We start from the raw sequence: 53,389 nt of genomic DNA on the forward strand, positions 1-53,389 counted from the left end.
TCATTCGCTTCAGTAGGTCTATAGCGTGCAACGGTTCCAAGATAAAACATGCATAATAATGTATATGATAAATGTGGAAGTTTTGGAGAAGTAAGATCAACGTAATAACGATATCCCATACTCGTTAAAATTGGCTCTATATCAAAATCACAATATTCTTTTAATATGTTTTGATAAATTGTATTAATATTCTGTTGGTTAAAGGGTTTTTTCTTTATGGATCGAAATACTATTTTACCATCGCGTGGGTAACCATCTCTAAAATATGAGCGTCTATTACTTTTCAAAAATTTATTAGTATCGACTTTTGTTTTTTGTTCATTATCAATTATGACTTCTGTAAATAATTTATTACGATCAGAATTCGTTAAAATTTCTATGTGAACAGGAAGTAATTTTCGTTTAGATACAAGACCTAATCCATGACACAAGCTATGAATCTCGGGAATATTTTGAACAGCATCTTCGAATTTTATATTATCAATTTGAGAGATTTTTTTTTCCTAGTAATTCTGAAAATCTTGAAAAAATATTAATGGCATTTTGAATGTTTGGTTTAACTTGAATTTCACCTTTAGTTCCCAGGGGCAGATTTAAACCATGATGTTCATGTACTGTTTCTAGTTCAATTTTTTTGTAGGATAAAAAGCATTTAACTAAATTAAGCATCCCATAGTAAAGAAGAGTGGCTCTAGTCTGTAATAAAATACTATTTGCAGCTTTATAAAATGATTCAGCTAGCGAGGAGAAGTAAAGCGCTCTTTCTAAAAAGAGTTTATTTTCTCCACGACTGTTCTTAATTTTTTGTTGAATATGAGAGTTGATCAATGACCAAGGATCACTTGTTAATACTTGTTGATCACCTGCGTTGAGGTTGGCAAAAGAAAAACGTAATTTATTATATTTAAATAAAGCTATTTCGCCTTTTTCTAATTGTTTACTCATTTTCAACTCAATAAAAAACCCGCTATCAAGATAGCGAGTTTTTTGAGCAATTACAATCTGTAACGATTAGTGCTGTAACACTGAAATATCAGCAACTTTCGTAAACAAGTCACGAAGTTGAGCAAGCATGCGTAAACGGTTCGCTTTTAATTCAGCATCATCTGCCATGACCATCACACCATCAAAGAATGCGTCAACTGGCGCACGAAGTGCAGCAAGTGCAGACAACGCAGCAGTGTAGTCTTTGGCAGCAAATAATGGCTCAACCACAGGCGTGATTTTCGCAAGTTCAGCGAACAATGCTTTCTCAGCATCTTCAACCAAGTTTGCTTCAACCACAGCGCCTTCAGGTGCAGCTTCTTTCGCAAGAATGTTTGCAACACGCTTATTCGCAGCAGCAAGCGCAGCCGCTTCAGGTAATGCACGGAAATGATTTACCGCATTTACACGCTTATCAAAATCAAGTGGTGATTTTGGTGACAACGCTTGAACCGCTTGAATCACATCTACAGCTACGCCTTGGTCTTCGTATTTCGCACGGTAACGACCTTCAAGGAATGCAACAGCATCATTTAGTGTCTTATCATGATCTTTCAATACATCGCCATAAGCAGCAAGTGCAAGTTTGATCAAATCTTCAATCGATACATCAAGCTCGTTTTCAGTCACTAGACGTAAAATACCAATCGCAGAACGACGCAGTGCAAACGGGTCTTTAGAACCTGTAGGTGCTTGACCAATACCAAAAATACCTGTGAGCGTATCTAAACGGTCAGCAAGGGCAATCGTTGTACCTGTCTTCGTTTTAGGTAAAACGTCACCTGCAAATTTAGGTAAATACTGCTCACCTAAAGACTCAGCAACTTCATCATTTTCGCCTTCAAGACGTGCGTAGTAAGTGCCTGCAATCCCTTGAAGTTCAGGGAATTCACCCACGAGTTCAGACGTTAAGTCACATTTTGCAAGAAGCGCAGCTTTTTCAGCGTCTTCCGCTTTTGCACCAGTGATAGGCGCGAGTGCTACAGCGAGTTTTGCAATACGTTCAGACTTGTTCCAAAGCGTACCCAATTCTGCTTGGAAGACCATGTTCGCCAATTTCTCTTTACGAGAAGCAAGCGGTTGTTTTTGGTCTTGTAAGAAGAAAAATTCAGCATCAGACAAACGTGGACGAACCACTTTCTCGTTACCTTCAATAATTTGTGTCGGGTCTTTCGACTCAATGTTTGACACAGTAATGAAGTATGGTTGAAGTTTATTGTCGCTGTTTACTAAGCAGAAGTACTTTTGGTTGTCCTGCATTGTTGTGATGAGTGCTTCTTGAGGAACAGCAAGGAAACGTTCTTCAAAGCTAGCACGAAGCGCAACTGGCCATTCAACCAATGCAGTCACTTCGTCACGAAGGTCACTTGGCACAATCGCAATTGCATTCACTTCATCAGCCAAGGCTTTGACTTGACCGTCAATGATTGCTTGACGCTCTTCAAAGTTTGCCACAACGTAAGCCGCTTTTAACTTCGCTAAGTATTCATCAGCGTGCGTTAAAGTAATTGCTTCAGGCGCATGGAAATGATGACCGAAAGTGACGTTACCTGCTTTGTGATCTTGAATTGTTGCATCAATCACGTCGTTGTCTTTTAACAACACAACCCATTTTACAGGACGTACAAATTCAGTACGGCTTGCAGCAGAACGCATACGTTTAGCGATTGGAAGGTTGTCTAAAGCTGCTTGTAAAATTTGCGGTAAAAGTACGTCTAGGCTTTGACCTTTCACATCTTTTAAGTAGCAAACTTTTTCAACTTTACCTGCTTGGAATGTCGATACTTGATCAACCGTGATGCCTTGACCACGCATAAAGCCTTCTAAAGCTTTCGTTGGGTTGCCTTCAGCATCAAACGCTGCTTGTTTCGCAGGGCCATCAAAACGTTTTTGCGTGTCAGCTTGCGCGCCATCAACGTTTACGATTTTAAGGGCAAGACGACGTGGTGCTGCATAGGCTTCGATCGAGTCGAATGCAAGACCTGCATCTTTTAAGCCTTTTACAGTTTCAGCTTGCAGTGCATCACGTAATTTTTTTAAGCTTTTTGGTGGAAGTTCTTCACAACCTAATTCGAACAAAACGGTATGTTTAGACATTATTTGCTCTCCTCAGATTTTGCTTCTGCTTCAACTTGTGCCTTTAACTGTGCCAATACTTCATCACGTAGTGCTGGTTCTGCCATTGGGAAACCAAGTTCCGCACGTGCAGCCACATAAGCATTTGCAATTGAACGCGCCAATGTACGTACACGTAAAATATAACGCTGACGTTCAGTCACAGAAATCGCACCACGTGCATCGAGTAAGTTAAAGCTATGCGACGCTTTAACCACTTGCTCATACGCAGGAAGTGGAAGTTTTGCTTCGATTAAACGTGTTGCTTCAGTTTCATAGAAATCGAAGAGTTCAAACAGTTTATCAACAGGTGCGTATTCAAAATTATAAGTGGATTGTTCAACTTCATTTTGATGGAATACATCGCCATAAGTGACTGTACCGAACTGACCTTTGGTCCAAACCAAATCATATACAGAATCAACACCTTGCAAGTACATTGCAAGACGCTCTAAACCGTAGGTGATTTCGCCAGTTACAGGGTAGCACTCAACACCACCAACTTGTTGGAAGTAAGTAAACTGCGTCACTTCCATACCGTTAAGCCATACTTCCCAACCTAAGCCCCACGCGCCAAGCGTTGGAGATTCCCAGTTGTCTTCTACAAAACGAATGTCGTGTACTAAGGGATCAATTCCGATCGCTTTAAGCGAGTCAAGATACAACTGTTGGATGTTGTCTGGGTTTGGCTTAAGTACCACTTGGAATTGGTAGTAATGTTGCAAACGGTTTGGGTTTTCACCATAACGACCGTCTTTCGGACGACGTGAAGGTTGAACGTATGCAGCGTTCCAAGTTTCAGGCCCTAATGCGCGTAGGAAAGTTGCAGTGTGGAATGTACCTGCACCCATTTCCATGTCGTAAGGCTGTAACACGACGCAGCCTTGCTCCGCCCAGTAGTTTTGTAAGGCAAGAATTAAGCCTTGGAAGGTATCAATATGCGATATGGCGCGACTCATGGTCATCCACTTAAAATTAGAGAAAAATTGTGCTTGATTATAAGGATTTTACAGGGGAGTGGCAAAGGGTTAATACGCTGAAAATATTTTGGAAAAAATTAAAATGGTCTTGATTCATGCCAGATTTTGCGCGGCTTTGCTGCAATTTTATGCTAGATCAGCAATGGGGTGAGATCTAAAAATCAGGAATAAATCAGATGTATAGCATCCTGTTCACTGAAGCGCGATAAAGTTAAACTGATCTCATACGATTGCGGTCTTAGAATTAGTTAAATCTTCACACAATATAATAATGCCTAATAATAAGGAACTTCATGACCACTTACCAAATTCAGTGTCATTTGAAATACAAGATTGTGCAACCTACCGAATTTATTTTTATGGTTCAGGTCGCCCATCATCCCGATCAGAATATTCTCGAAGAACAGCTCACCATGAATATGCCGGTCAAATGGCATGAATTTCGGGATGCTCAGCATCAAAACCGTCATATCCGGTTGCAACTCGAGCCTTGTGAGGCATTTGAACTGAATTATAGCGCGACAGTTACCCGTCAGCCGTGCATTCCTGTTGATCTGAGACAAAACCTGAATGAAGTCAAAATTCCAGACCTGCCAGATGAAGTACTACCTTATTTGCTGGCCAGCCGCTATTGCAATTCAGATTTATTACTAGAAATGGCGAAACGCTCATTTGGCTGGATGACACCCGGCTATACGCGTGTAAAAGCCATCGAACAGTGGATTTATAACAATATTTTTTATGTCTCTGGCTGCTCTGACCAGTTTACGACTGCGACGGATGTACTGATCCACCGGGCGGGGGTATGCCGTGACTTTGCCCATTTAGGCATTGCGCTGTGCCGTGCTTTAGGAATTCCGGCACGCATGGTAGTCGGTTATGTGGAAATTGAAAAGTTTTTACCTGATTTTCATGCCATTTTTGAAGCCTATCTGGAAGGAGGATGGGTGCAGTTTGATCCGACCCGTTTAGCTCCAGTCGACGAGCTGATTCGCATTGGCACCGGGGTAGATGCCGGAGATGTGGCATTCTCAACCTATTATGGTCAGGTCGAGCTGCTTAAAATCGAGCCTCTGATTAAACCTGAATGCGATAGCGGCGCTGAGGCTAAAATTACCTGACATGAATGATCTTATTGAAAATCCTATGAGGAGTTGAACCGTAAAAGAGAACTAGATGGATGACTGTTGCCTGGAGAGAGACTTGGCTTTTTAAACAGCATCCATTTAAGTGTAATTAAAAGATATAAAATGAATACATCTTTAAAGCGACTAGTTTTATAATGCGCAAAATCTGTAAACATTAAAATCAGGCGCGCCGTGTTCCATTCCAATCTTGACTGGCTCAATACCTTAAAACCGAATTTTAAAGTTCTTCCACTCAAAGACCGTTTACTCTGCGGTATTGGGGCACTACTGGGTCTCACGGTATCGTCATTACTGAGTTTATGGATTCTGGGTGATTTTGAAGCCTGGTATATTGCGCCGATGGGGGCCTCATCTGTGCTGCTGTTTGCAGTTCCGGCCAGTCCCTTGGCACAGCCCTGGAATATTCTGGTAGGTAATACTATTGCTGCGGTAGTGGGTGTGACCTGTGCCTTGTTTATTGCCAGTCCGACTGAAGCTTTTAGTCTGGCGGTGGCCTTGGCCATTATCCTGATGATGACCACAGATTCCCTACATCCACCCAGTGGTGCTGTCGCCATTACGGCGGTACTCGGCGGCAATGCGGTCCATGAACTCGGCTATGCTTTCGTTTTCTATCCGGTGCTGCTGAATTCGATCTTATTGATGGTAATTGCGATCGTCTTTAATCGAATGATTGGCAAGCGTTATCCGCAGCAGGCGCAATTGAATACCCGTTCCAAAGATCCGACCCCGACCCAGAAAGTCACTATTCAGCCGCAAGATATTCAGGAAGTACTAGATCAGCAAACCGAGCTGCTGGACATTAGTGAATATGACCTGCAAAAGATTATTCTGGAAGCGCAGGACCGAGCCAATGCCCGTGCGGTCAACCAGTTTACTTGTCAGGACATTATGACCAAAGACGTGGTGACCTTGCATGCCAATGATGATATTCAGCATGCACTGGACAAGTTTAAGCAGATGAACCTGATGAGCCTGCCGGTGGTTAATGCGGAAGGCAAGCTGGTGGGAACGCTGGCCATGTATCAGGTGGTAGAATGGTTTAAACGTGCTGCAGATGTGCGCAGCAGCTGGGAACATCAGGTCAAACATATTATGACCCGCAAGGTAGTCACAGTGCAGCCATTGCAGCCGATTCAGGATCTGGTGCCCTATTTTGTGGAACGTTCTTTTAACTATATCCCGGTAGTGAGCGAGCAGCGTCTGGTCGGAATTATTAGCCGTGCAGATATTATCGCTGCCCTGAATCAGGAACTAAACCATTTTAAAATGAGAGCTTAAAACTGTTTTAGATTGTCCTAAAAAGCACCCAAGGGTGCTTTTTATTTGGAATCTGGATTTATTTAAACTTAGATAAAGAACCAGTAAATAAACAGGGAAACCAAGAAAATACACATGATATTCAGGACGAACCCGACTTTCATCATTTCACTTTGTTGAATATGGCCAGTACCAAACACAATCGCATTCGGTGGTGTCGCAACAGGAAGCATAAATGCACAAGAAGCACCAATGCCGATCACAATAACTAAAATTTCCTTAGGCATGCCCATTTGATCTGCAATCGCTGCAAATACTGGTACTAACAGTGCAGCTGATGCAGTGTTACTGGTGAATTCAGTCAAGAAGATAATGAACGTAGCGACGACGAAAATAATGAGGAGTGGGGAGGCATCACCAAAGGCATTGGCAAGCGTTTGACCAAGCACCAATGAACTGCCTGAATCTTTTAAAATTGCACTGAGGGTTAAACCACCTCCAAATAGAAATAAGACGCCCCAATCTGTATTTTCAGCGACTTGTTTCCATGTTGCAGTACCGATAATCACGACCAAGCATGCTGCTAACACAGCAATCCAGGTATCAGGTTGAGTGATACCAAAAGTATCGGTGAGCTTTTTACTGAAGATCCAAGCGATAGCTGTGCAGACAAACAATATCATTGTTGCAATTCGGGTGCCTGTCCAAGGGATATCCTCAGTCACAAATTGCACTTTATGATTGAGCTTAGGTCTAAGTACCAGATAAAGACTCAAGAGCATGGCAGGTAAAATAAGAAGCATCATCGGTAAACCGATTTTCATCCAATCTGCAAAATCATAGTCTAAAGCTTTTGCTGCAATTGCATTTGGTGGAGAGCCAACCATGGTCCCTAAGCCACCAATACTTGCAGAATAGGCAATACCTAACAGGATAAAAACAAATGTTTTTCGATCTCGACTGACATCTAAATGTGAAAGTAAACCAAGGGCAAGTGGAAGCATCATTGCTGCAGTCGCCGTATTTGAAATCCACATAGATAAAAGTGCTGTTACAGCAAAAATCGCTATTACAGAGATGCCGAGATGACCACCAGACATAGAGATGATCCACATCGCAATTTTTTTATCGAGCTTTTGAATATGCAGCGCGGTCGCTAATGCGAAGCCACCAAAAAATAAAAAAATCACAGGATCTGCAAATGTAGCTAATGCCGCTTGTGTTGTGATTGGTATAAGCTCATCGCCTTTAGCCATAGGCATCGCGAGAAGAACTGCGAGTACGGGTACCAATAGGGCGGTAATCGTGATGTGGATGGCCTCAGTCAGCCATAAAATGCCGATAAAGCAGAGTAATGCCAAACCTTTATTGGCATTTTCATCATAGGGTAAGACTTGATAGAGTCCATAAGAAATAAAAGCGGCGATCAATATCAACACCCAACCTTTGATGAGCCCTTTAGGCATCATGTTGGTTGGGGTCGCGAGTTGTTCCGTCATATTCGCTCCTTTTGAATGTCGCTATAGGTTTTATAGTTGCATGTATTAAACTTCTTAATTCTGAAGAATGAATATCCTTATCACTTTTCAAAATATACTATTTAAACAATGAAATCGATTGTTCTAATAAATTATAGCTTTGCCACAGGGCTTGAATACCGAGCAAAAGTAATAGGATCAATACTGTATTTTTAAAAAACTGTTGAGAGATGTGTTGCCTGATCAGTCCGCCGATCCATACCCCAAATATTGCAAAAACACAGATCAACATGACTAAAAGTTGTTGATGCTCATCAATATTGACCAAAATTGGGTAAAGTAGAAGGAGTTGTATCAATTTGCTGGCGATAAAGCTTAAATTACTCACGATCACAATATCGGTTTTACTCAGCTGACAGCTGAGTAAATACATCATTAGAAATGGTGCCATTGCATTGGTAGCACCACCGATAAAGCCTGCTAACAGACCGAATATCAGCATATTGAGCACTGACGGGCTGACGGTGAATGAATGTTGTCGTAATTGATCAATCACATACAGCACCATCACTATGCCAAGTAAAAGCTTTAAATAACCTTCATTGAGCCACAATAAAAGTTTTACCCCAAGCAGACTGCCAACTAAGCTACTTAGAATAAGGGGGAAAAATCTTATGCTGTAGTGTTGAATGCTCTGCCATATTGAATACTGAGGGTGAGCAGTTAGCAGAATTAAATTTAAAATGAGGCAGGGAAGAATGACCAAAGTGACAGCGAGGCTGAGCGGGAGTTGAGTAGAGAGTACGGCGGTACTCATCATGGGAAAGCCGAAACCGCTCAGGCCATGTAATAATGCGGCCAGTGCGCATAGCCACAATACCATCCATTCCGACTGTGCCATTGATTGTCCATATTTGTTGTTTTGTTCAAGTTAGCGCTATTTTGAGAAAGATGCAAAATGAGAATAAAAAAAACACGATAATTGGGGGAAATTATCGTGTTGAAAAACTCACCCGAGGTTGTGTGGGTGATTGAGGGTAAACTCAAGTTAAAGCGGTGATCTGTCCTGATGTACAGTGCGCATTGGACGATCATAAGTATCTGAATGTTCGTGCTGAACTTTATTTTTTGGCATCACTAACCAAAGCACTAAGTACACTAAAATTCCTGGAAATGCAGCGCTCATCACTGACACTAGAACAAAAATAATTCGTAATAAATTCGCATTCCAACCAAAACGTTCAGCAATACCGCCCATCACACCAGCAATCATGTTAGAGCGGTTTGAGCGATATAAACCAACATTGGCCATTGAGTTCTCCTTTAGAACCTAAAATAGTCATGAAATAGACTTCGCAATTTCTCTTTAACGTTTGTCTATACATTTTATATGGAGAATAATTTTTAGTTTTAAAGGAGATTATTCACAAAATATCGTAATTTTATGTAATGAAAAAGATAAAACCTTGATGTGGTATAGGTTCTGGATAATTAGACAGAACATGCTAATACTTGTATATCCCTATTTTATAAGGATAATATTTTTATACATCGCAATTTATGAAATGGCTCAAGATATAAAATGATGAATTTAAATTTTAAAGTTCATTCAATCTCAATGTTCAGCATTATCGCCATCATGAATATTGCACTTGCAGCATGTAGCCAGAATGAATCGCCACACATTGAACACATCAACCAAATTCAGGAGTCGCATACGCCTGAGTCTTCTAACTCATTAACGAATGTCGCAGGTAAGGCACGGCCTCCAATTCAAGAGAAAGCGGATACAACACCGCAGTCTGTTGCTAAAGAATGGCAAAAATTTGTAGGTCGTTACCAAACCACGATGCAATGTGATGATGGCTTTGCTCGTTGTGATAAGGGAGAAGCTGAGTTTATTATCAATTTATTGGCTGATGGCACAGCTCATCGTATTTTTATGCATCGTGGTAAGGTTGAATTTACAACGCAACGTCAATATCGCCAAGACCGTTGGTTGTACGATCCGCATCACCATCAAATCATTATTTTGAGAGAGAGTGGGGTTCAATTTTTTTACGATTTGGATGAGCAGGGTAATATGGTCATGGATCTTGATAAAATTGCCAATGCAACGCAAGTGAACCAAACTTTTTTTAAAGACAATCCGCTTCCGTCACGTGCATATACTTTGCAACGTCAAAAGCTTTGAAGATATAAGAATTGATACTCTATGAGGGTAGCTTGTATTATATTTCAGGCAATAAAAAAGCCTTTCAAGATGAAAGGCTTTTTTAAGAATCTGGTGGGTCGTCCGCGACTCGAACGCGGGACCAACGGATTAAAAGTCCGCTGCTCTACCAACTGAGCTAACGACCCATAGGGGTTTCAAAATAAGTGGTGGGTCGTCCGCGACTCGAACGCGGGACCAACGGATTAAAAGTCCGCTGCTCTACCAACTGAGCTAACGACCCATCTCGTTTTGATGTTGCGTATTTTAGCAAGTTATTTGAGTAGCGCAAGTAAAAAATATAAAACTTTGTTACGTTTGGCTAGAAATGACACAATTTCGTGTTTTCTAGCCAAAAAACAATCGATTTTAGCTTAAAAACGATATTTATACTGTTCAATATTTTTCAGAATCTCTTCATTTAAATCGCAATATGCATCTTCATTTGGTAATAAAACCAAAATACGATCTGAAGTTTTGTCTGGAAAATAAGCTTCTTCCTTTAACTTACTCTTTTGATATTTAAATGTTCCTGTAGTTTCGAGTGTTTTCTGTACACGTAAGAACACTGGAACTGCATAGCTAGGCAAAGACTTCTTAAAGAACTGAGCCATATCGGATAAATCTTGCTCATTTAGTTCAGCACCTTCTGCTAAAGTGATGGCTGCCATACCTGCACGACCGTTAGTATTTGGAATCTCAACGCCGTATACCACTGCTTCTGTGATCTTTTCATAATCACTACAAATATTTTCAACCTCAGTTGTAGAGACATTCTCACCTTTCCAGCGGAAGGTATCACCGAGACGGTCAACAAATTGAGCATGGCGGCACCCGATATCTCGCACGAGGTCACCTGTGATGAAATAAGAATCTCCTTTGGTAAAAACATCATGCATGATCGAGGATTTATTCTTTTCTGGATCGGTATAACCATCAAAGGGCGAGCGATTGGTAATTTTACCAATCAATAAGCCTGTTTCACCTTTTTTGACTTTAATACAATGACCTTTTGCATCACGAATAGGAGCTTCTTTTTCCTTGTCATATTGGATAATGGCATAAGGAATAGGAGAGAAACCTACGGTATTGTCGAAGTTTAAAATATTGGAAAAGCCGACATTGCCTTCACTTGAAGCATAAAGTTCGAGTACTTCTTCAATGCCAAAGCGATTTTTAAATTTATCCCAAATATTTGGACGCATGCCGTTACCAATCATCTTAGTGACGCGATGATTGCGATCTTGGTGTGATTCGGGTGCATCTAGAAGATAGCGACATAGCTCACCAACATAACCAATTGCTGATGCATTAAATTTTTGAACATCTTTCCAAAAAGAAGAGGTTGAGAACTTACGACGAATCGCTAGTGTCGAACTACCAGCAATTACACCACACCAGCACACTACCATGCCTGTAGCATGATAAAGCGGTAAAGTGACATACATAACGTCATCTTTATTTAGATTGAGGACATGACCATATGTGCCATACGCTAACATCCAACGACTATTGGTAAAGACTACGGCTTTTGGTAAACCTGTTGTGCCAGACGTATAGATATAGAATAAGCCGTCAGCACCAGTCACCTTATGTGTTTCAGATAGATTATCTTTAGATTCAGATAAAATTTCTTGTGCAAGATTATGATAGCCTTCAGGTGCTTGACCAGCATTTTGGTGTGTATTTTGATCAGCAAACCAATAGAGCTTATCTTTTGCGACAGTCAGTTGTTCGCGTACTTCATCGACAGCTTCACGGCATTCTTCACCGACAATTACGCCGATTGGTTTAACCAAATTAATACTATGGGTAAGTACCTTACCTGTTTGAGACGTATTGACGAGCGCTGAAACAACCCCAATTTTTGCAAGACCAATGACGGTGGCAATAAGTTCACTGCGGTTTTCAACAATGACCGCAATCACATCACCTTTTTTTGCACCCTTAGCGATGTAGTAGTGTGCAATTTGGTTTGCCCAATCATTTAGTTGTTGGTAGGTATATTTCTGATCTTCACATAACAGCGCAATACCTTGAGGATTTTTTTGCGCTGCACGCTCAAAAGCGAGGGCAAGACCTGCTGGCGTTTTAGGAGTACGTAAATAAGCCTGTTTGAGCCCGACAAGAATATTTGGCAACTTCGTGACCAAATGTGGGAGTCGTGCTGCTACGTCTTTGATTCCAATGAGATCGTTTTGATAAGTCTGGCTCATACTGGTCCTATTTTTTGTGATATTCCGTTTAGTCTTTAATTTTTCGCAAGTTTTTTACTTGGTTTTGTCACTGAATATCTTATCCATTTTGAAAAATTGATCAATTCTGAACAGGATTTTTCAGTCAAAACTTTAAAGACCATAACAAAAAAACCTAGCCACCGTAATGACTAGGTTTGTCAAAAGCTAATGTAGTTTAAGCAAATTACTCAGCTGATGGTGTTGCTTTTTTTGGTGGGCGACCACGAGGGCGACGCGGACGAACAGGTTTATCTTCTTCCTGCTGTTCTGCATCATCCTTATCTGCTTCAGCTTGTGCAGATTTATCTTCAGCACTTACGGCAACTTCTGCCACTTCAACTTTCGCAGTTTCTGCTTCTGTAGACGCAACTTCAGTTGATTCTGAAGATTTTTCTTCAGGTTGCTGTTCTGAAGAAGTTTGAACTTTTTCTTCAGTCTTCACTTCAGATTGAGTCACTTCAGCTGATGGTGTTGCTGTTTCTTGATGTGCAACTTCAGATGTTGCATCAGCTGCTTGTGGAGCATCCGTAACAGGTGCTTCAACTTTCACGGCTTCTTGTGCTGCAACTTCTTCAAGGCGCGCTTGTTTTGCTTGCTCTGCTGCAAGTTTTGCAAGACGACGACGCTCACGTGGATCGTTTGCAACACGCTTATCAGACACTGGTTTTGGAGGTGTTAAGTCCAACACAGGTGCAGGCTCTTTTTCAGCTGGAGCTTGTTGAACAGCGACATCACGTGTTACTGGTTTTTTCTCAGTAGCAGGTTCAGCAGATTGAGTATTTAAACTCGCTGCATACTGTTCAGTGAACTTTTGCAATGCGCGATTGAAGGTTGGAATTAATCCAAACTGTTCAATCAATACAGAGCAATCCGCACCATAAACATGTTGAATTAAACTTAAAACCGTATGTTGTGCTAAAGCTGGCACTTGTGAAGGGCGAAGCTTCGGCGCATCTGATTTTGCTTTCTGGTCATGTTGATGCTTGTTACGACGACGTTGACGTGGGTCGTTACTTGCACGTTGTGGTGCTTGTTGAGGTTTAACCTCAGCTTCAATGACAGGTTCATCAACCGTAATTTCCACTTGAGGTGCTGACACTTCAGCGTCTGTCACAACAGGTGCTGGAGCAGTTGCTACAGGTGCTGCTACTTCAAGCGTTAATGCAACAATCTCACTTTGTGCTTGATCAACATTAACCACTAACGCTGTTTTAAGCTCATCATTACGAGGTACATCAATTAAATCAACTTTAACTTGAGCTTCTGGAGCAACAGGTGCTGAAGATTGCTCTTGATTTAATACACTTTGATCGCGGTGACGATTTGGACGTTGTGGACGTTGTGCATTACGGTCACGACGTGGCACAGCTTGTTCAGTTTGTGCTTCGAAAGCTGTCTCGTTTTGTTGAGGGCGCTTTTGATGACGTTTCTGATCACGCTGTTCTTGGCGTTGCTCATGACGGTTTTCATTGCGTGACTCATGACGATTGTCTTGACGTTGTTCATGGCGAGGTGCCTGTACAACTTCTTCAATCACATGTTGATCTGCATTAACTTCGCGTGTGTCACGTTGCTTATTGCGATTTTTCTTGTTATGACGTTGTGGACGCTCGTCTTTTTCAGCTTGACGTTCTTGGTCGCGTGTATCATTTTTCGCAACAGGCGTATGTGAAATATACGCATTTGTTTCAACTGGTGCAGATGCTTCAATTGCCACAGGTGTCACAGGTGCAATTTGACCGAATTGACCACGACTTACGGCACCACCGTTCACCATTTGTTCAATTGCAGCCGCTGCAGAATTGGCTGTACGAGATTGATCAATCGTACTCGCTTGTTTTTGAACAAACAGATTTTCTAACCATGCGCATGGGCTAGTTGCTGGAGCAGCTGCTGGCGCAGTTTTTTGTGCTACCGCAGGTTGTGTAGCATTTTGATTGTTTTTATGACGCTTATAGCCTTTTTCCTGCGTTACAGGGGCATGCGTAGGTGGAGCTGTATGCTCTTCTTCTAAGTGCCATTCTGAAGACTCATAACCCAACTCTTTTTCACTAGAACGAGTCGCTTCAGTACGTTCATAGCTGGTTGGTGCAAAGCCTTCAGGATTATACGAGATTTCGTAATGTGGCGTTTCTAAATGCGGGTGAGGGAGTACAGTCACACGTACATTTGAAGTTTGCTCCAAATATACGAGGCTATGACGTTTTTCATTGAGAAGGAATGCTGCAATTTCAACAGGAACTTCTACTTGAACTTCACCTTGACGCTCACGAAGTGCAATTTCTTCAACTTTACGCATGATCGAAAGTGAAAGAGAACGCAAGTCACGAACCATACCTGTGCCATGACAACGTGGACATACATAGCCAGTCGCTTCTTCTAAAGAAGGGCGTAAACGTTGGCGACTCATTTCCATTAAGCCGAAACGAGACAATTGACCGAACTGGATACGTGCACGATCACTTTGAGTTGATTCACGCAGTTTCGCTTCAACCATACGTTGATTGCGTTCTTTGGTCATATCAATGAAGTCAATCACGACCAGACCACCGATATCACGTAAGCGAAGTTGGCGAGCGATCTCTTCTGCTGCTTCTAAGTTAGTACTAAGCGCAGTTTCCTCTACATCGTGACCACGAGTAGATTTTGCAGAGTTAATATCGATCGAAACCAATGCTTCTGTTTGGTCAATGACAATTGAACCACCAGAAGGAAGTTTCACCTCACGCTCGTAAGCTGTTTGAATTTGACTTTCGATACCAAAATGAGCAAATAAAGGCTCATTCAAAGTATATGTTTTTAACTTGTCTAATTGGTTCGGCATCACGGCTTTAACAAAGTTATAGGCTTCGTTATAAGCTTGTTCAGAATCAATTAAAATTTCTGCAACATCATCACGTAAATAGTCGCGAATTGCACGAGTAACTACACCAGCTTCCTGATGAACCAACATTGGAGAAGGGCCAGAATTTGCTGTACTTTGGATGCGTGCCCAAAGATCGAGAAGGTGCTGAAGATCAAGTTGAAGCTCTTCTTGTGAGCGACCAATCCCTGCAGTACGTACAATCACGCTCATACCACGAGGTACATTTAAAGACGCCAACATTTCTTTCAATTCTTCACGAACTGAACCAGAAATTTGACGACTAATACCACCACCTTTCGGGTTGTTTGGCATTAAGACCAAGTAACGACCCGCAAGGGAAATAAAAGTTGAGAGAGCAGCGCCTTTGTTGCCACGTTCCTCTTTTTCAACTTGAACTAAAAGCTCAGTACCTTCAGTGATTAACTCACGAATGTTTGAAGTTTGACGAGGGTCAGCTTTGTAATATGAGTTTGCGATTTCACGCATTGAAAGAAAGCCTTGACGGCCTGCACCATATTCTACAAACACAGCTTCAAGAGATGGCTCAACGCGAGTCACATGACCTTTGTAGATATTGGCTTTCTTTTGTTCACGAGTACGATTTTCTAAATCGAAATCGTAAAGACGGTGACCAGTGATGAGTGCAACGCGAACTTCTTCGGCATGTGTTGCATTGATCAACATACGTTTCATGGGTGTAACACCTAATAGTGATACACAAGCAAAACATCGCGATTTACGTAGCGAACATCAACCCGCATGGATCAATTCCTAGATCACCATAATCAGTTTGATCTAAGTGTATTACCGGCCTTTATTGATGGGCTTCGGTATTTTGATTCACGTATTGATGATGGCAATACGGCTTTAATCCTGTCACTGATTAAAGAAGCCTGAACATTCACTGGCGGACTAACGGTGCATTGGATGTTCATTACTTTCACTGTCACATTGCTCGAAGATCATCTCTTCAATTTTTTGATAGAGTGTCTTGATACGGAATTATCGTCGTATCTTTACAAATTGTGCAGATCCAATGCATCTAACGTTATAGCCTGAATGAGAAATCAGGTTGCGACCATTCTGATGTGTATCAGTTAACGTTTAAAAACCAACATAATTGTTGGCGACATATTTTTTTAAACAAACTGATTTATGTGCAAAAGCACAATTAAACGCAACAGTTTGTCTTTTTGCCGATATAATAAGCCTTCGGCGTTGGCATATTCTTTTGGGACCATTCCGAGTTTATGCTAAACAAAAATTTAGTTTGAATTTCAAAATTTTGAAATCTCTAAACAAATGTTCACTTACGGCGGTATCCGTGCGCTGACTATAGCAAACCTTAGATCATCTGCCTATGGGCTACACAGACATTTCTAGTCAATTGGGTAGTCTAAATGATCAGTTTTTAATCGAATTTAGTATTTTTTTAGGTCAACGTAACTGTATGAATTCTACGCAAGAATGGCAAAGCGTCACTTGGTTTGAAGTGGATGAGCACCAATTGGGGCAACGCATCGACAATTTTCTATTCGCTCGTCTTAAAGGAGTACCGAAAAGTCGAATCTATCGTTTAATTCGTGAAGGTCAGGTGCGGGTCAACAAAAAGCGTGTGAAAGCGGAAACCAAATTAAATATTGGTGATCAAATCCGTGTTGCACCGATTCGTTATGAACAAAAAGATGAATCTCAAGTTCCAGTATCAGACAAAGTCGCGCAGGGCTTGTTAAGCCGTGTGATTTATGAAGATGAAGGTCTTTTAGTGGTGAACAAACCTTCTGGGATTGCAGTGCACGGTGGAAGTGGTGTGGCGTATGGTTTAATTGAAGGCTTACGCGCAGCGACAGGGAAAAAATATTTAGAACTGATCCACCGTATTGACCGAGATACTTCAGGCTTGGTGATGATTTCTAAAAAGCGTAGCGTGTTAAAAACACTTCAAGATATGCTTCGTGAACACAAGATTCAAAAAACTTATGCTGCTGTGGTGAAAGGCCAAGTCACATTAGACTCACAATTAATCGATGCACCATTACATCGCTATGAGTTAGCCAATGGTGAACGTCGAGTACGTGTATCTAAAGAAGGAAAACCTTCAAAAACCCAATGGAAGGTAGCGGAACGCTTTATGCATGCATCACTCGTGTATGCGTCACCGCTTTCTGGTCGTACACATCAAATTCGTGTACATGGACTCAGTATCGGTCATCCCTTGGTGGGTGATGAAAAGTACGGGCATGAGACGGAATATCGTGGACCTAAACCACGTCGTTTATGTTTACACGCAATGCGCTTAGAGATTCCAGGATATCCAGTAATTGAAGCACCCTTGCCTGAGGATATGCAAAGCCTGGTTGCACAACTTCGCGCACAAAAAGCGGATAAACCTGCAGTGCAGTCTCAACAAGACTGAGTGCGTCTCAGTGGTTGTGTAAAGATCGAATCATTGTGTCATGACGAGGTCATGCAACGATGAGATCTTAATATGTCAATATGATATTTAAATGGCATCTGCCCGATCAAAATTAGGATACAAAATATGACATCAGCGGTAAAACTCATTATTTTTGATTGGGATGGCACCTTATTTGATTCAGTGGGTCAAATTGTTGAAAGTTTAAAATTTGCCGCCAAACAATTTAATCAACCTTTGACTGATGAGGATGCTAAAAGCATTATTGGCTTAGGATTACCTGAAGTTGCGCAAGTTTTATTTCCTCAGGTTCCTGATTTACACGAGGCAATTTTACAATCTTATTCAGCGCATTATGTTGAGCACTCGAAACATGATCGTTGGTTTGATGGTGTTGCTGAAATGTTGCATGATCTCAAAGAGTCAGGTATTCATTTGGCTGTTGCGACAGGAAAAAGTCGTAAGGGGCTAGATCGAGTACTGGGGCAAACTCAGAGTGTGAGTTTGTTTTCAGCGACACGTGCAGCCAGTGAAACAAAATCAAAACCAGATCCGTTGATGTTGGCTGAAATTTTAGCCGAAACTGGTTTTAATGCAGATCAAGCGATAATGGTAGGAGATACTTCATACGATCTTGAAATGGCATTGAATATTCGTATGCCAAGTGTAGGGGTGACGTATGGCGTTCATTTACCTGAGGTATTACAGCAATATCATCCCCTTGCGGTTGTTGATTCCATTGATGAGTTACATCAATTTTTAAAACATGTGATCAAACAGTCTGTTGCGTGTTAAAGCACAGTGAATAAAAAACCTGCTTGATTCAGCGGGTTTTTTATTCACGATGAACTTTGATTAAAGTCTAAATAAAAGACTTTTGAGAGTAACTCCATAAATTTTTGCACAGCAATACCAGTGGCATTTTTGCGATAACTTACAAAGAGATCGAGCGAAGGTAGCTCTACATCGAGTGGTCGAGTCACACTATTTTCCAAGAGAAGTGGCACAATATAGCCAGGAAGAATCGTACACCCTAAGCCAATACCAATAGAGTTAATGTTAAACAAGATATTGTCAGCTTTTTGAACAATTTTAAAAGAAACGCCATTTTGTTCAGCAAAGCCTAGAATGGTGTCATGTAAGGTTTTAGATTGCTCATCTGAAGGGATCACAAAATCAATGCCATCAAGCGCTTTTACAGGAATACGCTCGTACTTTGCCAAAGGGTGATCTTTAGGCAGAATAAAAACTAAAGGCTCACGGAGTACAAAGCGACTCTCGATCTCTTCAGAATCTAAACGTTGACGAGTAAAAGTAATGTCCAATTCACCTTTCTTTATGCCTTTGAATTGCTCAATATTATTTAAGCTTTGTAATTCAATTTTTAATTCGGGATTTTGAACACGTAAGTTAGGTAATACATAAGGAAAGATTTTCATTTCTGCAACTGGCACAAAACCAATGCGTAGCATTTTTTGTTTTGCTTTAGACACTTGGCGCGCCATATTAATTGCTTTTTCTGCTTGAGCAATAGTGAGTCTCGCCTGTTCCAGAAACACAGCGCCTTCTTCGGTCAATTCAACTTTTCGTTTGGTACGATTTAGTAAACGCACACCAACATCTTCTTCTAAATCTTTGATTTGTTGGCTGAGTGAAGGCTGTGCTGTGTAGAGCTTAAGTGCAGCTTTGCTAAAATTAAGCTCTTCTGCAACTGTAATAAAATAGCGCAAATGCCGTAATTCCATATAGCCTTCCAGAGAATAATCTAAAAAATGTCTTAATGTTGCTAAAGATGAGTATAAGTGAAATTGATCAATAAGTAGATGTATTTTGGTATTTAGTTAGTGAATGAAGCATTTTTTTGTATTTTAAAATTCACATGCATTTAATTTCTTACTTAGATAGAAATTCTACATTTCAAGATCGAACTCTCATCGCGAATGAGTGACTGATTTGTATAGGTTTAGAAAAGATTGTATCTATTAAAGTTGAAACCAATTGTTTCGGCTTTAAGTCTATGAAAAATAATAATGTAGAGAAAAGTACGTTGAAGCTTTGGGAGATCAGTTGTTCAGCGTTAAGTCACATCCTAAACAAAATTTAACTTCCTCTATTTAAGATTTCTGTGGGTGATTAAAAAAACATCAAAAATCAGAAAAAAACAACAAAATCATAAACAAAAAGAAAGTCTGAGTTGTATATGATGAATAATATAGGGATGATTGGTGGTCTATTTCACAATTTATTGATGAAATTATAACCACTTCATGGGAATTGAGATTGATGTTGTCTTAAATGAAACACGAACAGTGTATCTTTTAAAAACATAATTTAAAAATGCGAATAGATGATGAACATAATCTATTTATATAACTGAATAATCAACTATTTCAAAATCGCTTCGGTTTAAGGTGCTTACATTTATTATGTCTAATTTGACTGATATTCCAACGACGACTTCGAGTAATCCAGAGTCTACACTTGTTGTTGGACGGAAGCCGCAGAATTCTAATCTGCACTATCAACTAAAGACTGAAGATTGTATTCGGCATGTGTGGTTTAAACCAAAACTTAAATTGGTTTCACTGGATCACCATAACGGGCAAAGATTCGTTAATCAGGAACCACGTCCTGCACAGCTCAACCAATGGAATTTATATAAATGGTTGATGGCTCGTAAAAGCTTTACCTGGCAAGGTGATTTCGCGAAAGAGCAACAGGATTTTATTCAAACCAAACGTGCTAAGCCTGAGTCTCGTCCGCATGTAGATTTAGAAGATTGGCAAGTATGGTTTGTTGGTCATGCTACGGTTTTAATTCAAATTGGTCCATATAACTTCTTAACCGACCCTGTATGGGCAGATTATGTAAGCCCAAAGCATGGGAGTGGACCGAAACGTGTTATCCCTGCAGGGATTGCACTTGAAGATTTACCACAGATTCACGCAGTATTACTCAGTCATAATCACTATGATCATATGGATTTAGCGAGTTTGAATTGGCTACATCAAAAATTTGCTATGCCGATCTATACAGGTCTAGGAAATGCAGCCTATTTGCCGAAAGCATTTCATGTGATTGAGATGGATTGGTGGCAGTCTGCCTTATTCAAAGATTTTAAAATTGTCTACACGCCTGCCCAACATGGTTCTGGTCGAGGGCTTCGTGATCAAAACCTTGCATTATGGGGTGGTTTTTCAATTTTATCTGAGCATGGTCATTGTTACTTTGCTGGTGATACAGGCTATGCACAACATTTTAAAGAGATTCACCAGCGCTTAGGTGCACCAAGGATTGCTTTACTGCCAATCGGTGCATATGAACCAAGAGTATTGATGCAATATCTACATATGAATCCTGCTGATGCATTCCAAGCACATATAGATTTACACGCAAAACGTTCATTAGCGATTCACTATCGTACTTTTCAGTTAACAGATGAAGATCGGAATCAACCTGAGTTGGATCTGCACCAAGCGATGAAAAATGCATCTAAATTTATCAGTCCATTTTATTGTATTCGGGAAGGTAAAAAACTAATTGTTTGAATAAAAAAACCGCTGATAACAGCGGTTTTTTTATGGAGATATTAATTAAAGTAGGCCAGGATTTCCTTGTGCTGGGTCAGTTGCACGTGCAGCCTGTGCATCAGCTACGGTCATGCCTAATGCTTTTGCAACACCCTCGCCATATGCTGGGTCACAAGCATAGCAGTTACGAATATGACGATACTTAATGAAATCTAATGCATCGCCCATTGCTGCGGCTGTATTGTCAAATAAAGCCTGTTTTTGCTGATCATTCATGAGATTGAATAATGCGCGTGGTTGACTGAAATAGTCATTGTCATCTTCGCGGTAATCCCAGAAATCTGCCGCACCAGAAATTTTTAATGGTGGCTCTTTATATTGTGGCTGTTCCTGCCATTGGCTGAAACTATTTGGTTCATAGTGTGGTAAAGCACCGTAGTTACCATCAGTACGACCTTGACCATCGCGACGGTTTGAGTGAACAGGGCAACGGGGTGCATTCACTGGAATTTGATAATGGTTAACACCAACACGGTAGCGTGCAGCATCTGCATAGTTGAACAGACGTGCTTGAAGCATACGGTCAGGTGAGAAGCTGATGCCTGGCACTAAGTTACTTGGAGCAAAGGCAGCTTGTTCTACGTCTTGGAAGTAGTTTTCAGGGTTACGATTAAGTTCGAATTCACCGACTTCGATCAAAGGATAGTCACCTTTAGGCCATACTTTGGTTAAGTCAAATGGGTGATATGGAACTTTCTCTGCATCTAGCTCAGGCATGATTTGGACGTACATTTTCCATTTCGGGAAATCACCACGTTCAATCGCATCAAATAAGTCAGTTTGAGAGCTTTCGCGATCTTTCGCAATAATCGCTTCAGCTTCTGCATCAGTTAAATTCTTAATGCCTTGTTGCGTGCGCATATGGAATTTAACCCAGAAGCGTTCGTTGTTGGCATTAATGAAACTGAAGGTATGGCTACCAAAACCATGCATGTGACGGTAACCATCTGGGATACCGCGGTCTGACATGACAATCGTCACTTGATGTAATGCTTCTGGAAGTAAAGTCCAGAAATCCCAGTTGTTGGTTGCACTACGTTTGTTGGTTTTAGGATCGCGTTTTACTGCTTTGTTTAAGTCAGGGAACTTACGCGCATCACGTAAGAAGAAAACTGGAGTGTTATTACCTACTAAATCCCAGTTACCTTCTTCAGTGTAGAATTTCATTGCGAAACCGCGGATATCACGTTCAGCATCTGCTGCACCACGTTCGCCAGCAACTGTAGAGAAGCGCACAAAAATATCGGTTTTTTTACCGATTTCAGAGAATAATTTAGCGCGAGTATATTGCGTAATATCATGGGTAACAGTGAAGGTACCAAATGCCCCAGAACCTTTCGCGTGCATACGACGCTCAGGAATCACTTCACGAACGAAGTTACCTAGTTTTTCATTCAGCCATAAATCTTGTGCAAGTAAAGGACCACGTGCACCTGCTGTCATACTGTTTTGGTTGTCTACTACAGGAGCACCAGCATCAGTTGTTAAGTGGGTGACAGGACATTTTTTTGAGTCATCGCTCATATTCATTCTCCATTTATAATATATGTCTTTCTTGATGGTTGGCTGAGCATTCACTTTTATAAGATCTAGCGCTTCCAATACCAGAGACATGAACCGTTTTGTTCGATCATTCTAAAGCAACATTGTGACAAGAATGTGTGTTTTATTGAGTTTACAAATTCATCATAAATCATGATGCGTTCAATTGGAGAGTTTAATTTGTAAATAAAATTCCAATTACCCTCATATAAATTAAGGGTTTATTTGAATATTCACCAATAGAATATTTGGTTCAGGTTAAAAGGATTTAACGATGATTTACAGTAAGGTTTTGGTTGTGCAATTCTTGGATATGAATCATAAGTTTGGTTGTTTAAGTGTTTGAATCGTGCTGTCATGAAGCATTGCATGATTACTTCATGACGGCGATTAACTTAATAATCTTTGTTAAACATCAAGCACAATGATTGGTGAGCGAGCCACAGTGTTGCATAGCGTAATGCGATGTTGAATAGTGGATGAATCAACTTCTAACTGAGTTTGACCTTCCAATTTAGTGCATACACAGGCTTTGCATAAACCTTGTTGACAACCGCTTGGCAGTTTTAAACCAGCTTGACGCGCGGCTTCAAGTAAAGTGACATTGCCTTGAATGTCGATACTTGTATTACTTTTTTTGAAAATTACTCGACGTGTAACACCATCAGACTCAAAACTGAGAGGAGCAGGTTTAAAATTTTCTGTGTGAAATGCTGCTGCTTTAACGCCTGCTTGAATAAGTTGTTGGCGAGCAGAATCGATTAATGCTTGAGGGGCGCAGGCATATACGTGTTGGCATTTAAAATCTCGAATATAAGGTTGGAAAATTTCAAGACTAAAACGTCCTTGTCGTAAATCAGATGCCGACTCGTTCTGAACTTTGGAGCAGATAAAGTGAACATTCAAATTCGAATGCCCCGAGATTTGACGAATCTCATTTTCAAACAAAATAGAATTTTCATCGTGGTTAAAGTAAAACAAATGAGCTTCAGCTTTACTTTCGATACGCTGATATTTTCTTAACATACTTAAAATTGGTGTAATACCGACTCCTGCTGCGATAAAGATTAACTTCGGCGGAAGGGTGTCTAAAACAAAATCAGGTGTAGATTGTGGTGGACTTACAATCGTCACCTCTGTATTTACAGGAACATGATCATGAATATAGTGAGAAACAATGCCAGCAGGTGTACGTTTCACTGCTATTTCAAAATAGCCATCTGCGGTTTGGCTTTCATGCAATAAGCTGTATTGACGAATATAAGTTTGCCCATTTATTTCAAAGCTTAATGAAATAAATGCACCTGCCTGCCATTTTAAATGTTCCCAGCCTTGAGGCTTGCTCATTTTAAGTGTTTTGACTTGACCATTAAGCTGTATTTCGACTTGTACAACTTTTGCCGACGCATTATAGAACTGTGGCTTGTGTAAATATGTCATGGTTGAGGGTGGCTGATATTGAATTCCTCGTTTGATACGTTTTAATAATTCTTTTGGTCGAATGAGTAATTTGAAAGGGTTATTTTTTTCTTGATTACCAAAAGGTAGAGTTCTTTTAATGAGGCTGAGCGGTATCGCTGGAATCAGCTTTTCCATGGGTGAATTGTGATAAGGCAAATGATATTTTTCACAAATACTACGTACTACAGCTTTGATTTGTCTTTGACGATTACATGCTAAATCTGGAAATAAATGATGTTCAAGATGTGTATCTAATCCGCCATAAAAGATTTCAAATGGAGGTGGATTTGGATACAGGACCTCTTCATCAAGGATTTTTTTGAGAAACTGATCCAGCGGTGCATATGGGATAAAATTGGTGGTACTTTTAATCTGTCGTATGAAATATTCTTCTTGCGTCTCATCAGGTCCAGGATCTGAATAAAGCTCCAAATTTTCAGCGTGATGTTCTAAGAAGAGGATATGAAGTAAAAAACCATAGCCTATCGTCGTTGTAAGATAATTTCCGATAAAAACAGGTAATTTTTTTGACCATTTTGCAGCGACAGGTGCTTCAATAAACTGTTTTTGAGCATGAGCTTTTATGAGACGAAGTGATTGAGTAAAGGTTTCTTTGGAAAGGATCTTTCGACCTTCTGTACGTGCTGCTGATGTGGCTGTATAGAGTGTGAAATAGTAGGATGGAGTGATCATCAGCGCACTGTAAATTAGCAATTGAACACTGTGATGCCCGTACCAGCTTTGACCTGCCAAGCTTCTTAAAAAGGAATACCCTAAATCATGATCTTTGCCAACGATGTTGGTAAATGGATGATGATTTTGATGATGCATGACGCGCCATTCACGAGGATCAGTCACAAAGTCCCATACCCAGCGTTCTGAATGAAACTCGGTTGCTTGGGGGAGGTGATCATAACTTCCGTGCATGATGTTATGACCGAGCTCTGAAAATTCGAGTAGGGTGTGTAAACAACCCAGAATAATGCCCCGTCCCCAAGATTCTAAACTTATACATTCACGAATAAGTTGCTCACTGCGTAATTTTATAGCCTTTGAATATGCAGCAACATTTCGAATATGATCAATATCTTGGTCGTTCATCTCGGCTTTGGTTTTTTGATATAACGCCGTGAGTTCATTGACCAGGCTTTGCTGTTCCTCAACAAGATTGGCATACATGTTCATAAAAATTCCATTTTCTTTTATTTATGAATATAAGAGATTGAATTCACTTGTAGAATGATAATTAAACAGTTAAATTTGACATTAGATGACAAATAAAAACGCGAATAATGATGCTTAATTCATGGAAGTTTTTAAGGGAAGCGAATACAGCTCGGGTACTATGTCATGTTGCAGAAAGCTACGGTATTACTTTTGAGCAATGCCTAGAAAATACACAACTGACGAAACAAGATCTTTATCAAGAAAATTTTGAAATCCAAGAGCGAAATGAATTACAGATCATCAGAAATATTCTGAATCTAATCTCTGATGAACATCCCATTGCGCTCGAAGCTGGGCTTCGACATCACACCACCACATTAGGGGCTTGGGGATTTGCAATTTTAAGTAGTGCCAATGTCAGAGAAGCGTTGCTGATCGCGATACGATATCTGAAATTAGGCGCAATTTTTTCTGATGTGGCCTTGCAAGAAGATGGTGAATTTACACATTTAAATTTATTCCATCATGATCTAAGTGCTGATATGCAATTATTTATTTTAGAAAGAGATATTGCCACGATCATCACACTTCAAAATGATATTCTTGGTGCTCAATTACCCTTTCAGATAGATTTAGCGATGACCAAGCCTTGCTATGCAAACCAGATAGAAGGCTTAACAGGCTATCCTATTTTTTATGATAAACCACAAAGTCGAATCACGATTCAATCTGAATTGTTGCTTACCCCATTGCGTCAAGCTGATGACTTCACTTTTATGCGTTATCAAAAAGAGTGTGAGCATGTATTTCGACGCCGAAAAAGCTTAGGGGACTATAGTAAAAAAATACGTGAGTTTTTATTAAAAAATGCATCCCAAATGCCGACGATTGAAGATATATCCAAAGCTTTAGCTGTCAATGTTCGTACCATTCAGCGCAATTTAGCCAATGAAGGGATTACGTTTCACCAATTGGTTAAAAATTTACGTGAGGATTTGGCAGATGATTTGTTGCTGGGTACTGATCTTACAATAGATCAAATTTCTGAACGGTTGGGTTATGCTGAAGTATCTGTATTTTCTAGAGCATTCAAGCGCTGTAAGGGTATGCCACCAGCAAAATATCGAAAGATGATGCAACAATAGTAAGACATAATACTGAGATCATATTAAGACGTTGATAAAAATTTAATGATAATTCAAGTCATCATTTGCACTAGATAATCTACTTTCAAAAGCTATACTCGATAATATAAATAATGAAGTTATAGATAAAAATTCCAAAGAGGGTTCGTTTATGTCGGCATGGATGACACATCAAATACATAATCAATTTGATGAGCTTCAAGATTACAATCTATATATAACAGATCCAATCTTACAAGAAATCTTACAGCGTTATGGCAGTAGAAACTCAGTCCATTTAAGTGAGTTTGGTGCAGTCGTAGGTTGTGAAAGCTTTTATCACCATGCTGATCTTGCCAATAAACATCCTCCTATTTTACATAGTTTTGATGCTCGAGGTAGGCGGGCAGATTTTGTTGAATTTCATCCTTCATGGCACAAATGGATGGCGTTAAATCGTAAATATGCGGTTCATGCACATCCTTTTCTAAATTTCACTCAAGAATCTGGTTGGGTGGATTGGGCAGCAAAATTCTTCCTCAGTGGTCAAGTGGAGTGTGGAAACTTATGTCCAAACTCAATGACCTTGGGCAGCATTCCATTGATTCAAAAAGAACCTGAGCTGTGGAAAAAGCTAGGAGATAAACTTTTATCCACTGAATATGATGAACGTGATTTACCAATTGCTCAGAAAAAATCGATTTGGATTGGAATGGGCATGACTGAAAAGCAGGGTGGTTCTGATGTGCGTGCTAATGAAACGACAGCTGTTCCAGTTGGGCAGTCTGGAAGAGGACAAGCTTATTTACTAACTGGGCATAAATGGTTTTTTTCAGCACCTATGTGCGATGCACATTTGGTTGTTGCTAAAACTGAGCATGATGGCTTGGCATGTTTCTTTGTTCCGCGATGGTTGGAAGATGGCACAAAAAATGCGATTCATATTCAACGACTCAAAGAGAAGGTTGGAAATCGCAGCAACTCTAGCTCTGAGGTCGAATTTAAAGAGGCTTGGGGCATTATGATGGGGGAGGCTGGACGCGGCATTCCAACGATTATTGAAATGGCAAACTATACCCGATTAACGTGTGCGGTAGGTTCAAGTGGCATTATGCGTCAGGCCCTAGTACAAAGCATTGCCTATACACGTCAACGTCAAGCATTTGGTAAGAGACTCATTGAGCAACCATTAATGCGGTCGGTGCTCACAGATCTTGCTTTAGAGACTGAAGCGGCAATGCAGTTGAGTTTCCATTTGGCTCATTGTTATGAACATGACAGTGAACTTTGTTTGGCATGGAAACGTATCATGACACCAGCAGCAAAATTTTGGGTTTGTAAAAGAGCAGTAGAAATGACTGGTGAAATGATGGAAGTCTTTGGTGGCAATGGCTACGTTGAACATGGCATCATGGCTCGTCTCTTTAAAGAAGCACCTGTGAACACCATTTGGGAAGGGTCAGGTAATGTCATGTGTCTCGATGTGCTTCGTGCTATTTCACGTGATCCTGAATCAATCGAGCATTTATTTAAAGATTTAGCATCTACTGCAAGTCACGACAAAATACTTAATGAAGAGTTGCAGGGACTGTTTAGATTATTTCATCAGGAACCTGATGATTTACAATTTATGGGGAGAAGCTTAGTCAGTCGTTTGGTTGTGCTCTCTCAAGCAGTATTGCTGAAACGTTATGCGCCAGATTTTATTGCCAATGCTTTTATTGCGACGCGTTATCAAAAATTTCATGGTCAAGTGGTGGGAATGCTTGATCCTAAACAAGTAGATGTGACCTCAATTTTAAATCGAGCATTTGCCGCTTAATTATTTTCCAAAACCCTTTTCTGATAGACAGCCAACACATAGATGCGGTTGGCTGTTATCGATACATAAAAATAAATAAGTACGACAGTGTGAAAAAATAGAATTCACTAGAATCGTGTCATTAAAAATTTTTAAATTTTGATCATATTAAAGTGAATAAAACATGTTGATCAAAAGTTATCTCCTCAATAAAGATTATTCGTCATTATGCACATGCAAAAAAAATCAAAAAAATTAAAGTATTTTTTGGTCTTAGTGGTATTGGTTGCTTTAGCTCTTTCTGTTTATTTCTATATTCAGTCACAAAAAAAGCAGCCAGAACCGCAGACCGTTGAAGTCACTCAAGGTGATCTAACGCAGATTGTTAAAGCCACAGGTGAAATTTATGCATCTGATATTGTCTCCGTGGGTGCACAAGTCTCAGGTCAAATTCAAAAGCTGTATATCAAGTTAGGACAGGATGTAAAAAAAGGCGAATTAATCGCTGAAATTGACTCGACAACACAGTTGGACAAGCTCAATACCAGTAAAGCCGAACTTGAAGCTGCGAAGGCAGACTTGGCAGCGAAACGTGTCGCTTTACAAACTTTAAAACAAAACTATCAGCGTAAATTAACCTTATACAAAGCTGAAGCAGGCTCTCGTGAAGAGCTCGAACAGGCGAATAATCAGCTTAAACAAGCGATTGCAGATGTTGAGTCAAATGAATATCGGCTGAAACAATTACAGATTAATGTGAATACAGCACAAACTGAATTGGGCTACACACAGATTCGCTCTCCATTGACGGGTACCGTGGTTTCCATGCCTGTTGAAGCTGGTCAAACCATTAACTTTGCACAAACGACACCTTTGATCGCGACGATCGCCAACTTGAATAAGATGGAAATCCGAATGCAGGTCGCAGAAGGTGACTACACTAAATTAAAAGAAAACATGCCAGTTAAATTTAGCACCTTGGCAGACCCCAATGTGAAATTAGATGGTGTGATTCAAAGTATTGATCCTGCTTTAACGACCCTGACCAAAGGAACTTACGACGATAAAAATGAAAATGCGAATGCAGCAGTGTTCTACTATGCAAGAATGTTGGTGGACAACCCTGAGCGTAAACTCAGTATCGGTATGACAACCCAAAATGACATTATTGTAAATCAAAAAAAGAATGTGCTGAAAATTCCGAAAACAACGGTGATTGGATATGGATCAGATGCCATGGTTTACCTCTATCAACCTGATACAAAACCTCAACCAAGAAAAGTCGTGACTGGAATTTCTGACTCAAATGATATTGAAATCAAGTCTGGTTTAAAGTTGGGTGAAAAAATTTTGGCAGAGGCACCTGACGATAGTGCGAATACATCAGGCGATACTCAATGAGTTTGATTGAACTAAAAAAAATAAATAAATTTGTAGGTCCAGAAAATAATCAACAACACATCCTAAAAGATGTCAGTCTCAGTATTGAACAGGGTGAGTTTATTTCGATTATTGGGCAATCAGGTTCAGGTAAGTCTACTTTAATGAATTTACTTGGATGTTTGGATCAAGCCTCTTCAGGACAGTTTCTGTTTCGTGGACAAGATATTTTCTTATTGAGTAATGATGAGCTTTCATCGTTACGTTTAAAAAGTTTTGGGTTTGTGTTCCAACGCTATAATTTATTGAATGCTTTATCTGCTTTAGAGAATGTCGCCTTGCCCGCGATTTATTCAAATTTGAATGCAGAAAACCGTGCAGATCGAGCACTGCAACTTTTAGCTCAGCTCGGTTTAGCTGATAAGAGTGACAATAAACCCAATGAAATGTCGGGTGGACAGCAGCAACGAGTCAGTATTGCCCGCGCACTTATGAATGGTGGTGAGGTTATTTTAGCCGATGAACCCACAGGCGCTTTGGATTCTGAAAGTGGTGAAATGGTCTTGCAAATTTTGGAAGATCTACACCGTCAAGGGCATACGATTATTTTAGTTACTCATGATAAAAGTATTGCAGAACGTGCAGATCGTGTCATTGAAATTAAAGATGGACGCATTCTTTCGGATACGCAGCGTAAATCTTTAGGGCAAGTTTCTCCATCAAAAGTTTTTCATGCGGATATGAAATTCAGCTTTGTTTCCCAAGTCTATGAAGCGATGAAAATGTCTTTGCATTCAATTTTCGCCAATCGTTTAAGGTCTTTTTTGACCATGCTAGGGATTATTATTGGCATTTGCTCAGTCACCATTGTCATTGCCATTGGTAATGGCGCAAAAGAAAAGTTTTTGAATGATTGGGGAGGATTGAAAACAGCAACACTTGAGATTTATCCTGGTGGAACAGCTTTAGCTACATCTGCCAGCCGTTTAAATATGGATGATTTAAATGCACTCAATGAGATGAAAGAAATTATCCATGTTTCTCCACATGTCAGTTTAAGTGGGAACATGATTTATCAAAATCGTAATATTGATGTGAGTGCAACAGGTGCAGATGGTTTTTATTTAAAAATTAGAAACATGAAAGTTCAACATGGTCGCTTTTTTACACAGAGCGATGTTGAACAGCGTTCCCAAATCGTAGTGATTGATAAGCAAGCTGCTGAAAAGTTATTTGGACAGCAAAAATTAGCTTTAGGTAAAACAGTCTTATTTAATAAGCGTTCTTATGAAGTTGTTGGAATCGCTGAACCTCAATATAGCTCAGGTTCTTCACAAATTTGGATGCCTTATAATGTATTGATGTCACAAATTTCAAGTAGTGATAATGTCAATCTGCTGACTGCGGTACTACATCAAAATACTGACTCAGTGAAAGCCGAAAAGAAAGTGAGGCAACTATTGATTGCTCGTCATGGTGTGGAGGATTTTGATATATATAACAGCGATGAGTCTATGAAGTCCTTTGAAAAATATTTAGGAACGATGACTTTCTTTATTTCTGCAGTAGCCTTCATTTCATTGGTCGTAGGTGGCGTTGGTGTGATGAATATCATGCTCGTTTCTGTGACCGAGCGAATTAAGGAAATTGGCTTACGAATAGCAGTTGGTGCGCGCCAAAGTGATGTGCAGGCTCAGTTTTTGATTGAATCTGCAGTTTTATGTTTATTTGGTGGCGTAATTGGTGTTGCGATCGCCTTGATCGCCAGTTTTATTTTTAATGCGATTAGCTCAGATTATAAGATGGTATTTTCATGGTCAGTTGCTATTATCGCACTGCTATTTTCAACGTTGGTTGGTTTGATCTTTGGTTATATGCCCGCTAAACGTGCTGCAAACTTAAAACCAATTGAAGCCTTAGCCCATGAATAAGAAAAAATTAGAGATGGCTGTTCAGAGAGTATTGTCTGTATTAACAGGAATTCCAAGTTAGAGATACTAAAGTTAACATTTTTTATCGTGGAATTTATTGTTGCAAATCAGTCTAATATTTTAACTGAAAATTCGATTTTTTTACTTACTAAACCGTAAGTACTTCTCATCCTTCTTCTGCCTCAATAAGCTGTTAATTCGCCTTGTTACACTGCCACATCCGCAGTATGACGAGGGGAAATATGGCACTTTTGCTTTAAAGCTTATTTAAAAAATAAAGATCAATAAGAACCATAGATAAATTTATCTCATGAGGCTGATATGACAAAACTCCTAACCACTAGTTTATTTGTGACCACCATTGCTTTAAGTGGCTGTAATGATTCTGATGATAAAAGTCCAAAAGATTCATCAAATCCATCTCCACTCACTTTGCAGACTTATACTCCTGGAGAGGATGCTGTTTTTGCCGTTGCATCAACTTTAATTTCAGGAAAAAAAGATGCTATTTTGGTCGATGCTCAATTTCAGAATCAATACGCTAAAGACGTAGTCAATCTGATTAAGAAATCAGGTAAAAATTTAAAATATATTTATATTTCCCATAGTGATCCTGACTATTATTTTGGAACCAATGAAATTTTAAAAGCATTTCCAAATGCTAAGGTTGTTTCAACCGCGCAGACAGCTTATTTGATACAAGCCTCTAAAGAAGATAAGTTATCAGTTTGGCAGCCACAATTAGCAAAAGGCGATGCTCCTGAAAAGATTATTATTCCTGAAGCCTTAAATTCAGGATATATGGAATTAGATGGGCAAAAGATTCAAGTCCAACTTGATCCAGAAGATTCCGCACATAGTTTCCTATGGATTCCAAGTTTAAAAACGGCATTGGGTGGTATTTCGGTCGCTTATGGTGAGCATTTGTGGATGACCGATACCAGTGGTGTGCAAGGGATCGATCTTTGGAAGAAGCAAATTGATAAAATACTGAGTTTAAATCCTGAAAAAGTGATCCCAGGTCATTATGTAAAAAGTGACTTTTCACCTAAGCCATTGGATTGGATTAAAGGGTATTTAACGAACTTTAAAACAGCAGTTACTGAAAATCAAAGCTCGGAGGGGATTTTTGGATATATGAAAGCAAAGTATCCAGATCTTGAGTCGAGTGAAGAAGTGCTAAAAATGTCTGCACAAGTATTTGCCAAAGAAACCGATTGGAAAGTTGCATCTCCTTATCCGCCAATAGGACAAAAAATTCAAGTCGATTTTACGAGTTTGAAATTTGATCTTGATGTCAAAGACCATAAAAACCTAACTTTTACAGGTGCCGCAGATCTTTCTGAAGCGGTAAAATACACACCTGTTGAGATTGCTAAAAATATTTTTATGGTTTATTGGCATGAGGATAAATCAGGAGATAATGTCGTTCATATTCAAGATTATAATCGAAATATCGTTTACACCAACATTGCTGGGAATGATGGAACAATTCATCTTAAAGGCAAAATACAGGGTGTCAAAGGTGTAATCAAGGACATCGGTTTACAACAAGCCTTGAACAAACCATTCTTCGCTATTGGACAGACTTTGGTGTTAAACATCAATGGTCAAACGCAGCATCTTGAATTCAAAGACCAAGGTCTTTTAAATATCACATCAGGACAAAATACATCTGCCAATATTAAATATTTAGCCACACAGGTTGGACCTGAGCAGTTTATGGTGTATTGGGCAGATGATGCGACTAAAGAAAATGTTGTATTAGTCATCGATCAAAAGCAAAAGATCGTTTACCAAAATATCGCAATGCCAGATGGAAAATTTAATCATCATCGAGGTACATTTAGTCTTCTACCGAAATAATGATGATTTAGTCCTTTCTATGCTGTGTAAGAGCATCTTCGGGTGCTCGAGTTATTGATCAATTTAACATAGAAAAATGGCAGAGCTAATCTTAAACATTGTATGCATACGATGAATGTCATTGAAAAAACCATTATGAATTTGCTTGTATAATGTACAAAAAAGCGTAATATCGCTTTCCCATCATCTAGGGTGGTTAAACTGAAGGTAATATAAAATGGCAAAGAAAAAAGCGTTGCCAGAAGTTGTGATTCACAACTTTGTGGCAAAACATATGCATGAAGTCAACAAAAGCCAAGTTTTTGTAGATCGTAAGAAAAATGCAAAACGTGGCTATAGCAAGCACAAAAAAGGGAGATATTCGAATGATTATCTCCCTTTTTTATATGCCTAAACACGTGAAGGTTAGTCTGCTCCACCACTACTTCCACCATAATCTATATCTACATATGATGATTCGCTCATTTGGTGTTCAGAATTCATCGTTAAACCATGATCTAGCGTATAATTTGAAATAGGTTTATTGGGTCTTGAACTACTTTTTGATTTACTAACATATAAATGAAATAGAATTACCGAGATCGCTACGATCGACATGAAGATAAAAAAAGCCAATTGATTATGTTGTTACTCAGCTCTTTCTCTGCTTAAACCGAGATTCATATTAGGCATTTACAATACGATTCGATTTCACCATATCCGCTAAACCATGGTGACGGAAATAATATTCCATCCAACTTTTCACAATGAGTGGATTACTCATTTTCACCACTTCATCTAAAAGCGTTTGCGCATCTACCATTGGAACATGACAAATTGCTTTACGGACTCTGAGAATATTGCTCGAACTCATTGAAAGCGTATTAAAGCCCATTGCCATCAGTAAAATTGCTGAGAGTGGATCGCCAGCCATTTCACCACAAATACTGACAGGTTTGTCATATTTATGACACTCTTGAACTAAGCGTTGCAATGCTCGAAGCACTGAGGGATGGAAGTGAGAATAAACACTCGATACACGTGGGTTATTACGGTCGACTGCCAACAAATATTGGATTAAATCATTCGAACCCACTGAGAAGAAATCAACTAATTCTGCAAACTCACCAATTTGAAGCAAAACACTAGGTACTTCAACCATGATGCCAATTTTAGGACGATTAATTTTAACTTGTTCTTCTTCCTGAACCGCAGCTAAGTCACGTTCAATAATATAAAGCGCTTCTTCTACTTCACTGACGCTGGTGATCATTGGCAGCAAAATATGCAAATTATTCAAGCCGACACTGGCTTTTAACATCGCACGAATTTGTGAAGAGAAAATCTCAGGATGATCCAAGGTAAAACGAATCCCTCTCCATCCTAATGCTGAGTTTTCTTCTTCTATTTCGAAATAAGGTAAATCTTTATCTGCACCAATATCCAAAGTACGCATCACGACTGGTTTATTGGCAAAGTGACTAAGTTGTTGACGGTAAATCGCCCGTTGCTCTTCTTCACCCGGGAAACGATCACGCAACATAAATGGAATTTCTGAACGATAGAGTCCGACACCTTTGGCACCGCGTTGTACACCACGCACGACATCAATCATTAAACCTGTATTCACAAATAAGCGTACTGCAACACCATCAGGAGTGATGGCATCTTTGGTTTCATACTGTTTAAGATCTTTGGCGATTTGTTCTTCTTCTTTTTGGATGTCACGATAACGTTGACGTAAACGGCGTGGTGGATTGATAAATACACGTCCTTGATAGGCATCAACAATCATTTCCACATCATCAAGGGTAGTCACCGGAAGTTCGGTGACACCAACAACTGTGGGGATACCCAAAGCACGTGCTACAATCACCATATGTGAATTGGCAGCCCCTTCAGACGTCACAATCGCTGCAATCTTATCGACAGGTAGTTCAACCAGTGCTGCCGTACTGATTTCTTCACCCACGATGATACTGTCATTACTCAGTTCTCGGTGACTTAAATCATCTTCTTGAAGCGCTGCTAAAATACGACGCCCAAGGTCTTTTAGATCTGCAACACGTTCTCGTAAATAATCGTCTTCCATTTGTGCAAAGATTGCCACATGACGATCAATAACGTGTTTAACTGCACCTTGAGCCCAGTGACCATCACGGATTAACTCTTTGATTTCAGCAGGCAGGGCATTCTCATCCAACATTCTCAAGAATACGCTAAATAATGCACGTTCCTCAGACATCAAAGAATCTTGCATTTTATCATCAAGTGATTGAATTTCTTGGCGAACTGAATCAACCGCATGATCGAGTAATTCAAGCTCTTCACTGATATCTTCAGCTTCGCGGTCAGGTACTGAACCTAAATCTGCGGGTGGATAAAGAATAAGTGCACGACCTAATGCAATACCACCTGCACCTGATGATCCTTGAAATGTTTTATAGGTTGGAGAATTATTTGGCTTACGGAAAACATCAATATTTCCAACTGCATGCGCATGGGCGATAACGCCAGAAAGTTGCGCACAAAGTGTGACTAAAAACGATTCAGCAGCTTCGCTAAAGTCTTGTGGTTCAGTATTTTGAACCACGAGAACACCCATGACTTTTCGACGATACATGACAGGAACGCCAAGGAAAGAGTTATAAATCTCTTCACCCGTTTCTGGGAAATACGCGAAACGCTCATGCTTAAACGCATTCTCGATATTGACGATTTCCTCGCGTTGCCCAACGAGTCCGACCAAACCCTCACCCAACTGCAATGATACATTGCCAATGGATTCAGCGTTTAAGCCTTTGGAAGCCATCAGAACGTAACGTTGGTTACGTTCATCAAGTAAATAAATAGAGCACACATCTACATGCATTGCTTCAGAAATTTGGTTGACCATAATTTCTAACGAATCATGCAAACTGACAGACGCATTGATTTCTTGGACAATGCGCCGTAAAGAGTCTAATTGCATGTTCGACATGTAGCGGTGCTCCTCTTAAAGGGATGTAATTATGGTGATTATTCAAATAGTCGAAATAAAAATCAAACATTTAAATTCAATGTTTAATATAAATCATGCTATGGCAGATGCATACACAATTCCAACATGGCACGACGGTAAACATCTTTTTTGAAGTTCACCACTTGGCCTAGTGGATACCAATAGCTGACCCATTGCCATTGATCAAACTCTGGCGGATCATTTAAGTTCAACTGAATATGATTCGTTGACGCGACTAATTTCAATAAAAACCATTTTTGCTTTTGTCCGATACACACAGGATCAGAATCTGATCTGATGTAGCGAAGTGGCAAACGATAATGTAACCAACCTTCGGTCTGAGCAATTATTTGGACGTGCTCCGGCAATAACCCGACTTCTTCACGGAGTTCCCTGAAAAGTGCCTGTTCTGGAGTTTCACCAAATTGGATGCCTCCTTGAGGAAATTGCCAAGCATTGTGACCAATGCGTTTTGCCCATAAAACTTGTCCAATATCATTTGCCAAAATGATCCCGACATTCGGTCGGAAACCTTCTGAGTCGATCATTTGGCACCTAAAATTTATTAAATTCGTTGACTTTGGGTTCGGGGGCATCCACTCTCTATGCCCAACTCGAAAAGTTCAAAGTAATAATGTTTTAAAATTGCTATGATCTTAACGAATTTCTATCGACTAGCGGAGATAGATTTACATTTTTTTTCTTAAATTTCAGTTTGAACGAGTAATTTCATGAAATTGGCGTTGTTTGATTTAGATCACACCTTGTTAAATACCGACTCTGACCATTCTTGGGGCGAGTTTTTAGTCAATGAAGGCTTGGTTGATCCAGTTCGACATCGCGCCATGAATGACAAATTTTATGAAGACTACAAAGCAGGACAACTTGATCCAATTGCCTACAACGAATTTGTATTTGAATTTTTAACGCAACATGACAATGAGTATTTGACCGACTTACATCAGCTTTTTATGCAAAAAGTGATTCGACCTCAAATGCGTCCTGAAGGTTATAAAGCGATTCAACGTCATCAAGATGCTGGGCATCAATTAGTAGGGATTACAGCAACATCAGATTTTATTACTGCACCTATTTTTCGTGAATTTGGTATTACAGAAATTATTGCAACCAATGCAGAAGTGGTTGATGGTAAATATACGGGTAAAGTCATTAATATTCCGTGTTATCAAAAAGGTAAATTGGCACGATTAGATCAATGGCTCCAGGGACGAGAAGTTACTGAATCATGGGCATATTCAGACTCCATTAATGATCGATTCTTATTGGAATATGCGGATCATGCGATTGCAGTCAATCCAGATGAGCGTCTTGAAGTATTGGCTAAAGAGCAGGGTTGGGATATCCAAGACTGGTCCATTTAAGACAATTTTATTCTCAAAATTAAAAATTGCTAAAGCCATTGTATCAATGGCTTTTTTTCATTGATCAGCATTGAAATAACTTGAGATGAAATTCAGCATAAATTTACAGACGCTTTCATCCCTTAGTGATACCTTATGCGCAAACAACTAACTTAAAATTAATCAAAATCATAAGGAATACACGATGCTAAATGCAGAGCCAAGAATGACCAACTTATTTGAGCAATTAGGATTAGATTCTAGCGAGCAAGCTATTGCAGAATTTATTGAAACACATCAGTTAGAAGCTGAAACCTTTTTGACTGAAGCAAGTTTTTGGTCTGAAGGTCAACGTCAATTTTTGAAAGAAAAATTATGTTCAGATGGTTCATGGGCATTAATTATCGATCAGCTCAATGAGTCTTTACATGAAGATTCATTGAAGAAAAAAGCTTAAGTAGCTCACTTGTCTTAAAAAGTAAAAAGTCATCTTATTTAGATGACTTTTTAAAGAACGAATGCTGAAATTATTTCATTAAATCAACCAGGGCCTTGGCTGCCTTAGATTGGGTGCGTCCCGGATGCCAAACCATACCCAATTGACGCTGCATTTCTAAATTAATGTCCAGCCTGACTAAGTCTTGATTCACTAAAGTACTTGGTAGGACAGACCAGCCTAACCCAATAGAAGCCAACATGCGAATGGATTCAAGCGGGTTATTACTCATAGACACTTTAGGTTTTAATCCATTTTTTTCAAATTCTGCAAGGGTGATCTGCGCTGTATATGTTTGAGCTGCAGGTAATAAACTTGGGTACTGCATGAGATCTTCAAGGCTTAAATTTTTCATATTTGCCAATGGATGAAAAACTGCAGCAACGAAGACCAATGGATCACTCCATAAAGGAACATATTTTAAACGTTCATCTAGGACTGGGGGTAAGGTTAAGAATGCCAGTTCAAGATCACCCGCTAACACTTTTTCATGAGCTTGTTCTGAATCTACAAAATGCACATCTAATGTCACATCAGGATATTGCTGAACATAGCTTTTTAAATGTTGCGGTAAATGATGTAATCCAATGTGATGGCTGGTACCAACTTTAAGCTTTCCTTTAATCTGATTTTGGTCGTGGCTTAAGGTGTGATGAATATCACCTAGTTCATTTAACCAATTTTTAACTTTAGGAAGCAGGGAATGAGCCGCATGGGTGGCTTGTACACCTCGGCCAGCAGATTCAAATAATTTGACACCAAAATAATCTTCTAAACTATGAATACGTTTGGTGACAGCGGGCTGAGTGATAAATAGTTGATCAGCTGCCATAGAAATCGAACCCGTTTCCATGACTTTTATAAAAGCTTCAAAGGCAGCAAGATTCATAATTTAAACTCGGTTATGAAAATATTATTTAATTATAAAATAAATTTATATCTATTGCGAAGTAATTCTTCATAAACTGTTGCAAAAAAGCCGCATAGTGCGGCTTAGATGAGGAGGATCACAGGTGAAACTATGCGACGATATTTTCTTCCTGTTGTATCGTTTTTTTCTCCCACACGCGTTCGTGAATGAAATAAGCCACGGCTTGTACAGTAGGCTCAAGTAAACTCAAAGTAATTGCCATCCAAATGCTGCCTGTGACAAGGTAGCCTACAATCATGGCTACTGTAATGTGCATAATGTAGTAGCTTAGTGTTTTTTTGAACATGCGTTGATTATCTTCAACAAATTTTTGAATATGTGCCATGTGAACATCCTCAGGTGGTGGTGATCTTGGAGATGGTTAAATGATAAGCATTCTTATTTAATCTGTAAAAGCGAATATTATTTTTAAATTAATCGTTTTTATAGATGGTTTTTGTGTTTACATTGATTCTAAAAAGTTTTTAAACTAATAAAAATGATAAATTAGATTTATGTGAATAGGCCGTTATAATCGTAATTAATGACAGAATTACCCAGTCCAGTGGAGCAAATCGACATGGCAGGCGAAACCCAAAAAGCAGAAACTCAAACAAAAAAAACGTTGTACGATAAATTGTGGGACGATCATTTAGTTAAACAACGCGATGATGGCTCTTCTTTACTTTATATCGATCGTCACTTGTTGCATGAAGTGACTTCTCCACAAGCTTTTGAAGGCTTACAACTTGCAGGGCGTAAACCTTGGCGTTTAAGTGCAAACGTGGCAACTCCTGACCATAACGTACCAACGTCTACGAAAGAGCGTTCTGAAGGGATTGCGGGGATCGAAGATGATACTTCACGTATCCAAGTGCAAACTTTAGATGATAACTGTAAAACATTTAATGTTGCACAGTTTGATATCAACGATGTCCGTCAAGGGATCGCACACGTTGTTGGACCTGAGCAAGGTTTAACTTTACCGGGTATGACGGTTGTTTGTGGTGACTCTCATACAGCGACGCATGGTGCGTTTGGTTGCTTGGCACACGGTATTGGGACATCAGAAGTTGAACATGTATTGGCAACGCAATGCTTAGTTCAAAAGAAAATGAAAAACATGTTGGTACGTGTTGACGGTAAATTAGGTCAAGGCGTAACACCAAAAGACGTGGTTTTAGCGATTATCGGTAAAATCGGTACAGCTGGTGGTACAGGTCATGCCATCGAATTTGGTGGTCAAGTATTCCGTGATATGTCGATCGAAGGTCGTATGACGGTGTGTAACATGGCAATCGAAGGCGGTGCCCGTGTAGGTATGGTTGCCGTTGATGAAAAAACCATTGAATACGTAAAAGGTCGTCCATACGCACCTAAAGGAGAGCAGTGGGATCAAGCTGTAGCTTATTGGAATACTTTACATTCTGATGAGGGTGCACACTTTGATACAGTTGTTGTATTACAAGGTGAAGAGATTGAGCCACAAGTGTCTTGGGGTACATCTCCTGAGATGGTGATTCCTGTATCTCAAGCAGTACCGACATTAGAACAAGCAAAAGATGATGTACAACGTAACGATTGGACACGTGCTTATCAATATATGGGCTTAACCGCGGGTCAAGCATTGTCTGATATTAAATTGGATCGCGTATTTATCGGTTCTTGCACCAACTCTCGTATTGAAGATATCCGTGCGGCAGCTGAAGTTGCAAAAGGCAAAAAAGTTGCAAGCACGATTAAGCAAGCGATGGTTGTTCCGGGTTCTGGCTTAGTCAAAGCACAAGCAGAAGCTGAAGGTTTGGATAAAATCTTAATTGAAGCTGGTTTTGAATGGCGTGAGCCGGGTTGCTCAATGTGTTTAGCAATGAACGCAGACAAATTACAACCGGGTGAGCACTGTGCATCAACATCAAACCGTAACTTCGAAGGTCGTCAAGGTAATGGTGGTCGTACGCATTTAGTGAGTCCAGCGATGGCAGCAGCAGCGGCAATTGCAGGTCACTTTGTAGATGTGCGTACGTTCTAAGCAAACCTAGAAATGAGTTATGTAACTGAAGTGAAATGCTCACTGACTAGAGACTCAGTTTGCATGGGGGATGATGTAAATGCTCCTCATTTGTTACAGACTCACATTGTAAAATATGAACAGAGTGAACAGTTTTTCAATGAAATTTTAAAACACTATTCATTTCCAGCTATGGCATGTTGGTCTTGTTATTTAAATGATGAACTGTTTGCACTCATTAAATTTGATCATAAAGAAAATGGAGTCCATGTGGAGTACAAATATTTAAAAGATAAAGTTGAACTGTTAAAAGTTAATTTTATACATTTTAGATATGATAGTTCTTGTGAAACATGGTCTTGATTCCATTAGGTAGTAATCATGAAAAAATATACCGTTGAACAAGGTATCGTTGCACCTTTAGACCGTGCCAATGTCGATACAGATTTAATTATTCCAAAACAGTTCTTGAAATCAATTAAGCGTACAGGTTTCGGCGCGAATTTGTTTGATGAGTTACGTTATTTAGATGAAGGCTATTTGGGGCAAGACAACTCAAAACGTCCTTTGAATCCAGATTTTGAGTTGAACAAACCACGTTATCAAGGTGCTTCAATCTTGATTTCACGTGCCAACTTTGGTTGTGGTTCAAGCCGAGAACATGCGCCATGGGCTTTAGAAGAATATGGTTTTCGTACCGTAATCGCACCAAGCTATGCAGACATTTTCTACAACAACAGCTTTAAAAATGGCATGTTACCAGTGATCTTGTCTGAAGAGATTGTGGATCAATTATTCAAAGAGTGTGCAGCTCAAGAAGGTTATCAGTTAACGATTGATCTTGAAGCACAAGAAGTACGTACACCTACAGGCGAAGCATTTAAATTTGAAGTTGATCCATTCAGAAAGCACTGTTTGTTGAATGGTTTAGATGATATTGGTTTAACGTTACAAGCGGCAGAAGACATTCGTGCTTATGAGGAAAGAACTAAAGCTGTTCGCCCATGGGTATTCCAAGAAATCAAAGCGTAACTGATACTTAAAGCTATAGTGCTCTGATTCAAGTCTTGCTAATATCGGTGCAAAATTATTCTTTTAGTTTTGCGCCGTTTGGTGAGGTTGGGCACAAATGAAGGCAAAAGTTTTATTACGCTATGCGTTTTTCGGATTGTCTGTCGCCGTTTTATCCGCTTGTCAGACCGTAGACCGATTACAACTGAAAAAGATTAAAGAAACGCCTGAAACCAGAAATCATGCTTTGATTTATTGCTCAGGAACGTTGAATTGTGAGTTTGAAAGATTCGATGAGCATCCCATTGTTGATGCTCAATCTCGAAGATTAGATCAGCGTGCGATCAAGCAAGGTATGGTGCGATTAAATGCTGACTCTTTGAAAGATCCGCAAGCCTTATATCTTTCAGTTCCTGCTGGACTGCATGAGGTGGTGGTTCGCTTTTATCCGATTTCAGAGGAAAAAGCAGAAACTATTAATGTCATCCATCGCTTCGAAGCAAAAAAAGATTACCGATTTGTAATGTTTAGAGATCGAAGCAGTGGGAAAAAAAGTTTACTTGATGCTTCTGCACCAGAGCCATTATGTGTTGACTTGTTGCAAGAGCAACAAACCATTCGCCGTTTCTGCAAACCCTATAATGTTCTCAATGGACTAGGTGAGTTTGTGGAACAAAAAAATTTAAAAACACGTTAGTTCATACTAACTTTACAAATGGAAAATCTCATGTCTAAACAAATCTTGATTTTAGCTGGTGACGGCATTGGTCCTGAAATTGTAAAAGCAGCTGAACAGGTCCTCACCCGTGTCAATGAAAAATTCAATCTAGATTTAACATGGGAACAAGGTTTATTGGGTGGCGCTGCAATTGATGCGCATGGTTCACCTTATCCAGAAGTTACCTCTGAACAAGCAAAAAAAGCAGATGCGATTTTGTTAGGTGCTGTTGGTGGTCCGAAGTGGGATACAATTGAGCGCTCAATTCGTCCTGAGCGTGGTTTATTGAAATTACGTAGCGAACTTAACCTTTTCGCTAACTTGCGCCCAGCGATCTTGTATCCTCAATTGGCAGATGCTTCAAGTTTGAAACCTGAAATTGTTTCAGGCTTAGATATTTTAATTGTCCGTGAATTAACTGGTGGTATTTACTTCGGTCAACCACGTGGTATTCGTGAATTAGAGAATGGTGAGAAGCAAGGCTTTAACACCGACGTATATGCAGAGTCAGAAATCAAACGTATTGCTAAAGTGGCGTTTGAAATGGCGAAACTACGCGGTGGTAAAGTGTGTTCAGTTGATAAGGCGAATGTTCTTGAAGTCACTGAGCTTTGGAAACAAACAGTAACTCAGTTGCATGCTGAACAGTATGCTGACATTAACTTGTCACATATGTATGTCGACAATGCAGCAATGCAATTGGTTCGTGCACCTAAACAATTTGATGTGATCGTAACAGGTAACTTGTTCGGTGATATCTTGTCTGATGAGGCTGCGATGTTGACTGGTTCAATCGGTATGTTGCCATCAGCTTCTTTAGATGAAAATGGTAAAGGGATGTATGAGCCTTGTCATGGTTCAGCACCAGATATCGCAGGTCAAAATATCGCAAACCCATTGGCAACAATTTTATCTGTTGCAATGATGCTTCGATATACGTTCCGTCAAGAAGCTGCAGCAAAATCGATTGAAGATGCAGTAGGGAATGTTTTAGACCAAGGTTTACGTACAGCTGACATTATGTCTGAAGGCATGAAGAAGGTTGGGACAATTGAAATGGGTGAAGCAGTTGTTGCAGCGCTTAACTAATTTCAGTTGATTCATTCAAAACGCAGCCTATGAGCTGCGTTTTTTATTGCCGAGCTTTTGAAAGCGATATTGTTTTTTTAAGCTAAAAACACTTGAGCAAGTCATTACGTTACCGTATGACTGACTTGCTGAAGCTGTCCATACAGGAATCATAAAACTATTTTCATCTCTCATCGAATTTCCCATTGGAATCGAGGTGTTGACTATACGTTCAAAGGTGAAAATGGATCGATCATCTCGAATCTCAAGATTGGGCTTCAGCTTAATGTTAAAAGAATTCAACTCGGTAGTTTCTCGGATATGTTGGATATCTTGTCCTACAAATTGTGAAACATAAGTATTCATATTTTTTTGTTCTGAAAATTTGCTGTTTGGCATGCCGTAAACAGGAAAAGTGTAAATATGCAGATGGGCAAAAAACACAATTTATTTAGTGCACGAAATAGTGGGGCAGTACGACGATTTTTTAGATTGAATGTGCAAATGGGCTTTGTTGGTATATATGATTGGATAGTAAATGAATAAATAGTGAGTTTAATTATTCTATATATCTGAATTTGTCTCTTATCACAAAGACAGGCGATTGATTTAGCTGAATGAACTTTCTATGCGATTCATAAAATAAAAGTACAAAAACAAAAAAAGCCACTCAATGTGGCTTTTCGCTTACTAACACTTAGCGTGCACGGTAAGTAATGCGACCCTTAGATAAGTCATAAGGTGTCATTTCAACTTTAACACTGTCGCCAGTCAAAATACGAATATAGTGTTTACGCATTTTACCAGAAATGTGTGCAATTACTTCGTGACCGTTTTCTAAACGTACACGGAACATAGTATTAGGAAGCGTTTCGGTGACAACGCCTTCGAACTCGATAAGTTCCTCTTTATTGGCCATAGCCTACCTGATGATCAAATTGGAAAGGCGCAAATTATAGGCAAAATTTTAGAAAAAAACAAGGTTAAACCAAGTTCAGTCGGCGTTTCTATGGTCAAACTTGTCGAACAAACAAATAAAATTTTTAAACAAAAAAATGCTTAACTATGTTGTCAGTTTGGTCAATCGACTGTAATCTAATTCATAAGTTTTAAGTAAATATTAATAACATACAAGGAAGGGCACTGCGTGAGTCAGCTAACTGATGCTTCGGTTGTTCTACGATTAGGTTATCAAGCAATTCGTCGTGCTGGATTGCCCACAGAAGAAATTTTAACAAAAGCGGGTGTAGCCTTAAATCAAGTAGATCAAAATGCGCGTACGCCTTTAAGCGCGCAGTACGCTTTCTGGGTTGCTGCCGAAGAAGTCAGTAAAGATCCAGACATTGGTCTACATTTAGGTGAGCATTTACCACTTTATCGTGGTCAAGTGATTGAACATCTTTTTATTTCATCTGAAAATTTTGGCGAAGGCCTGAAAAGGGCTTTAGCGTATCAACGTCTAATCAGTGATGCATTTCATGCCAAATTAGTTATTGAAGATGATCGTTGCTACCTAACCAATGGTGAACAACCTTTCTCTGAAAACCTAGTCAATCGTCATTTTTCTGAGTGCGCGATTTCAGGCATTTTAAGATTCTTCAAATTTATTACTGAAGGTCGATTTCAACCTATATATATCGATTTTAACTTTAGCGAGGGTGCTTCAGACGATGAGTATTTCCGTGTATATGAGTGCCCGGTAAGTTTAGGCCAAAAAGAAACGCGACTTTATTTTGATCCTGCAATTTTAGATTATGTGCTTTGGCAAGCCGAGCCAGAATTACTTCAACTGCATGAGCAGTTGGCGATTGAAAAATTACAGGAGTTGGCTCGATACGATTTAGTGGGTGAGGTGCGCCGTGCCATTGGTTCTACACTTGAGAGTGGAGAAACAACGCTAGAAACTGTGGCAGCTCAGTTGAATATCACCCCACGTCGTTTGAGAACACAGCTCAGTGAAGCCAATACAAGCTTCCAGCAAATTTTATCTGACTATCGTTGTCGTTTAGCTAAAAAACTTTTGGCAAACACCAATGAAAGCGTAGAGAGAATTGTCTATCTGACGGGTTTCTCAGAACCAAGTACGTTCTATCGTGCCTTTAAACGATGGACCAATGAGACACCTGTTGAATATCGTAAGCGTAAACAGCGCTAAAAAATCCCTTCTTATGAAGGGATTTTTTTCAATTCAAAATAAAAAATTATTCAGGCATGTTTAACCAATGAGGGCCTAGCGGCACTTTAGGCAAGTTAAACTCTTCAGGATAGTGTGCTTGGATAAAGTAAAGGCCGTCAGGTGGTGCTGTGATTCCTGCTGCTTTACGGTCTTCTGCTGCGAATATTTCATCGATATGGTCAATGTCGTACATCCCCTGACCAATTTCTAGTAAACAGCCCATAATATTGCGAACCATGTGGTGTAAAAAACCATCTGCTTGGATGTCTAGAACGAGGTAAGCACCGTGTTTGATGAGTTTGCAATGGCTCACATGGCGTACAGGCTGGTTGGATTGACACGCAGCAGCTCTAAAGCTTTCAAAGTTATGAGTACCCTCAAATTTTGAGGCTGCAGCAATCATTTTATCCACATCAAGTGGGTAATAAGCATGCGTTACTTGTTTGTGGAGTAAGGCAGGACGCATGGGTCTGTTATAAACGACATAACGATAACGGCGAGCCTGCGCTTTAAAGCGTGCATGAAAATCACTGCCCATTTCTTGAATCCACTGGATGGCAATATCTTTCGGGAGTGTACTGTTAGCTCCCATAAGCCAGCCACGAATTGGACGTATTGCATTTGTGTCAAAGTGAGCCACCATATTTGTGGCATGAACACCTGCATCTGTTCGACCCGCACCATGCAAAATGATGGGTTCATCAGCAATTTTGCTCAACACTTTTTCCATGGTTTCTTGTACGCTCGGCACGCCTGGTTGCTGTGTTTGCCAACCTCGATAACGAACGCCACTAAACTCAATTCCGATTGCAAAACGTGGCATTTGAACCTCTAATTTGATGAATCATACCAATGCTGTAACCATTGATCTGTGGAGGGGTATTGTAAATACATTTTTAGAATTTTGGCATAAAGATCGGCATCACTGAGTGTATCGTCGATCAAAATATCAGATGCTTTAATCCAACTGCTAATTGCATAGCGTTGATCTAATTCTCCAAACATGACCTGACTACTTAATACAATATGGCAGCCTAAGGCACGAAGCTGCTTCAAAATATCTGTGGTATCCGCATTAATTGCTAAATTACCGGTTCCATATGCTTGAAGTATGAGTACATGAGGCGAGTTGTCGATAAAACGCGTTAAATGCTGATTGAATAATTTGATTTCAATGGGGCGAAGACTCAGATTCGCAATATTGAGTTGTGTCGAGCGTTCAATATGTTGCTCAGTAATGTCGACAAAAGAACTTGATATGGGCTTGATGACATTTGTAAATGCTTCACCACAAAATGCATTTAGTGCCGTGCGATGAGTCTTGACTGCAGTTCTGGCATGAAAAATTTGATGGTTAAAGCATAAGTAAACACCATCAGACACATTTTCCATATATTGGATGGCATGATTCAGATTATCTAAAGCATCGCTCGATGGATGCAAAGATGTCGCTGCATGATTGAGCAGAGGAAATTGGCTACCTGTGATAATGACTCGACACGTATCATGGAGAAATCGAGAAAGAATAGCCGCAGCATAACTCATGGTATCGGTACCATGAATGACAATAAAATTTTGAAATTGTTTAGCTTGTAATTGTTGAATTTGTTGGATTAACAGCAACCAATCACGCGCCATACATGCACTACTGTCTTTAATCTCATGAGCCTGGACAAGCTCGATTTGATTTTGAACGGGCAAAATTTCTTTTAATTGCGGAAAAAAATCGGCAGCAGGCATAGGCGCTAAAGGTTCACCAACGCAACCAAATGTACCACCCATATAGATTAAAGCTATTTTTGAACTCATAAAAAAGCAGCCTAATTAGACTGCTTCATATTAAGATTAATTGGAATCAGATTCCATGCTCTCTCGGAGTTTTGCTGCACGCATTTTTTGTTCATCATTGTAATGCGATTCATATTCCGTAATTAATTTTTCTGCTTCATCAAACGCGCCAAATTTAATGTATTGATCCGCTAAATCTAAGTTAAGTTGAATTTCATCAACGTTGAGTAATTCAGGAAAACGTTGTACAAGAGGATCATCAGGACGATTCGGATTCATTTTTATCGCAGATGTTTCATGCGAATGATTCTGTTGCACTTCTACATTTTCATCTGATGAATTGAGGTCAAAATTAAACTCGTTTATCGGTTCAATTGAGCTTTCTATTGTAGATTTTGAATCAAGATTTTCCTCAAAGTCGAAAGTTACAAAATCTAAATTTTGATCATTCACGCTTTGTTCTGGAACTTTTGCTGAGCTAGATATTTCAGCATCAAAGTTAAAATCATCTGAAAGATCAAAAGTGAGTTCATCCTTAGATGTTGTTTGAGAATGAGGCTGTTCCGACTGATCTGAAAAGCTAAATTCCAATGGATCTATTTCAATATTCAGTTCTTGTGGATTTTTTTCTAATGGAGAAGAGCTCAGTGCTGAATGAGAGAGATCTGTTTTTTCAACCCATTCTTGACTTAAATCAAGTGTGAAGTCGAGATTTTGGATGGACTCATTTTCTGAAGCAAGGTTCTCAGCATCAGTTGAGTGCACTGATGCTGTTTGTGATTTATTTTCAGACTGAAAACTGGAGAAATCTAAATCAAACTCTAAGGGTGCGCGATCTTCAGTCGATTGATTGGTTGTTTCAGATTCAGTCTGTGTTTGAGCATTTGGCTCGAAAGTTAAATCTGTCGTTATAAATTCTAAAGGTGTTTGCTCTTTTGATGCAGGAGTCTTCTCATCATCTTGCTCGAATGGGTGTTGTGAGGTTGGTTGCGGTGTATCTTCCATAAAAAAATCGAGTTCAAAATGCTCGTTTTGCGATGGAGTCTGTTGTTCAGTTGCCTGCTGATTTTCAGCCTGATCAGAAGGGAGCTGGTCAATGATTTCTTCATTGGTTTTATTGAGCGTAAACTCTTCTGCTAAATCCAGCTGTTCTGAGCTAAATACAAAATGAGCAGTAGGTTCAGCAGAGACATGCTCAGTTTCTTCCTCAGGAGTGCTTTTCTTCTCTTTGGCTTGTAAGGGATGTGGGTATTGTTCTGTTTCAAACACAAATGTTGAGCTTTGAGAAGGAAGAGAAGATTGCTCTGTGGTCTCATTTGTTTCAGTGGGTGTGCTTTCCTGAGTGCTATGTTGTTCATCCTGTGATTTGATGAGATGATCAAAGGCTTGTTCTGATTGCACTGCAGGGATTTCAGTTATAAAACTGGTGCTATGAAACTGTGCAGCATGACGAGGCTGATTCTCGGTGTTCGATATATCCCGTGATTCTTTCGCAATTTCTTTATTCTGTTCCGCTTCTTTTGCAGCTTTAAGTTTGTCTTCAGCTTCATCCGCAATGTAATGTAATCCAGTGGAGCGTAAATAATTACTCAATTGTTTTAAAGCAAATTCATCATTCTGTAAGATGTGAATATCAATCAAATACGAGTAAAGCTCATGTTGTCTAGGATCGCGATTCAATGCTTGATTGATTTTTGCTTCGGCTGACATATAGCTTTCTGATTGAATTAAGTATTCAATACTGGCTTTAAGTTCATCAGCCACTGGTTCGGCACTTAAGTCTTGTGGTGCGCCATGACCATGCTGTGAATAGGCTTGTTGTGGGGTGGAACGAGTTTTGGGGCTTTTCTTAGCGCGTTTTACACTCACATTTTTTTTAGATTTTGTTGATCCTGTGTCACCATTTTTTTGTTTATCCTCACGTTTTTTGAGCACCAGTGCGATTAACAGCAAGACGACAAATGGAATGACATACAACATAATTTTTCCCCTTCATTGAATTCAATGAATTTATTGCAAATCTAATACCTGAGTGCTCGAAATATTGGACTGTTTTTAATCTCGATTTTTTATATTCTCAGTTCATCATTATGTATCGATCAAGATGTTCGAAATAAGAAGTGATGAGATTGTAATTTAACTGTTTTTTGTATCGATGTCATAATATTTCCTTTCAAATAGCACTCCAAGCTCTAATCAATTCAAATTGCATAAAAAAAGCCGATCTAATCAGACCGGCTTTTTATTGAAGTAACTATTAAAAATTAAGCATTTTTATAGTCAATCAAGATGCGTAGCATACGGCGTAAAGGTTCAGCAGCACCCCAAAGTAATTGGTCACCAACAGTGAACGCGCCTAAATACTCTTTACCCATATTAAGTTTACGTAAACGACCTACTGGAACAGTAAGCGTGCCTGTTACTGCAACAGGTGTAAGATCAGTCATTGATGCTTCACGTGTGTTCGGCACAACTTTAGACCAGTCATTTGCACTTGCAATGATGTCTTCAATTTCATTTAAAGGAACATCTTTACGAAGTTTTAAAGTCAATGCTTGTGAGTGACAGCGCATTGCACCAATACGTACACAGTGACCATCAATAGGTACAATTTGTGAATTACCAAGAATCTTATTGGTTTCAACTTGACCTTTCCATTCCTCTTTCGATTGACCGCTTTCAAGCTGTTTGTCGATATAAGGAATTAAAGAACCTGCTAAAGGTACACCGAAGTTTGCTGAAGGGAATCCTTCACCACGCTGTAATTCAGCAATTTTAGAGTCGATATCTAAAATTGGAGAACGTGGATCGTCTAATAGATCTTTTGTATTGTTGTACAAATAGCCCATACCTGTGATGAGTTCACGCATGTTTTGCGCACCCGCACCAGAAGCAGCTTGGTAAGTCATTGAAGTCGCCCATTCAACAAGATTGTTTTGGAACAGACCACCAAGACCCATTAACATCAATGAAACAGTACAGTTACCGCCTACAAATGTTTTCGTACCTTTTACCAAACCGTCTTTGATCACATTCATGTTGACTGGATCTAATACGATGATTGCTTCATCGTCCATACGCAATGTAGATGCAGCATCAATCCAGTAACCATTCCAACCATCAGCTTTCAACTTAGGGAAAACTTCAGTGGTATAATCACCACCTTGACAGGTAATAATGACATCCATTTGCTTCAGACTATTAATGTCTGTCGCATCCATAAGTGCTGGGGCAGTTTTACCACCAAACGCAGGGGCTTCACCACCTGCATTACTGGTAGAGAAGTAGAATGGCTCAAAATGAGCGAAATCATTCTCTTCAACCATACGTTGCATAAGGACGGAACCAACCATCCCGCGCCAACCGACCAGACCTACTTTCATGTCACTTTGCCTCGGTGCGTTAAAATAAAAAAGGGGGTTCGAGTGTATCAAAAGAGTGTATAACTGCAAGTGGTACACAATCAAAACAGCAAATATATTGTGCAATATATCTTGTTTATGTTACATGCAAAACTAATATAAATTTATGAATCATCGAAAAATTAAGAATATATAAAGAGAAGCGCTATGCTATGGATTGAGATACTGGCTGTTGTTGTGATTTGGTTAAGTTTTTGGTCTTTGATTCCGCGTGATGAGTGGTGGTTTCGAGGTGCCGATTTTCCAAGACTACAAATTTTAGCCCTAGGCTTTATCGCATTTATCCTCCTGTTGATTTGGGATGGGGAATGGGATTTAAGACGCCAAGTCATATTTGTTGGATTAATTGCTGCATTAGCATATCAATTGAAGATGGTTTTGCCTTATACCTTAATTTGGAAAAAACAGGTGAAACAGGTCCAACCAGATCAACTTGATCCATCAAAGCAAATCTCTTTAATTGTGTCGAATGTTTTAACACCAAATACAGAATATCATCGTTTGATTGAACAGATTCATCAGCATCAACCCGATATCGTATTGACGCTTGAAACAGACCAAACCTGGCAGAATGAACTTTCAGTCATCGAAGCGGATTATCCTTATCGTGTTCCAGTACCTTTAGATAATCTCTATGGAATGCATCTCTACAGTAAGTTGGAATTGAGTGATACCGAAGTCAAATTCATACTGAGTAATGAGATTCCTTCTATTCATACCACAGTGAAATTACGTTCTGGACAGCCAGTTCAATTATATTGTTTACATCCCAAACCGCCGAGTCCAACTGAAGCCAAAGACTCTACATTACGTGATGCTGAATTGTTGATTGTGGGTGATCAAATTAAAGACTTAGATGAAAGTTGCATTGTCATGGGAGATCTAAACGATGTGGCATGGTCTCGTACCACACGACTATTTCAACGTATCAGTGGTTTATTAGATCCGCGTGTTGGACGTCATTATGTCAATACCTTCCATGCTGACTATCCGCTATTACGATGGTCACTCGATCATGTATTCCACAGCACTGATTTTGCTTTGGTGAAAATGGAGCGATTACCGCATATTGGTTCGGATCACTTTCCTGTGTACGTTGTTTTACAAACTGGACGACAATTTGAGCAAGTACAGCAAGAATTAGAACAGACGGATGCTGATGAGCAAGAGGCTCAGGAGGCGATTCAAGAAGGTATTGCGAAAGCTGAGAAAGAAGAGAAACAAGTGACAGATGAAATTGCGCAAGATTATAAAGATGGCAAACAAGTGTGAATGGATGCGTGTAAGAAATTGCTTACAATGAATGTGTCTGTTGACCCATAGTCACGAAGCGAGCTTAAGCGTAATCTAAGCTTATCGGCACAGGGAGTGGGAATGGAATGATCCCAATATGGAAGACGACGCCGACGGAAAATCATCATGGAGATGATGTAGGAAAGGAAAGCCAATAAAACAATAATATGATTTTTGAAAAGCACAACCTCATCGACCCGAGTTTTACAGGATGTAGAACTCGGGTTTAGTTTATGGTGGATTTAAACGTTTATATGCATACAGGTCGAATGAATTAAATCTCGTTATTCAGCTCTAATCTTTTATTAATGCTATGATTTGCCAAAATGAAAATATTGAGCAGATGGGGTATGACTTTGTTTCTTAAAAATATGAAAGACATAACTACAAGCAAATCCTTCGCTTCAATCGTTGTGTTAAATGTACTAATGAACACCAGCGTATTTGCACAAGAAGCTGATGAAAAAATGATGGATGCGGTTGCATCTCAAGAACAGGTCGCGAACACTGAAGCTAAAGAAGCTAAAGAAGCTAAAGAAGCTAAAGAAGCTAAAGAAGCTAAAGAAGCTAAAGAAGCTAAAGAAGCTAAAGAAGCTAAAG

The 53,389-nt window shown here is 39.6% G+C and carries 45 protein-coding genes and 2 tRNA genes (1 of these 47 only partly in view); 23 read left to right on the forward strand and 24 right to left on the reverse strand.

Translation table 11 applies throughout. From position 1 onward, the window contains the following. From AC1M84_RS08560 to glyQ, 4 genes are all read right to left on the reverse strand, one after another. Positions 1-494, reverse strand: partial view of a YaaC family protein gene (locus tag AC1M84_RS08560; protein WP_481594850.1) — the 5' portion only. The gene continues 145 nt to the left of window position 1, outside the view; only the first 494 of its 639 coding nucleotides appear in the window; it begins with the start codon at positions 492-494; its stop codon lies off the left edge, out of view. Beyond that, positions 481-945: a YaaC family protein gene (locus AC1M84_RS08565; protein ID WP_481594837.1), complete on the reverse strand. Its 465-nt coding sequence runs from the start codon at positions 943-945 to the stop codon at positions 481-483. Before AC1M84_RS08565 ends, AC1M84_RS08560 begins: the two co-directional genes overlap by 14 nt. A gap of 66 nt (positions 946-1,011) precedes the next feature. Then, positions 1,012-3,081, reverse strand: a complete 2,070-nt coding sequence (gene glyS / locus AC1M84_RS08570; RefSeq protein ID WP_481594838.1) for a glycine--tRNA ligase subunit beta — start codon at positions 3,079-3,081, stop codon at positions 1,012-1,014. Next, a complete protein-coding gene (gene glyQ / locus AC1M84_RS08575; protein ID WP_035264216.1) occupies positions 3,081-4,058 on the reverse strand; it encodes a glycine--tRNA ligase subunit alpha in 978 nt (325 codons plus the stop codon). Before glyQ ends, glyS begins: the two co-directional genes overlap by 1 nt. Positions 4,059-4,372: 314 nt before the next feature. On the opposite strand from glyQ, the gene AC1M84_RS08580 reads away from it, so the two are divergent. Further along, entirely contained in the window at positions 4,373-5,200 is an 828-nt protein-coding gene (locus tag AC1M84_RS08580) for a transglutaminase-like domain-containing protein (protein ID WP_035264213.1), read from the forward strand. A gap of 198 nt (positions 5,201-5,398) precedes the next feature. Further along, entirely contained in the window at positions 5,399-6,508 is a 1,110-nt protein-coding gene (locus AC1M84_RS08585; RefSeq protein WP_035264211.1) for an HPP family protein, read from the forward strand. Positions 6,509-6,576: 68 nt separating this feature from the next. Here the strand turns inward: AC1M84_RS08585 and AC1M84_RS08590 are convergent, their stop codons facing one another. From AC1M84_RS08590 to AC1M84_RS08600, 3 genes are all read right to left on the reverse strand, one after another. Next, entirely contained in the window at positions 6,577-7,986 is a 1,410-nt protein-coding gene (locus AC1M84_RS08590) for an SLC13 family permease (RefSeq protein ID WP_035264209.1), read from the reverse strand. A 97-nt stretch (positions 7,987-8,083) separates the two neighbouring features. Further along, positions 8,084-8,866, reverse strand: coding sequence for a sulfite exporter TauE/SafE family protein (locus AC1M84_RS08595; RefSeq protein WP_481594839.1), 783 nt, complete (start codon positions 8,864-8,866; stop codon positions 8,084-8,086). 147 nt (positions 8,867-9,013) lie between these two features. Further along, the gene (locus AC1M84_RS08600) at positions 9,014-9,277 is read right to left on the reverse strand and encodes a PspC domain-containing protein (RefSeq protein WP_035264203.1); all 264 of its coding nucleotides are present in this window, start codon (positions 9,275-9,277) and stop codon (positions 9,014-9,016) included. A 270-nt stretch (positions 9,278-9,547) separates the two neighbouring features. Here AC1M84_RS08600 and AC1M84_RS08605 point away from each other — a divergent pair, with 270 nt between their 5' ends. Then, complete coding sequence (locus AC1M84_RS08605; protein ID WP_092766699.1) at positions 9,548-10,159, forward strand: hypothetical protein; 612 nt, start codon at positions 9,548-9,550, stop codon at positions 10,157-10,159. A 91-nt stretch (positions 10,160-10,250) separates the two neighbouring features. Here AC1M84_RS08605 and AC1M84_RS08610 read toward each other — a convergent pair. From AC1M84_RS08610 to AC1M84_RS08625, 4 genes are all read right to left on the reverse strand, one after another. Further along, positions 10,251-10,326, reverse strand: a tRNA-Lys gene (locus AC1M84_RS08610). A 19-nt stretch (positions 10,327-10,345) separates the two neighbouring features. Then, positions 10,346-10,421 (reverse strand) — tRNA-Lys (locus AC1M84_RS08615). Positions 10,422-10,551: 130 nt separating this feature from the next. Further along, positions 10,552-12,393: a long-chain-acyl-CoA synthetase gene (locus AC1M84_RS08620; protein WP_481594840.1), complete on the reverse strand. Its 1,842-nt coding sequence runs from the start codon at positions 12,391-12,393 to the stop codon at positions 10,552-10,554. Positions 12,394-12,598: 205 nt separating this feature from the next. Beyond that, positions 12,599-15,973: an Rne/Rng family ribonuclease gene (locus AC1M84_RS08625; protein ID WP_481594841.1), complete on the reverse strand. Its 3,375-nt coding sequence runs from the start codon at positions 15,971-15,973 to the stop codon at positions 12,599-12,601. Positions 15,974-16,039: 66 nt separating this feature from the next. Here AC1M84_RS08625 and AC1M84_RS08630 point away from each other — a divergent pair, with 66 nt between their 5' ends. The 3 genes from AC1M84_RS08630 to AC1M84_RS08640 all read left to right on the forward strand — a co-directional run bounded on the left by AC1M84_RS08630 (position 16,040) and on the right by AC1M84_RS08640 (position 18,491). Then, positions 16,040-16,177 (forward strand): hypothetical protein, encoded by a 138-nt coding sequence (locus tag AC1M84_RS08630; protein WP_179998737.1) that lies wholly within the window; start codon positions 16,040-16,042, stop codon positions 16,175-16,177. 553 nt (positions 16,178-16,730) lie between these two features. After that, positions 16,731-17,696: an RluA family pseudouridine synthase gene (locus AC1M84_RS08635; RefSeq protein WP_481593416.1), complete on the forward strand. Its 966-nt coding sequence runs from the start codon at positions 16,731-16,733 to the stop codon at positions 17,694-17,696. A 126-nt stretch (positions 17,697-17,822) separates the two neighbouring features. After that, entirely contained in the window at positions 17,823-18,491 is a 669-nt protein-coding gene (locus AC1M84_RS08640) for an HAD family hydrolase (protein WP_481593397.1), read from the forward strand. A gap of 44 nt (positions 18,492-18,535) precedes the next feature. Here the strand turns inward: AC1M84_RS08640 and hcaR are convergent, their stop codons facing one another. Further along, entirely contained in the window at positions 18,536-19,441 is a 906-nt protein-coding gene (gene hcaR, locus AC1M84_RS08645; RefSeq protein WP_481593398.1) for a DNA-binding transcriptional regulator HcaR, read from the reverse strand. A gap of 681 nt (positions 19,442-20,122) precedes the next feature. On the opposite strand from hcaR, the gene AC1M84_RS08650 reads away from it, so the two are divergent. Next, positions 20,123-21,244: an MBL fold metallo-hydrolase gene (locus AC1M84_RS08650; protein ID WP_481594842.1), complete on the forward strand. Its 1,122-nt coding sequence runs from the start codon at positions 20,123-20,125 to the stop codon at positions 21,242-21,244. A 45-nt stretch (positions 21,245-21,289) separates the two neighbouring features. Here the strand turns inward: AC1M84_RS08650 and AC1M84_RS08655 are convergent, their stop codons facing one another. Together AC1M84_RS08655 and AC1M84_RS08660 are read right to left on the reverse strand one after the other, a co-directional pair. Beyond that, complete coding sequence (locus AC1M84_RS08655) at positions 21,290-22,810, reverse strand: catalase (RefSeq protein WP_035264193.1); 1,521 nt, start codon at positions 22,808-22,810, stop codon at positions 21,290-21,292. 426 nt (positions 22,811-23,236) lie between these two features. Then, positions 23,237-25,474: a fatty acid desaturase gene (locus tag AC1M84_RS08660; protein WP_481594843.1), complete on the reverse strand. Its 2,238-nt coding sequence runs from the start codon at positions 25,472-25,474 to the stop codon at positions 23,237-23,239. A 110-nt stretch (positions 25,475-25,584) separates the two neighbouring features. Here AC1M84_RS08660 and AC1M84_RS08665 point away from each other — a divergent pair, with 110 nt between their 5' ends. The 6 genes from AC1M84_RS08665 to AC1M84_RS08690 all read left to right on the forward strand — a co-directional run bounded on the left by AC1M84_RS08665 (position 25,585) and on the right by AC1M84_RS08690 (position 33,952). Continuing rightward, positions 25,585-26,601 (forward strand): AraC family transcriptional regulator, encoded by a 1,017-nt coding sequence (locus tag AC1M84_RS08665; RefSeq protein WP_481594844.1) that lies wholly within the window; start codon positions 25,585-25,587, stop codon positions 26,599-26,601. A 151-nt stretch (positions 26,602-26,752) separates the two neighbouring features. Further along, the gene (locus tag AC1M84_RS08670; RefSeq protein WP_481594845.1) at positions 26,753-28,402 is read left to right on the forward strand and encodes an acyl-CoA dehydrogenase family protein; all 1,650 of its coding nucleotides are present in this window, start codon (positions 26,753-26,755) and stop codon (positions 28,400-28,402) included. A 213-nt stretch (positions 28,403-28,615) separates the two neighbouring features. Then, the gene (locus tag AC1M84_RS08675) at positions 28,616-29,782 is read left to right on the forward strand and encodes an efflux RND transporter periplasmic adaptor subunit (RefSeq protein WP_481594846.1); all 1,167 of its coding nucleotides are present in this window, start codon (positions 28,616-28,618) and stop codon (positions 29,780-29,782) included. Further along, a complete protein-coding gene (locus AC1M84_RS08680) occupies positions 29,779-31,692 on the forward strand; it encodes an ABC transporter permease (protein ID WP_481594847.1) in 1,914 nt (637 codons plus the stop codon). The genes AC1M84_RS08675 and AC1M84_RS08680 overlap by 4 nt, the downstream gene beginning before the upstream one ends. A 321-nt stretch (positions 31,693-32,013) precedes the next feature. Beyond that, positions 32,014-33,558, forward strand: a complete 1,545-nt coding sequence (locus AC1M84_RS08685; protein WP_481594848.1) for an MBL fold metallo-hydrolase — start codon at positions 32,014-32,016, stop codon at positions 33,556-33,558. 217 nt (positions 33,559-33,775) lie between these two features. Further along, entirely contained in the window at positions 33,776-33,952 is a 177-nt protein-coding gene (locus AC1M84_RS08690) for a DUF7230 family protein (RefSeq protein WP_180028638.1), read from the forward strand. Between the two features lie 270 nt (positions 33,953-34,222). Here the strand turns inward: AC1M84_RS08690 and ptsP are convergent, their stop codons facing one another. Together ptsP and AC1M84_RS08700 are read right to left on the reverse strand one after the other, a co-directional pair. Further along, complete coding sequence (ptsP, locus tag AC1M84_RS08695) at positions 34,223-36,517, reverse strand: phosphoenolpyruvate--protein phosphotransferase (RefSeq protein WP_035264179.1); 2,295 nt, start codon at positions 36,515-36,517, stop codon at positions 34,223-34,225. A 98-nt stretch (positions 36,518-36,615) separates the two neighbouring features. Continuing rightward, on the reverse strand, positions 36,616-37,086 hold the full coding sequence (locus tag AC1M84_RS08700; RefSeq protein ID WP_035264177.1) for an RNA pyrophosphohydrolase: 471 nt from the start codon (positions 37,084-37,086) through the stop codon (positions 36,616-36,618). Positions 37,087-37,269: 183 nt separating this feature from the next. On the opposite strand from AC1M84_RS08700, the gene AC1M84_RS08705 reads away from it, so the two are divergent. Then, positions 37,270-37,920, forward strand: coding sequence for an HAD family hydrolase (locus AC1M84_RS08705; protein ID WP_481593406.1), 651 nt, complete (start codon positions 37,270-37,272; stop codon positions 37,918-37,920). Positions 37,921-38,104: 184 nt separating this feature from the next. Then, a complete protein-coding gene (locus tag AC1M84_RS08710; RefSeq protein WP_035264173.1) occupies positions 38,105-38,356 on the forward strand; it encodes a DUF2789 family protein in 252 nt (83 codons plus the stop codon). A 70-nt stretch (positions 38,357-38,426) separates the two neighbouring features. Here the strand turns inward: AC1M84_RS08710 and AC1M84_RS08715 are convergent, their stop codons facing one another. Together AC1M84_RS08715 and AC1M84_RS08720 are read right to left on the reverse strand one after the other, a co-directional pair. Continuing rightward, a complete protein-coding gene (locus tag AC1M84_RS08715; RefSeq protein WP_035264171.1) occupies positions 38,427-39,284 on the reverse strand; it encodes a LysR family transcriptional regulator in 858 nt (285 codons plus the stop codon). Between the two features lie 130 nt (positions 39,285-39,414). Then, positions 39,415-39,651 (reverse strand): DUF2061 domain-containing protein, encoded by a 237-nt coding sequence (locus AC1M84_RS08720; protein ID WP_035264169.1) that lies wholly within the window; start codon positions 39,649-39,651, stop codon positions 39,415-39,417. A 234-nt stretch (positions 39,652-39,885) separates the two neighbouring features. Between AC1M84_RS08720 and leuC the strand changes: the two genes are divergently transcribed. The 5 genes from leuC to leuB all read left to right on the forward strand — a co-directional run bounded on the left by leuC (position 39,886) and on the right by leuB (position 44,131). Then, the gene (gene leuC, locus AC1M84_RS08725) at positions 39,886-41,334 is read left to right on the forward strand and encodes a 3-isopropylmalate dehydratase large subunit (protein ID WP_035264359.1); all 1,449 of its coding nucleotides are present in this window, start codon (positions 39,886-39,888) and stop codon (positions 41,332-41,334) included. 12 nt (positions 41,335-41,346) lie between these two features. Then, a complete protein-coding gene (locus AC1M84_RS08730; protein WP_155756938.1) occupies positions 41,347-41,676 on the forward strand; it encodes a hypothetical protein in 330 nt (109 codons plus the stop codon). 18 nt (positions 41,677-41,694) lie between these two features. After that, complete coding sequence (gene leuD, locus AC1M84_RS08735; RefSeq protein ID WP_481588649.1) at positions 41,695-42,345, forward strand: 3-isopropylmalate dehydratase small subunit; 651 nt, start codon at positions 41,695-41,697, stop codon at positions 42,343-42,345. A gap of 97 nt (positions 42,346-42,442) precedes the next feature. Next, positions 42,443-43,021 carry a hypothetical protein gene (locus AC1M84_RS08740; RefSeq protein WP_035264152.1) on the forward strand — a complete coding sequence of 193 codons (579 nt, stop codon included), beginning with the start codon at positions 42,443-42,445 and terminating at the stop codon, positions 43,019-43,021. 30 nt (positions 43,022-43,051) lie between these two features. Beyond that, positions 43,052-44,131 carry a 3-isopropylmalate dehydrogenase gene (gene leuB, locus AC1M84_RS08745; protein ID WP_035264143.1) on the forward strand — a complete coding sequence of 360 codons (1,080 nt, stop codon included), beginning with the start codon at positions 43,052-43,054 and terminating at the stop codon, positions 44,129-44,131. Between the two features lie 27 nt (positions 44,132-44,158). On the opposite strand, the gene AC1M84_RS08750 is transcribed toward leuB, so the two are convergent. After that, positions 44,159-44,476, reverse strand: a complete 318-nt coding sequence (locus AC1M84_RS08750) for a hypothetical protein (RefSeq protein ID WP_143047400.1) — start codon at positions 44,474-44,476, stop codon at positions 44,159-44,161. Between the two features lie 331 nt (positions 44,477-44,807). Beyond that, positions 44,808-45,029 carry a translation initiation factor IF-1 gene (gene infA, locus AC1M84_RS08755; RefSeq protein WP_004692529.1) on the reverse strand — a complete coding sequence of 74 codons (222 nt, stop codon included), beginning with the start codon at positions 45,027-45,029 and terminating at the stop codon, positions 44,808-44,810. A gap of 228 nt (positions 45,030-45,257) precedes the next feature. On the opposite strand from infA, the gene AC1M84_RS08760 reads away from it, so the two are divergent. Next, a complete protein-coding gene (locus tag AC1M84_RS08760) occupies positions 45,258-46,265 on the forward strand; it encodes an AraC family transcriptional regulator (RefSeq protein ID WP_035264130.1) in 1,008 nt (335 codons plus the stop codon). 46 nt (positions 46,266-46,311) lie between these two features. On the opposite strand, the gene truA is transcribed toward AC1M84_RS08760, so the two are convergent. The 4 genes from truA to asd form a co-directional block, all read right to left on the reverse strand. After that, positions 46,312-47,109, reverse strand: coding sequence for a tRNA pseudouridine(38-40) synthase TruA (gene truA / locus AC1M84_RS08765; RefSeq protein ID WP_092766713.1), 798 nt, complete (start codon positions 47,107-47,109; stop codon positions 46,312-46,314). Between the two features lie 8 nt (positions 47,110-47,117). Then, positions 47,118-48,095 carry an asparaginase domain-containing protein gene (locus tag AC1M84_RS08770; protein WP_481588650.1) on the reverse strand — a complete coding sequence of 326 codons (978 nt, stop codon included), beginning with the start codon at positions 48,093-48,095 and terminating at the stop codon, positions 47,118-47,120. Positions 48,096-48,131: 36 nt separating this feature from the next. Continuing rightward, positions 48,132-50,054, reverse strand: a complete 1,923-nt coding sequence (locus AC1M84_RS08775; protein WP_481594849.1) for a hypothetical protein — start codon at positions 50,052-50,054, stop codon at positions 48,132-48,134. Between the two features lie 284 nt (positions 50,055-50,338). Beyond that, entirely contained in the window at positions 50,339-51,457 is a 1,119-nt protein-coding gene (asd, locus tag AC1M84_RS08780) for an aspartate-semialdehyde dehydrogenase (protein ID WP_035264122.1), read from the reverse strand. 186 nt (positions 51,458-51,643) lie between these two features. Here asd and AC1M84_RS08785 point away from each other — a divergent pair, with 186 nt between their 5' ends. Beyond that, on the forward strand, positions 51,644-52,768 hold the full coding sequence (locus tag AC1M84_RS08785; protein ID WP_035264120.1) for an endonuclease/exonuclease/phosphatase family protein: 1,125 nt from the start codon (positions 51,644-51,646) through the stop codon (positions 52,766-52,768). A gap of 371 nt (positions 52,769-53,139) precedes the next feature. After that, positions 53,140-53,389: hypothetical protein (locus AC1M84_RS08790; RefSeq protein WP_481587328.1), on the forward strand; the 250-nt coding region annotated here is incomplete at its 3' end.

It is taken from the genome of Acinetobacter sp. 24-47-66, from assembly GCF_056779755.1.

Excerpts from the sequence above, each read along its gene's own strand:
- AC1M84_RS08565 (WP_481594837.1), bottom strand. The coding sequence starts at position 945 with ATGAGTAAACAATTAGAAAAAGGCGAAATAGCTTTATTTAAATATAAT.
- glyS (WP_481594838.1), bottom strand. The coding sequence starts at position 3,081 with ATGTCTAAACATACCGTTTTGTTCGAATTAGGTTGTGAAGAACTTCCA.
- glyQ (WP_035264216.1), bottom strand. The coding sequence starts at position 4,058 with ATGAGTCGCGCCATATCGCATATTGATACCTTCCAAGGCTTAATTCTT.
- AC1M84_RS08580 (WP_035264213.1), top strand. The coding sequence starts at position 4,373 with ATGACCACTTACCAAATTCAGTGTCATTTGAAATACAAGATTGTGCAA.
- AC1M84_RS08590 (WP_035264209.1), bottom strand. The coding sequence starts at position 7,986 with ATGACGGAACAACTCGCGACCCCAACCAACATGATGCCTAAAGGGCTC.
- AC1M84_RS08595 (WP_481594839.1), bottom strand. The coding sequence starts at position 8,866 with ATGGCACAGTCGGAATGGATGGTATTGTGGCTATGCGCACTGGCCGCA.
- AC1M84_RS08600 (WP_035264203.1), bottom strand. The coding sequence starts at position 9,277 with ATGGCCAATGTTGGTTTATATCGCTCAAACCGCTCTAACATGATTGCT.
- AC1M84_RS08605 (WP_092766699.1), top strand. The coding sequence starts at position 9,548 with ATGATGAATTTAAATTTTAAAGTTCATTCAATCTCAATGTTCAGCATT.
- AC1M84_RS08620 (WP_481594840.1), bottom strand. The coding sequence starts at position 12,393 with ATGAGCCAGACTTATCAAAACGATCTCATTGGAATCAAAGACGTAGCA.
- AC1M84_RS08625 (WP_481594841.1), bottom strand. The coding sequence starts at position 15,973 with ATGAAACGTATGTTGATCAATGCAACACATGCCGAAGAAGTTCGCGTT.
- AC1M84_RS08630 (WP_179998737.1), top strand. The coding sequence starts at position 16,040 with ATGGATCAATTCCTAGATCACCATAATCAGTTTGATCTAAGTGTATTA.
- AC1M84_RS08635 (WP_481593416.1), top strand. The coding sequence starts at position 16,731 with ATGAATTCTACGCAAGAATGGCAAAGCGTCACTTGGTTTGAAGTGGAT.
- AC1M84_RS08640 (WP_481593397.1), top strand. The coding sequence starts at position 17,823 with ATGACATCAGCGGTAAAACTCATTATTTTTGATTGGGATGGCACCTTA.
- hcaR (WP_481593398.1), bottom strand. The coding sequence starts at position 19,441 with ATGGAATTACGGCATTTGCGCTATTTTATTACAGTTGCAGAAGAGCTT.
- AC1M84_RS08650 (WP_481594842.1), top strand. The coding sequence starts at position 20,123 with ATGTCTAATTTGACTGATATTCCAACGACGACTTCGAGTAATCCAGAG.
- AC1M84_RS08655 (WP_035264193.1), bottom strand. The coding sequence starts at position 22,810 with ATGAGCGATGACTCAAAAAAATGTCCTGTCACCCACTTAACAACTGAT.
- AC1M84_RS08660 (WP_481594843.1), bottom strand. The coding sequence starts at position 25,474 with ATGAACATGTATGCCAATCTTGTTGAGGAACAGCAAAGCCTGGTCAAT.
- AC1M84_RS08665 (WP_481594844.1), top strand. The coding sequence starts at position 25,585 with ATGCTTAATTCATGGAAGTTTTTAAGGGAAGCGAATACAGCTCGGGTA.
- AC1M84_RS08670 (WP_481594845.1), top strand. The coding sequence starts at position 26,753 with ATGTCGGCATGGATGACACATCAAATACATAATCAATTTGATGAGCTT.
- AC1M84_RS08675 (WP_481594846.1), top strand. The coding sequence starts at position 28,616 with ATGCAAAAAAAATCAAAAAAATTAAAGTATTTTTTGGTCTTAGTGGTA.
- AC1M84_RS08680 (WP_481594847.1), top strand. The coding sequence starts at position 29,779 with ATGAGTTTGATTGAACTAAAAAAAATAAATAAATTTGTAGGTCCAGAA.
- AC1M84_RS08685 (WP_481594848.1), top strand. The coding sequence starts at position 32,014 with ATGACAAAACTCCTAACCACTAGTTTATTTGTGACCACCATTGCTTTA.
- AC1M84_RS08690 (WP_180028638.1), top strand. The coding sequence starts at position 33,776 with ATGGCAAAGAAAAAAGCGTTGCCAGAAGTTGTGATTCACAACTTTGTG.
- ptsP (WP_035264179.1), bottom strand. The coding sequence starts at position 36,517 with ATGTCGAACATGCAATTAGACTCTTTACGGCGCATTGTCCAAGAAATC.
- AC1M84_RS08700 (WP_035264177.1), bottom strand. The coding sequence starts at position 37,086 with ATGATCGACTCAGAAGGTTTCCGACCGAATGTCGGGATCATTTTGGCA.
- AC1M84_RS08705 (WP_481593406.1), top strand. The coding sequence starts at position 37,270 with ATGAAATTGGCGTTGTTTGATTTAGATCACACCTTGTTAAATACCGAC.
- AC1M84_RS08710 (WP_035264173.1), top strand. The coding sequence starts at position 38,105 with ATGCTAAATGCAGAGCCAAGAATGACCAACTTATTTGAGCAATTAGGA.
- AC1M84_RS08715 (WP_035264171.1), bottom strand. The coding sequence starts at position 39,284 with ATGAATCTTGCTGCCTTTGAAGCTTTTATAAAAGTCATGGAAACGGGT.
- AC1M84_RS08720 (WP_035264169.1), bottom strand. The coding sequence starts at position 39,651 with ATGGCACATATTCAAAAATTTGTTGAAGATAATCAACGCATGTTCAAA.
- leuC (WP_035264359.1), top strand. The coding sequence starts at position 39,886 with ATGGCAGGCGAAACCCAAAAAGCAGAAACTCAAACAAAAAAAACGTTG.
- AC1M84_RS08730 (WP_155756938.1), top strand. The coding sequence starts at position 41,347 with ATGAGTTATGTAACTGAAGTGAAATGCTCACTGACTAGAGACTCAGTT.
- leuD (WP_481588649.1), top strand. The coding sequence starts at position 41,695 with ATGAAAAAATATACCGTTGAACAAGGTATCGTTGCACCTTTAGACCGT.
- AC1M84_RS08740 (WP_035264152.1), top strand. The coding sequence starts at position 42,443 with ATGAAGGCAAAAGTTTTATTACGCTATGCGTTTTTCGGATTGTCTGTC.
- leuB (WP_035264143.1), top strand. The coding sequence starts at position 43,052 with ATGTCTAAACAAATCTTGATTTTAGCTGGTGACGGCATTGGTCCTGAA.
- AC1M84_RS08750 (WP_143047400.1), bottom strand. The coding sequence starts at position 44,476 with ATGAATACTTATGTTTCACAATTTGTAGGACAAGATATCCAACATATC.
- infA (WP_004692529.1), bottom strand. The coding sequence starts at position 45,029 with ATGGCCAATAAAGAGGAACTTATCGAGTTCGAAGGCGTTGTCACCGAA.
- truA (WP_092766713.1), bottom strand. The coding sequence starts at position 47,109 with ATGCCACGTTTTGCAATCGGAATTGAGTTTAGTGGCGTTCGTTATCGA.
- AC1M84_RS08770 (WP_481588650.1), bottom strand. The coding sequence starts at position 48,095 with ATGAGTTCAAAAATAGCTTTAATCTATATGGGTGGTACATTTGGTTGC.
- AC1M84_RS08775 (WP_481594849.1), bottom strand. The coding sequence starts at position 50,054 with ATGTTGTATGTCATTCCATTTGTCGTCTTGCTGTTAATCGCACTGGTG.
- asd (WP_035264122.1), bottom strand. The coding sequence starts at position 51,457 with ATGAAAGTAGGTCTGGTCGGTTGGCGCGGGATGGTTGGTTCCGTCCTT.
- AC1M84_RS08785 (WP_035264120.1), top strand. The coding sequence starts at position 51,644 with ATGCTATGGATTGAGATACTGGCTGTTGTTGTGATTTGGTTAAGTTTT.